Genomic DNA, 51,766 nt, shown 5'->3' on the forward strand with positions numbered 1-51,766 from the left:
GACGGGTCCTCGGGGCGGCCGGCGGCCCCCGTGGGGACGGGCGGCGCGGGGAGAGACCGGCCGAAAAGCACCGGGACGTCCATCAAGACCTCCGGAGTACGGCCCCCGTGTCCCCCGCGAAATCAGATTACTCGTCGGCCCCGGTCAGCGCCCCCGCGTGCGTACCGCCGTATCGCCGAGGGGACGAAGACCGCGAGCCGCCCGGATCGCCGACGCCCCGCGGGCGGCGTGGCCCATGGCTCATCCGTTCGCGGCCTCGGTGGGCTGGTCGCCGGCACTGCCGGTCCACCGAAGAGCCCGCGGCTGGCGGCGGCCGGCGTACGGACGCGGCGGCGGGGAGGAGGACCGGGGCCGGGACGCCTGACCGCGGCTGTGCCGGGGACCGGGTGCGGTGCGGCCGTTTCCCCGGCGGGCTCGGGCTACCCTGCTCGGAAGGCCCGAAAGAGGGGGTGCTGCCGGTGTCCGGGCGTCGACTGCGTGCCCTGCGCGCACTGAGGAACTCGGCGAAGGAGAAGGCCAGGACGGCGAGGTCGGCCCGTCCCGCCCAGGCCTCCGCACCGCCGGCCGGCGAGGGGGAGGGCCCCCTGGAGCCGCGGATCGCGGGCCCCGCGGCCGCCGCCGTGAGCAGCGTGATGGACGCGGCCCTGTACCGGGACGGCCGGCGCATCGCGACGCCCTCCTCCCTCGCCGAGGCGTACACACAGCTGCGCGCCGAGCCCGGCGCGATGGCCTGGATCGGGCTCTACCGGCCGAGCGAGGCCGAGCTGGTCTCGCTGGCGAAGGAGTTCGACCTGCACCCGCTGGCCCTGGAGGACGCCATCCAGGCCCACCAGCGCCCCAAGCTGGAGCGGTACGGGGAGACCCTCTTCGTCGTGCTCCGCGCCGCCCGCTACCTGGACGCCCCGGAGGAGGTCGACTTCGCCGAGCTGCACATCTTCGTCGGCCCCGGCTTCGTCCTGACCGTCCGCCACGGTGCGGCCCCCGACCTGTCCGCCGTGCGGCGCCGCATGGAGAGCAACCCCGAGCTGCTGACGCTCGGACCGGAGGCGGTGCTCTACGCGATACTCGACACGGTCGTCGACGGCTACGCACCGGTCGTCGCGGGGGTCGAGAAGGACATGGAGGAGAGCGAGATCCAGGTCTTCGGCGGCGACCCCCAGGTCTCCCGCCGGATCTATGAGCTCTCCCAGGAGGTGCTGGAGTTCCAGCGCGCCACCCGTCCGCTCATCCCCATGCTGGACGGGCTGCAGGCGGGCTTCGTGAAGTACGGGACGGACGAGGAGTTGCAGCGCTACCTGCGCGACGTCGCCGACCACGTCACGCACACCATCGAGCGCGTGGACGGCTTCCGGCAGGCGCTCGGCGACCTGCTCACCCTCAACGCGACCCTGGTCGCGCAGCAGCAGAACGCCGAGATGCGGGCGCTGGCGGAGGCCGGCTTCGAGCAGAACGAGGAGATCAAGAAGATCTCCGCCTGGGCCGCCATCCTCTTCGCGCCCACGCTCGTCGGAACCATCTACGGCATGAACTTCGACCACATGCCCGAGCTGCACTGGCTGCTCGGGTACCCCTTCGCGATCCTGCTCATGGGCGTGGTCTGCGTCAGCCTCTACCTGGTCTTCAAACGGCGCGGCTGGCTGTGAGGGCCCCGCGGGCTCAGATCCTGGGATGCGCGGGCACGTGCGTGACCTCCTCGATCTCGTGCGCGGCCTTGCCGAGGAGCTGACGCGCGAGGTCGTTGAGCGCCCTGGCCGCCGCGAGTTCCTCGCCGACCCGTTCCTGGTCCGGGTCGGAGGGGTGCCGGTTGGCGTGGCCGTGCGACCTGACCTCCGTGCCGTCCGGAAGGCGGAGCAGCGCGGCGGCCTTCGTCCTCGCGCCGTCCTCCCGGAAGTCCATCTCGATGTGCCATCCGACGAGGGTCTGCATGACGGAACACCTCCAGCGGTCCCGGTCCCGGTGTCTCCTTCCAGCGTGCTCCCTATCGCGGAACTACTCCACCAGGGTGACGATGGAGCAAAAGGAAATCGGTCCCTGCCACGAGGAGGCGCCGTCATGACCACCGCACTGGACATCATGCATCCCGGCGCCATGTGCGTCGGGGAGCGGGAGAGCCTCGCCGACGCGGCCCGGATCATGCGTGAGCAGGACATCGGCGCGCTGCCGATCTGCGGGGACGACGACGTGCTGGTCGGCATCGTCACCGACCGGGACATCGTGCTGAAGTGCGTCGCCGAGGGACGCGACCCGTCCGAGGTCTCCTGCGGCGAGCTGGCCATGGGCCGGCCGCAGATCATCGAGGGGGACGAGCAGATCGACCGGGTGCTGGAACTGATGGAGGAGTACCGGGTGCGCCGGCTGCCGGTGATCGACCATCCCGCGCACCGTCTCATCGGCATGATCAGCGAGGCCGACGTGGCCCGCCACCTGCCGCAGGAACGGGTCGCCGAGTTCGTCACGGCCGTCTGCTCGGACTGACCGGGGCCATGTGGACGGGGCGGTCACGTCCGCCCGATCCGGGCGAGCGCCTCGTCCACGCTCGGCACCGGGCGGAAGGCCCTCATCAGCCCGGTGGCGCGCAGGATCCTCAGGGTCGGGGGGCGGGCGCAGACGAACTGCACCTGCCCGCCGTGGCCGCGGACCCGGCTCCGCAGCCGGCACAGGACCGCGAGTCCGGAGCAGTCGATGAAGTCGACGGGGCCCAGGTCGACGACGAGACCGGGGCCAGGGGCGCGGGTCAGCGCGTCGAGCAGCGGAATGATCTCCATCGCCGCGACGATGTCGATCTCCCCGCTGAGTTCCACCACGACGCACCCGTCGATCGTGCGGGTACGCAGGTACGGGCTCACCGGAGCATAAGATCACCGGGCCGATGAGCCGACCAATGCGTCAAGGTCCACTTCACTCGATCGAGTGAGACCTGTGAAAAGCTGCAAAACCCCTGTTCACAGGGGAGGAGAGCGGTACCCGGCGTCGCCGCCGGGTGCGCTCAGACGGCGCGGAGGACGGCGTTCAGCCGGTCCCGGGTGGCGTCCGGCGAGAGGCTGTCGGCGCGCAGCTTCGCCATGACGACGCGGTACTGGTCGACCTCCTCGCGCTTGTCGATGTACATCGCCCCGGTGAGCTGCTCCACGTACACGACGTCCGGGACGTCGGACTCCGGGAAGGTCAGCTGGGTGAAGGTCCCGCTGGCGCCCGCGGAGTACCCCGTGAACTCCAGCGGCAGCAGCTGCACCGTCACGTTCGGCTGCTGCGAGGCCTCGATGAGGTGCACGAGCTGGGCCCGCATCACCTCCCGCCCGCCGAACCTGCGGAGCACCACGGACTCGTCCATCACGGCCACGATCTGCGGGGCGAGCTCCGAGGTCAGCAGCTTCTGCCGCTTGTGCCGCAGGTCCAGCCGGCGCTCCACCTCGTCGGCGGGGGCGTCCGGGTGGCCCAGTTCGATGACGGCGCGGCTGTAGTCGTCGGCCTGGAGCAGCCCGTGCACGAACTGCGTCTCGAAGGAGCGGATGACCGAGGCGGACTCCTCCAGACCCACGTACGTCTGGAACCACGCCGGCAGGACATCGCCGAAGCCGTGCCACCAGCCGGCGACGTTCGCCTCGCGCACCAGGCCGAGCAGGGCCGTGCGCTCGCCGTCGTCCGTGATGCCGTAGAGGGTGAGCAGGTCGGCCACGTCGCGCTCCTTGAAGCTCACGCGCCCGAGCTCCATGCGGCTGATCTTCGACTCGGACGCGCGGATCGAGTAGCCCGCGGCCTCACGGGTGATGCCCTGCGCTTCGCGCAGCCTGCGCAGCTGCGAGCCCAGGAGGATGCGGCGCACCATCGATCCGCTTCCTGACTGCACTGTGGTCATTTGCGCCTACCTTCTCCCCGTGGCATCCAGCAGTCTGCCACCTTCGCGCTGCGTTCAGTACTCGATCGGTCACTCTCGATCGTCACTCCCGGCCCATCTGCCTCGTGCCATGCAAATGCACGTGCATCCGCCCCTTGCATCGGCCGCAGGCCGTACGGGACGATTGCGTACGTGCCGATACCGGGTGGTGCGCATGTGGACTGAGAGCTCGGCCGGGGTGCAGCCTTTATGGGACGGGCTGGTTCCGGAGCGCCTTTCGTCGTCGAGTGCCACCTCCTGCCCACTGCCGCCGCGTTACGAGGCGGTCGGCGACGCACGAAGATTCGCGCGGACGACCCTGCACGCCTGGCACTTGGAAGAACTCCAGGACGGCATCGAACTGGTCGCCTCGGAACTGGTGACCAACGCCCTGCGCTACGCGGTCCCCGAGGACGCGGCCCACGGGTGCGTCCGGCTCAGCCTGGTCAGATGGTCAACGCGCGTAGTGTGCGCGGTGCGCGACCCCAGCAGCCACGGACCCGTCGCCAAGGCCCCGGACTTCGTCGCCGAGTCCGGGCGCGGGCTGCATCTGGTGGAGTCCTTCAGCGATACCTGGGGCTGGCACCCCCTCACCGGCATGGGGAAAGTCGTCTGGGCGCTCTTCCGTATGCCCGGACAGGACGACGGTCCGTCACATTGAGCCGTACCGGGGACGACCGCGGTCAGCTCGCCACGAAGTGATCGAACTCCCCGTTCTTCATCCCCACGATGAGGGATTCAATCTCTTCCTTCGTATATATCAGCGCCGGTCCGTCCGGAAAACGTGAATTGCGCACGGCCACGTCCCCGTCCGGAAGCGCGGCCAGCTCCACGCACTGACCGTTCGCATTGCTGTGCCGGCTCTTCTGCCACGCCAGTCCGTGGAGATCGGACGCTGCCATGCCGTTGTACGTGTGGCGCATGCTTCTCTCCAGGTAAGTGCCGTGCAGGACAGGGGAGATGATAGCCAGAGACGGTGTCACGTGCATCTGCACGTGCAGGTGCACGTGCAGTCACTCAGGGTGAATGCAGCGGCCAATGAAGGGCCAACGAACCGTCCGCCGGAATTGCTCCCACCGTATGCGACGGCCCCGCCCGGGAATCGGATTCCCGGGCGGGGCCGTTTAATGCCGGAGGCACCTGAGCCGCTGCCGTCACTCCTGACCGGCGGGAACGGTGCCGAGCTTGCCGGCCTTGAAGTCGTCGAAGGCCTGGGCGAGTTCGGCGTGGGTGTTCATCACGAACGGGCCGTACTGCATCATCGGCTCACGAATCGGCAGCCCGCCCAGAAGGACGACCTCGAAGTTGGGGCTGCGCGATTCCTGGGACTCGTCGGCGCGGATCGTGAGGGAATCGCCGCGCCCGAAGACCACCGCCTGCCCCATGCGGAAGGGCCGGTTCTCCGGGCCCGCGGTGCCGCGGCCGGCCAGGCCGTACGCCAGGGCGTTGAAGTCCGCGCGCCAGGGCAGCGTGAGCTGGGCGCCCGGGTTCACCGAGACGTGCAGCATGGTGATCGGGGTGTGCGTGGCGCCCGGGCCCTGGTGGCCGTCGATGTCGCCGGCGATGATCCGGATGAGCGCGCCGCCGTCCTCGGACGCCAGCAGCTTGACGTTGCCGCCGCGGATGTCCTGGTACTTCGGCGCGATCATCTTGTCCCGGGCGGGCAGGTTGACCCACAGCTGCAGGCCGTGGAACAGGCCGCCGGTCATGACCAGTTCCTCCGGCGGCGTCTCGATGTGGAGCAGGCCGCTGCCGGCCGTCATCCACTGCGTGTCACCGTCGGTGATGGTGCCGCCGCCACCGTGGGAGTCCTGGTGGATGAACGCGCCGTCCATGATGTAGGTGACGGTCTCGAAGCCGCGGTGCGGGTGCCAGGGCGTGCCCTTGGGCTCGCCGGGCGCGTACTCCACCTCACCCATCTGGTCCATCATGATGAACGGGTCGAGGTTCTTGTAGTCGATGCCCGCGAAGGCACGGCGGACGGGGAAGCCCTCCCCCTCGAAGCCGCTCGGGGCGGTGGTCACCTGCAGCGCACGCCGCTGCACCGCGTCGGCGGGGGCGTGGACGCGCGGCAGGGTCAACGGGTTCTCGACGGTCACTGCAGGCATGGCCAGGATCCTCCTCGGATTGTTCAACGTTCAACATAGTTGAACGCTGAACTTCCCGCAACCGTTCCCCGGCCTTTGTCCGGTTTACGTGGGGTGAGGGCCGGATCAGCCGTACATCCGCCGCATGGTGAACTCCACCATCTGCTCGACCGCCTTCGCGTCGAACACCATCCGGTGCTCGCCCTCCATGTCCAGCACGAAGCCGTAGCCGGTCGGCAGCAGGTCCAGCACCTCGGCACCCGTGATCACGAAGTACTTGGACTCCTTGCCGGCGTAGCGGCGCAGCTGCTTCAGCGAGGAGAACATGGGGATCACCGGCTGCTGCGTGTCGTGCAGCGCCAGGAAACCGGGGTTGTCGCCGCGCGGGCAGTAGACCTTGGACGTGGCGAAGACCGCCTGGAAGTCCTCCGCCGACATCGAGCCCGTCGTGAACGCGCGCACCGCGTCCGCCAGCGAGGGCGGTGACGGCTCGGGGTAGCCCGCGCCCATCGGCGCCCCGCCCATCGGCGGCGCCGCCCCTGCCATCCCGTTCTGGTCGTAGCCGTACACGGCACACAGCGTATCGGGCCGCTAGCCCGGCACGGGAGCCTCGTGGAGTTCGAACCAGATCGCCTTGCCGTCGCCGAGCGGATCCACGCCCCAGGCGTCCGCCATCTCCTGCAGGAGCAGCAGCCCGCGTCCGGAGGCGGCCATCTCGCCCGGGGTGCGGCGGTGCGGCATGTCGTCGCTGCGGTCGGTCACGTCGACCCGCAGCCGCCGGACACCCGGCACGCCGAGCAGCTGCGCGCCCAGCACCGCGTCGTCGTCCGTGTGCAGCAGCACATTGGTGACCAGCTCCGACACCAGCAGCACGGCCGCGTCGACCTGGTCCCCGCACGTCCAGTCGTGCAGCAGCGCGCGGACCTCCTCCCGGGCCGCCCGCAGCTGCCGGGGGTCGGTCTGGCCGACGGTGAGCACGCTGCGCCGCACCGGGACGTCACGGAGCGTCCCGGCGGGGTCGCGGCGCACCAGCAGCAGCGCGATGTCGTCCTCCCGGCGGTCGGCGAACGGGCCGGTCAGATGGTGCGAGGCCGGGCCGTGCACCGCTTCGACCAGGGTGTCGGCGAGCGCCTCCAGCCCGTCGTCGACCGCGTCCTCCAGCACCGAGCGCAGCCGCCGCCACCCCGTGCCCAGGTCGTGGCCGCCGGTCTCGACCAGCCCGTCCGTGCAGATGAGCATCGTCTCGCCCGGCTCCAGGGTGAGCCGCGTGGTCGGGTAGTCGGAGTCGGGGGCGATCCCCAGGGGGAGGCCGCCGGCCGTGCGCCGGATCATCGTCGTGCCGTCCGCGAGCCGGACGACCGGGTCCAGGTGCCCCGCCCGTACGACGTCCAGGGTGCCGCTGACCGGATCGACCTCCAGGTAGAGGCACGTGGCGAAGCGGCCGTCCTCCCCGTCGGCGGAACACTGGGTGAGGCCGGCCAGGAAGCGGGAGGTCCGGGACATCACCGCGTCCGGGCGGTGCCCCTCGGCGGCGTACGCGCGCAGCGCGATGCGCAGTTGCCCCATCACCCCCGCCGCGCGGACGTCGTGGCCCTGCACGTCGCCGACGACCAGGGCGGTGCGCCCCGACGGCAGGTCGATCACGTCGTACCAGTCGCCGCCCACCTGCAGCCCGCCGCCGGTCGGCACGTAGCGCGCGGTCAGCCTCATCCCCTCGACCTGCGGCCGCCGCCCCGGCAGCATCGCGCGCTGCAGCCCGTCGGAGAGCTCCCGCTCCGACTCGTGCAGATGCGCCCGGGACAGCGCCTGGGCGAGCATCCGGGCGACGGTGGTCAGCACCGACCGCTCGTCCGGGGTGAAGGCGACGCGTTCCCTGAAGGCGGCCATCCACGCGCCGATCGTGCGGCCCGCGGCGACCAGCGGCAGGTACGCCCAGGACGACCGCCCGAAGTCCCGCACCAGCGGCCACGTGGCCGGGAAGCGTTCCTCGTACGCCTGCGGGCTCGGCAGGTAGACCGCACGGCCGGTGCGCACCACGACCGCCGCCGGGTACTCCGTGCGGAGCGGCATGTCCAGGAAGGGCACCTCGTCGCCCGGCCGGTGCCCGTGGAACCCGATGGCGCGGAGCCGGTCGCCCTGGACCCCGAAGACGGCGAGGCGGTCGGGGGAGAACCCCGGCATGGACAGGTGGGCGGCCACGCGGAGCACCTCCTCGGTGCTGTCCGCCTCCGCCAGCGCCCGGCCCGCGTCCAGCAGGAAGGCCTCGCGGGACCGCCGCCAGTCCGCGGGGGCGGCGGGTGCCGCCGCGGTGGGGCGGGTGCCGGTGCCCGCGCCCGGGAGACCGTGCACCGCGGGGGCCTCCTGCAGCGTGCCGACGACCTCCTCCGGCCGGCCGCCCGCGGAGGGGAGCCCGAAGGTGCGCATCACCACCGTGCGGACGACCCGTCCGTCCTCCCGGACCACGCGCAGCAGCGACTCCGACGCGGTGCCCTCGGCTATCGCCAGGGCGACCGCCGCCGCCATGTCCACGTAGTCGGAGGCGTGGTAACGGGCCCGGGTCACCCCCGAATGGACCTTCTGTGGCTGGGGCGGAAGCCCTATCAGCCCGGCGCTCACGGCGTCGAGCTCCACCGTGTCGGTGGCGCTGTCCCAGCGCCAGACGCCCGTGCCCAGCGCGGCCAGCACGTCCTCGATGCGCATTCGCATAGTTTATGGTTTTCCGCGGCTTTCATACGAATGGGGTCGGGCGCGCGTACCCCCGTAGACTGGGGAGGCCTCATCCCCGAAATCAGACGACTTGGATGAACGATGCATCGGTACCGGTCCCACACCTGCGGTGAGCTGCGCGCCACCGACGTAGACGCGGAAGTGCGCCTGAGTGGTTGGCTGCACAATCGCCGGGATCTGGGCGGCATCCTGTTCGTCGATCTCCGGGACCACTACGGGGTGGTCCAGCTCGTCGCCCGTCCGGGCTCGCCCGCGTACGAGGCCCTGAGCCACCAGTCCAAGGAGTCGGTGCTCCGCGTCGACGGACGCGTCGTCGCCCGTTCGGGGGAGAACGTCAACCCCGACCTGCCCACCGGCGAGGTCGAGGTCGAGGTCACCGAGCTGGAGGTGCTCGGCGCCGCCGACCAGCTGCCCTTCCCGGTCTTCCCGGAGGACAACGCGAACGAGGAGATGCGGCTCACCAACCGCTTCCTCGACCTGCGCCGCGCCCGCATGCACCGCAACATCATGCTGCGCACCCAGGTGATCAGCTTCCTGCGCCGCGAGATGACGGCGCTGGGCTTCAACGAGCTGGCCACCCCCATCCTCTCCGCGACCTCGCCCGAGGGCGCCCGCGACTTCCTGGTGCCCTCCCGCGTGCACCCCGGCACGTTCTACGCGCTGCCGCAGGCCCCGCAGCAGTTCAAGCAGCTGCTGATGATCGCGGGCTTCGACCGCTACTTCCAGATCGCGCCCTGCTTCCGCGACGAGGACAGCCGTGCCGACCGCTCGCCCGGCGAGTTCTACCAGCTCGACGTCGAGATGAGCTTCGTCGAGCAGGAGGACGTCTTCGGGGTCATCGAGAAGGTCATGACCGACCTCTTCGAGGAGTTCGGCGGCGGCCGCCACGTGACCTCGCCGTTCCCGCGGATCCCGTTCCGCGAGTCGATGGTCAAGTACGGCAACGACAAGCCCGACCTGCGCGCCCGCCTGGAGCTGGTCGACGTCTCGTCGGTGTTCGCGGACTCCGGCTTCAAGGCCTTCGCCGGCAAGCACGTCCGCGCCCTGCCGGTGCCGGACACCGCCGAGCAGCCGCGCAAGTTCTTCGACAACCTCGGCGACTACGCCGTCGAGCAGGGCGCCAAGGGCCTGGCCTGGGTCCGGGTCGGCGACGACCTCACCCTCACCGGCCCGATCGCCAAGTTCCTCACCGAGGACGACGTCAAGGCGCTGCTCGCCGCCGTCGACGCCAAGCCCGGCCACGCGGTCTTCTTCGGCGCGGGCGAGTTCGACGAGGTCTCCAAGATCATGGGCGCCGTCCGGGTCGAGGCCGCGAAGCGGGCCGGCCAGTTCGAGGAGGACGTCTTCCGCTTCTGCTGGATCGTCGACTTCCCGATGTTCGAGAAGAACGAGGACACCGGGCAGATCGAGTTCTCCCACAACCCCTTCTCCATGCCGCAGGGCGGCCTGGAGGCGCTGGAGACCAAGGACCCGCTGGACATCCTCGCCTGGCAGTACGACATCGTCTGCAACGGTGTCGAGCTGTCCTCCGGCGCCATCCGGAACCACGAGCCCGCGATCATGTACAAGGCCTTCGAGATCGCCGGCTACGACCGCGACACCGTCGAGCACGAGTTCGGCGGCATGCTCCGCGCCTTCCACTTCGGCGCCCCGCCGCACGGCGGCATCGCCCCCGGTGTCGACCGCATGGTCATGCTGCTCGCGGACGAGCCCAACATCCGCGAGACCATCGCCTTCCCGCTCAACCAGAACGCCCAGGACCTCCTGATGGGCGCTCCGAGCACGGTCGACGAGGCGCGGCTGAAGGAGCTCCACCTCGCGCTGCGGCTGCCGCCGGAGAAGAAGGCCTGACGGCCCGCACCACGCCGCGTAGGCCGAAGGGCCCGGAACCGTACGGTTCCGGGCCCTTCGGCGTACGCGGTTCGGTACAGGCCCTTGAGCCTCCTGCCCGGTGGCGACGCCCGGCCGGACGCTCAGCCGTCCAGGGCGACGAGGGCGACCACCGGGTGGGCAGGGTCGCTGTCGTCGACGGCGACACCGCGGCTGTAGGCGCCGTGGTCCGCGCCGGCGGGCACGTGGTCGCCGGCGTAGCGGGCGTGCGTGAGGCCACCGGCGGCGCGGCGGCAGGGGTCGGCGGGGGGCTCGCCGACCCGCAGGGCCTGCACGTCTGGGCCGAGCGCGCCGAAGCCGGAGGCGGACAGGAACCGCTCCAGGCCTGCGGCGGTGGTGCGGAAGCTCAGTTCGAGGTCGTGCTCGCCGGACAGCCCGCCGCCCTGCGCGAGGTAGTGCACGTCCTGCGGGTCGTCGGGCAGTCGCAGGCCGAAGCGCCCGGCGGCCTCCGCCAGCGTGACGTTGCTGCCGCGGCACGCCCCGTCCCGGTCCGGGGCGGCACCGGAGCGGCGGTCGTCCGAGCCGGTCAGCGAGACCGCGAGGATCACCCCGGCCACCACCAGCACCAGGGTCAGGCCCACCGCCAGGATCAGCACCAGCGGGGACCTGTCCCTGACCGTGGTCGGCATCAGACCGCCTCCGGCTCCCCGCCGAAGCGCTCGCGGTAGGCGTCCAGGCCCTCCTCGGTGATCTTCGCGAAGAGCACCGGCGGGACGGTGAAGGGCGTCCCGGCCGGGACGGCGGCCAGCGCGCGGGCCTCCTCGGGGGTGACCCAGGCCGCGGTGTCGTCCGTCAGGGCGAAGGCCCCGCGCATGGCGGCGGCCGTGGCCGGGATGAAGGGCTCGGAGACGACCGCGTAGAGGTGGATCAGGTTCATGGCGGTGCGCAGGGTCAGGGCGGCGCCGTCGGCGTCCGTCTTGATCTCCAGCCAGGGGGCCTTCTCCTCCAGGTAGGAGTTTCCGGCGCTCCACAGGGCGCGCAGCGCCTGCGCGGCCTTGCGGAACTGCAGGTCCTCCATGTGCCGCTCGTACTCGGCGAGGAGCTCGGCGATCTGCGCGCCCAGGCGCTCCTCGGCCTCCCCGGCCTCCCTGCCCGCGGGCACCTCGTCGCCGAAGCGCTTGCGGGAGAAGGACAGCACGCGGTTGACGAAGTTGCCGAGGGTGTCGGCGAGGTCCTTGTTGACCGAGGCCGCGAAGTGCTCCCAGGTGAAGGAGGTGTCGTCGGACTCCGGCGCGTTCGCGATCAGGAAGTAGCGCCAGTAGTCGGCGGGCAGGATCTCCAGGGCGGCGTCGGTGAAGATGCCGCGCCGCTGCGAGGTGGAGAACTTGCCGCCGTAGTAGGTCAGCCAGTTGAAGGCCTTGACGTAGTCGACCTTCTTCCACTTGTCACGGGTGCCCAGCAGGGTCGCCGGGAACATCACCGTGTGGAAGGGGACGTTGTCCTTGGCCATGAACTCGGTGTAGCGCACGTCGGTGTCGACGTCGTACCACCAGGAGCGCCAGTCGCGGGTCTCGCCGTCGCCCGCGGCGTCCGACCACTCCTTGGTGGCGCCGATGTACTCGATCGGCGCGTCGAACCAGACGTAGAAGACCTTGCCCTCGGCCGCCAGGTCCGGCCAGGTGTCGGCCGGCACCGGCACGCCCCAGTCGAGGTCGCGGGTGATGGCGCGGTCCTGCAGGCCCTCGGTCAGCCACTTGCGGGCGATGGAGGAGGCGAGCGTCGGCCAGTCCTTGCCGTGCTCGTCGACCCAGGCCTCGACCTCGTGGGAGAGCTTGGACTGCAGCAGGAAGAGGTGCTTGGTCTCGCGGACCTCCAGCCGGCTGCTGCCGCTGATCGCGGAGCGCGGCTCGATCAGGTCGGTCGGGTCCAGCACACGGGTGCAGTTCTCGCACTGGTCGCCGCGCGCCTTGTCGTAGCCGCAGTGCGGGCAGGTGCCGACGATGTAGCGGTCGGGCAGGAAGCGCTCGTCGTCCAAGGAGTAGACCTGGCGGATGGCGCGCTCCTCGATGAAGCCGTTCTCCTTCAGCTCCCGCGCGATGGCCTGGGTGATCTCGCGGTTCTGCTGCGAGGAACTGCGGCCGAAGTAGTCGAAGGAGAGCGCGAAGCCGTCGTAGACCGCCTTCTGCGCGTCGTGCTGCTGCGCGCAGAACGCGTCGACCGGCAGGCCGGCCTCCTGCGCGGCGAGCTCGGCCGGAGTGCCGTGCTCGTCGGTGGCGCAGATGTACAGCACTTCGTGGCCGCGCTGGCGCAGGTACCGGGAGTAGACGTCGGCCGGGAGCATGGACCCCACCATGTTGCCCAGGTGCTTGATCCCGTTGATGTACGGAAGGGCGCTGGTGATGAGGTGTCGAGCCATTGCCGGCTGCTCCCAAGTCGCTACTGTGGGTGAGGATTTCCTCTACGGACCGTCAATATCGTATCCGACCGGGAAGGTCCACCCGTTCGCCCTTTCCGGCATGCGGACACGGCCGGGGCCGTGATCGGCTGGCCGGGTGGACGCGCCCCTTCTGCCGGCCTCCGCGCGACGGACGGCCGCGTGGTGCGGCGTCGTGCTGCTGGTGGCCGGTGTGGGCGCGCTCGTCGTCTGGCTGGTCGTCACCTTCGCGTCGGTCGTCACCCCCGTCCTGCTGGCCCTGCTGGGCAGCGCCCTGCTGGGCCCGCTGTACCGGCGGCTGCGGGCCGTCAAGGTGCAGCGGTCGGCGGCGGCGGCGCTGACCTGCGTGGCCCTGGTGGTCTTCGTCGCGGCCGCGGGGTTCGTGGTCGTCCACAGCCTGCTGGAGACCGGGGACGAGATCGTGGCCTCGCTCAAGGACGCGGCCCGGAAACTGCTGCCACGCCTGGGCGCGTCGGGGACCTCGCTGAACGACACCATCGACAGCCTCAAGTCCTTCGCCACCAAGTACGGCGCCCGCGCCGCCTCCGGGGTGGTGTCCGGCATCAGCATCGTGGGACAGCTCATCGCGACCGCCGTGCTGGCGCTGCTGCTGACCTTCTTCTTCCTGCGCGACGGCGCCCGGTTCCCCGCACTGCTGCGCGAGGCCGCCCCGCACGGCACCGGTCCCCTGCTGGAGCGGATCGCCCACCGCGCCTTCGCCGCGGTCCAGGGCTTCATGCGGGGCACGACGGTGATCGCGCTGATCGACGCCACGCTCATCGGCATCGGCCTGCTGATCCTGCGGGTGCCGGGGGCGCCGGGCCTGGCCGCGCTGGTCTTCATCGGCGCCTACATCCCGTACCTGGGGGCGTTCATCTCCGGCGCGGTGGCGGTGCTCGTCGCCCTCGCCGACCGCGGGTGGGTGATCGGCGTGTGGGCCCTGGGTGTGGTGCTGGCGGTGCAGGTGCTGGAGGGGCACGTACTGCAGCCGATGGTGCAGAGCCGTACGGTGCACATGCACCCCGCTCTGGTGCTGCTGGCAATCACCGCGGGGGCGAGCCTGGCGGGCATCCTCGGGATGCTGCTGGCGGTGCCGATCGCGGCCGCCGCCTTCGGGGCCCTGGACGAACTCCGGCGCCACGAGCCGGACGTTCCTCCAGAAGTCGAAGGCCCTCCGTCACATCCGGCCGGATAGGGGTTGTTTTTATTACCCGCGGGTAGCATCATTACCGCCTGGTAAGTGATAAAGCTGCGAGGACTGCGAACCCTTCCCGCCGTCCGACCGACCCCGACGGAGCCGTCGCCATGGGCCACTACAAGTCAAACCTTCGCGACATCGAGTTCAACCTCTTCGAGGTCCTCGGACGCGACAAGCTGTACGGGACCGGCCCGTTCGCCGAGATGGACGTCGAGACCGCCAAGGACATCCTGTCCGAGGTCGCACGCCTCGCGGAGAACGAGCTCGCCGACTCCTTCGCCGACGCCGACCGCCACCCGCCGGTCTTCGACCCGGAGACCAACACCGCCCCCGTGCCGGACTCCTTCAAGAAGAGCTACAAGACCTTCATGGACTCCGAGTACTGGCGCCTGGGCCTGCCGGAGGGCATCGGCGGCACCACCGCCCCGCCGTCCCTGATCTGGTCGTACGCGGAGCTGATCCTCGGCTCCAACCCGGCGATATGGATGTACTCCTCCGGCCCGGCCTTCGCCCGCATCCTCTTCGAGGAGGGCAACGAGGTCCAGAAGAAGATCGCCGGGATCGCGGTCGAGAAGACCTGGGGCTCCACGATGGTCCTCACCGAGCCGGACGCCGGCTCGGACGTGGGCGCCGGCCGCGCGAAGGCCGTCGAGCAGGAGGACGGCTCCTGGCACATCGAGGGCGTGAAGCGCTTCATCACCTCCGGCGAGCACGACATGGAGGAGAACATCCTCCACTACGTCCTCGCCCGCCCCGAGGGCGCCGGCCCCGGCACCAAGGGCCTGTCCCTCTTCCTCGTCCCGAAGTACCTCTTCGACTTCGAGACCGGCGAGCTGGGCGAGCGCAACGGCGTCTACGCCACGAACGTCGAGCACAAGATGGGCCTGAAGGCCTCCAACACCTGCGAGATGACCTTCGGCGACAAGCACCCCGCCAAGGGCTGGCTCATCGGTGACAAGCACGACGGCATCCGCCAGATGTTCCGCATCATCGAGTTCGCGCGCATGATGGTCGGCACGAAGGCGATCTCCACCCTCTCCACCGGCTACCTCAACGCGCTGGAGTACGCCAAGGAGCGCGTGCAGGGCCCGGACCTCGCACAGTTCATGGACAAGAGCGCACCCAAGGTCACCATCACCCACCACCCCGACGTGCGCCGCTCCCTGCTGACGCAGAAGGCCTACGCCGAGGGCATGCGCGCGCTGGTCCTCCACACCGCCTCCGTCCAGGACGCGATCGCCGTCGCCGAGGCGGCCGGCGAGGAGGCCAAGGCCCTCGAGGCGCTCAACGACCTGCTCCTGCCGATCGTCAAGGGCTACGGCTCCGAGAAGGGCTACGAGCAGCTCGCCCAGTCCCTGCAGATCTTCGGCGGCTCCGGCTTCCTGCAGGAGTACCCGATCGAGCAGTACATCCGCGACGCCAAGATCGACACCCTCTACGAGGGCACCACGGCGATCCAGGGCCAGGACTACTTCTTCCGGAAGATCGTCCGCAACCAGGGCGCCGCGCTGACCACCCTCTCCGAGGAGATCAAGAAGTTCCTCGCCGAGGCCACCGGTGGCGACGAGCTGGCCGCCGCCCGCGAGCAGCTCGCCAAGGCCGCCGTGGACCTGGAGGCCATCGTCGGCAAGATGCTCACCGACCTCGCCGCCACCGAGCAGGACGTGAAGTCCATCTACAAGGTGGGCCTGAACACCACCCGCCTGCTGCTCGCCTCCGGCGACGTCGTCGTCGGCTACCTGCTGCTCAAGGGCGCCGCCGTCGCCGCCGGGAAGCTGGCCGCCGGCGCCTCCGCCAAGGACACCGCCTTCTACACCGGCAAGATCGCCGCCGCGAAGCACTTCGCCGCCGAGGTCCTGCCGCAGGTCTCCGTCGCGCGGTCCGTCGCCGACGGCGTCACCCTCGACGTCATGGACCTGCCGGAAGAGGCGTTCTGACCCGGCCCTGACCGGTTCCGGCCGGGACCGATACGGCAACGACGGCCCGCTCCTCCCACGAGGAGCGGGCCGTCGCGCGTCCTTATGCTTGAAGCATGAACCCTCAGCCCCACTTCGGCCGCGGCCACACCGACGACCTCGCAGCCTTCCTCACCGCCAGCCCGTCTCAGTACCACGCGGTCGCGAGCGCCGCCGAGCGCCTGGAGAAGGCCGGATTCCAGCAGGTGGCCGAGACCGAGGCGTGGGGCGCCGGGGCGGGCGGCAAGTACGTGCTGCGGGGTGGCGCGATCATCGCCTGGTACGTGCCCGAGGGCGCCGGACCCGCCACCCCCTTCCGGGTGGTCGGCGCCCACACCGACTCCACCAACCTGCGCGTCAAGCCGCGTCCCGACTCGGGCTCCTTCGGGTGGCGCCAGATCGCCGTCGAGATCTACGGCGGCGCCCTCCTCAACACCTGGCTCGACCGCGACCTGGGCCTGTCCGGCCGGCTGGTGCTGCGCGACGGCACGACGACGCTGGTCCACGTCGACCGGCCGCTGCTGCGGGTGCCGCAGCTCGCCGTCCACCTCGACCGCGCCGTCAACACCGACGGCCTCAAGCTCGACAAGCAGCGCCACATGCAGCCCGTCTGGGGCCTCGGCGAGGTCGACGAGGGCGCCCTGATCGCGTTCCTCGCGGAGGAGAGCGGCGTGGCCGCCGCCGACGTCGTCGGCTGGGACCTGATGACCCACGACGTCCAGCCGCCCGCCTACCTCGGCCGCGACCGCGAGTTCCTGGCCGCGGGCCGGCTCGACAACCTGCTCTCCGTGCACGCCGGCACCGCCGCCCTGGCGGCCGTCGCCGGGGCCGACCTACCGTACGTCCCCGTACTGGCCGCCTTCGACCACGAGGAGACCGGCAGCGAGTCCGACACCGGCGCCGTCGGCCCGCTGCTCGGCAACGTCCTGGAGCGCTCCGTCTTCGCCCGCGGCGGCAGCTACGAGGACCGCGCCCGCGCCTTCGCCGGCACCGTATGCGCCTCCTCCGACACCGGCCACGCCGTCCACCCCAACTACGCGGAGAAGCACGACCCGACGCACCGCCCGATGCCCAACGGCGGCCCGATCCTCAAGGTCAACGTCAGCCAGCGCTACGCCACCGACGGCACCGGCCGCGGCATCTTCGCCGCCGCCTGCGAGCGGGCCGGCGTGCCCTGGCAGGCCTTCGTCTCCAACAACGCCATGCCCTGCGGCACCACCATCGGCCCCATCACCGCCGCCCGGCACGGCATCACGACCGTGGACGTCGGCGTGCCGATCCTCTCGATGCACTCCGCGCGCGAACTGTGCGGCGCCGACGACCCGTACCTGCTGGCCAGCGCCCTGAAGGCGTTCCTGGAGGGCTGATCCGCGGCCCCGCCGGTGAAGTCCGCCCGCCGGGAGCGGACTTCCCGGCGGGGACCGGTCATGAGATGCCCGCCCCGGGGTACACGGGTTCTACGAGTCCGTAGTGCCAACCCAGTTCGGAGGCGGACATCATGGGCATCGGCGGTTGCATCGGTCTGATCGCGGTGGGGGCCATCCTCACCTTCGCGACCGACTGGCACATGGCCGGGGTCAACCTTGACCTGGTCGGACTGATCATGATGGCGGTCGGCGTCATCGGTCTGGCCGCGTACGTCAGCATCTTCAAGAAGCGCCGGGTCGTGGAGCCGATGCCGGTGATGGACGAGCGCGCCCGCAACTACCCGCACGTGTGACGGACGTGCGGGGGCGTCAGGCGTCCATCCCCGCGAGCACCAGGGCGAGCCGGGTGTCCCCCTCGGCGGTCAGCCGGACGGGGACACCCCAGTCCTGCTGGTGCACATGGCAGGCCGGGAACTCGTTGTCGGGGTCGTCGTCGCACGACGCGGCCATCGCCGACACGTGCAGCACCCCCTCGCCGACGTCCCCGTTCAGGACGACGTCCCGGAAGAGGTCCGTGCCCTTGCCGGCCCCCTCCAGCAGCAGCTCCGGCGGTGTCGCGCTGACCAGCAGCCGCGTCGAGGGGCCGTAGCGCTCGTCGAGCTTCTGGCCGGCCGGGGCGGAGAACACCACGTCCAGCCGCAGCGGCCCCGGCGCCACGTCCGTCGCGGGCCGCTGCGTACGGTGCGCCGCACCCTCGACCCGCGCCGCCTCCTCCGGCAGGCGCAGCCGCGTCAGCCGGTGACGGGCGGACTCCACCACCACGATCTCCGCGCCGTCCACCACCGCGCCCGACGGCTCCCGCAGGTCCGTCGCGAGCGTGCCGACCTCACCGGTCGCCGGATCGAAGCGGCGCAGCGCGTGGTTGTACGTGTCGCTGACCGCGACCGACCCGTCCGGCAGCGCGGTCACCCCCAGCGGATGCTGCAGCAGCGCCTGCTCCGCGGCACCGTCACGGTGACCGAAGTCGAACAGCCCCGTGCCGACGGCGGTGCGCACCCCGTACCCCGCGCCGTCACCGGCCCGCTCCACCCAGCGCAGCGCGCTCGTCTCGGAGTCCGCGACCCACAGCCGCTCGCCGGCCGCCGCCAGTCCCGACGGCTGCGCGAACCACGCCTGCTCCGCCGGCCCGTCGACCAGCCCCTCGTTCGTCGTCCCGGCCGCCACGGCGACCGTCCCGTCCGCCGGGTCGTACGTCCACAGCTGGTGGACGCCCGCCATGGCGATCCACACCTTGCCGTCCCACCACGCCACGTCCCACGGCGAGGACAGGTCGGTCCCCAGCGCCGGGCCCGAGGTCGCCGACCCCTGCCACCACTGCCTTCCGGTGCCGGCCACCGTCTCCAGGGCCCCGCCCGCCGGGTCGAACGTCCGCAGCCGGTGGTTCACGGTGTCCGCGACGACCACGGTGCCGTCCGGCAGCAGCGCCAGCCCCTGCGGCTCGTTGAAGTCCCCCGGCCCGCCGATCCGCCGCACGACGGTCTCCCCGTCCGGCTCCATCTCCACCAGCTGGTGCCGGGTCGAGTCCGACACCAGCAGGTTCCCCGACGGCAGCCGCAGCGCCTTCCCCGGGAACCGCAGGTCCGTCGCCACCGGCTCCGGCGGCACGTACGGCCCGTCGCCGCGGCGCAGCGTCCCCTTCGCCGCGTGCTCCGCCTCCAGCTCGGTGACCAGCGCCTCCAGCGCGTGGGCGTGCCCCTCCCCGGAGTGCTGGGCCACGACGTAGCCCTCCGGGTCGATCACGGTCAGCGTCGGCCATGCCCGCACGGCGTACTGCTTCCAGGTGGCCAGCTCCGGATCGTCCAGCACCGGGTGGTGCACCCCGTAGCGCTCCACGGCGTCCACGACCGACCGGTGCTCCGCCTCGTGCACGAACTTCGGCGAGTGGACGCCGACGATCACCACGGTGTCGCGGTGCTTCTCCTCCAGCTCGCGCAGCTCGTCTAGGACGTGCAGGCAGTTGATGCAGCAGAAGGTCCAGAAATCGAGGATCACGATCGATCCCCGCAGGTCGGAAAGATCCAGCTGCTTGCCGCCGGTGTTGAGCCAGCCGCCCTTCCCGACCAGCTCGGGGGCACGGACACGGGCACGGCGGGGCTTGGGGGAGGAGGCGGAGGCGGAATCGTTCATGCTGCAAGGGTGCCACCCCGCGCGAGGGGCGATCGCAGCCGTGGGCCCGGTACAACCTTTGCCCGTCGTGGACCGTCTCTCCTGTACCGACCGTCCCTCGTGCCACGGCACGACCAGGGGCACCGCAGCGTTCCGCCGCGTCGTGCTCCCCCGTCCGGACGGGCGATCCAGACCGGCGCGGGCCGCCGAAAGGCCCCGCACGCAGCAGGAGCTCGCATGCCCACGCGCAAGAACCTCCGCCTGGTCGCCGCGACGGCCGCAGCCGTCGCACTGACCGGAGGGCTGCTCACCGTCTCGGCGGGGACCGCAGCCGCCGCACCCGCCAAGTACGCCGACGACTTCAACGGCGACGGCTACCGCGACTTCGCCACCGGCGGCAGCGGTTCGGTCACCGTCACGTACGGGACCGCGAACGGCCCAGGAACCAAGGTCAAGACCTTCACCCAGAGCAGCGCCGGCATCCCCGGCACCGCGGGCGACAGCGGAGGATACGCCGACATGTTCGGCGACGCCCTGGCGGCCGCCGACTTCAACCGCGACGGGTACGCCGACCTCGCGGTCGGCGACGGCTCCGAGAAGGTGGGCAGCCGCGCCGCCGCGGGCGCGGTCACCGTCGTCTGGGGCTCCAAGTCGGGGCTGTCGTCCACCGCCACCCGCATACCGCTCAAGTCCCCCCACGCCGGATACGAGTTCGGCTACGCACTCGCGACCGGCGACTTCAACGGCGACGGCAAGATCGATCTGGCCGTCACGGACGTCGAGTCCGTGTACATCTACCGGGGCGGCTTCGCCAAGTCCGGCACCACGGGCAAGGTCACCCGCCACACCCCGGCCCCGGGCGCGGACAACATGCTCGAACCTGCCGGGCTCGTCGCCGGGAAGGTCACCAAGGACGCCGCCACCGACCTGTACGTCCTCGGCCAGGGCTACCGCAATGACAAGGCCACCTCGGTCGCCTGGTTCCTGCGCGGCGGTTCCACCGTCAAGGCGGGCAAGTTCACCACGTACAACACCTCGTCCCCGAACTACGGCCCCTCGGGCGTGATCGCGGACTTCGACAAGAACGGCTACGGCGACCTCGCGGTCGGCGACCACCCGTACAACAAGGGCGCCGGGGCCGTCTTCGTGCTGCGCGGCGGCTCGGGCGGCCCCACGACCGGCTACCGCCTCACCCAGGCCACCGCCGGTGTCGCCACCGGCGCCACCGGCGGCGACGCGTTCGGCACCACGCTCTCCGCGGGTGACACGAACCGCGACGGCTACCCGGACCTCGCGGTCGGTGTGCCCGGGGAGAAGATCGGCACCGCCAAGCACGCGGGCGGCGTGCACGTCCTGCGCGGCGGCAAGAAGGGTCTGACCGGCACCGGCTCCCAGTGGTTCAGCCTGCAGACCGCGGGCGTCCCCGGCGATGCCACGGAGTACTCCGGGTTCGGCTGGTTCGTCCGTCTGCGCGACCTCGACCGGGACGGCGACGCCGACCTCCTGGCCTCCGGGGGCAGCTACGACCCGTCGGGCGTGCTGCTGCCCGGCGGCACCAAGGGCATCACCGCGGCCTCCGCCCGGGTGATCCCGCTGCTCGCCGCGTTCCCGCAGTAGCGGGGGCGGGGTTCGACGGCGGAAGGGCCGGGCAGCCGCTCGCCCGGGCCCTTCCCCGTGCCGCCCGCGCCGGACGGCGGAGTCCGCCGGGAGGTCCGGCGGTGCGGGGGGCTCAGGGCCGCAGGTCGTTCACGACGTCCGTGGTGGCGACGAGGCCGGAGTGGATGGTGGGGGCGAGGCTGGAGCCGGCGAGGCAGAAGCCGAGGAGGACGCAGAGGATCGCGTGGGAGACCTTCAGCGACTTCGCGCGCAGCAGGATGAGCGTGATCACGATCAGGAGCAGGACCACGGAGATGGATACCGCCATGGCCGTATGACGTCACAGATCGGCGCCCGGGTGGGGGCGACACGCGCGGGAAGGGCCCGGACGCACAAATGTCCGGGCCCTTCCCGTTGCCGTGCCAGGGGCCGATCAGGCCCAGGTGATCAGGCGCTTGGGGTACTCCAGGACCGCCGCGACGTCGGCGAGGACCTTGGAGCCGAGCTCGCCGTCGACCAGGCGGTGGTCGAAGGAGAGCGCGAGCGTGGTGACCTGGCGGGGCTTGACCTTGCCCTTGTGGACCCAGGGCAACTCCTTGACCGCGCCGAAGGCGAGGATCGCGGACTCCCCGGGGTTGAGGATGGGCGTGCCGGTGTCGATGCCGAAGACGCCGACGTTGGTGATGGTGACCGTGCCGCCCTGCATGTCGGCCGGCGAGGTCTTGCCCTCACGGGCCGTGGCGACCAGGTCACCGAGGGCGGACGCCAGTTCGGGCAGGGTCTTGCCCTGGGCGTCCTTGATGTTGGGGACGATCAGCCCGCGCGGGGTTGCGGCGGCGATGCCCAGGTTGACGTAGCCCTTGTGGACGATCTCCTGGTTGGCCTCGTCCCAGGCGGCGTTGACCTCCGGGTTGCGGCGGATCGCGACCAGCAGGGCCTTGGCGACCAGCAGGAGCGGGCTGACCTTGAGCCCGGCGAAGGCCGGGTCGGTCTTGAGCTCCTGCACGAGCCGCATGGTCCGGGTGATGTCGAAGGTGACGAACTCGGTCACGTGCGGCGCGGTGAAGGCACTGGCGACCATGGCCGCGGCCGTCGCCTTCCGGACGCCCTTGATCGGGACGCGGGTCTCCAGCGCGCCCGCGGCGGGTGCCAGGGCGGCGGGAGCCGGTACCGCCACCGGGGCGGCGGTGACCTGCGCGGGGGCGACCGGCGCGGCGGTGGGGGCCGCCGCCTTCTGGACGTCCTCGCGGGTGATCGTGCCCTGCGGCCCGGTCGGGGTGACCGCGGCCAGGTCCACGCCCAGGTCCTTGGCGAGCTTGCGCACCGGCGGCTTGGCCAGCGGGCGGACCTCGGCGGGGGCGAACCCGGCGTGGGCCGCCGGGGCCGGGGCTGCGGCGGCCGGCGCCGGGGCGTGGCCGTTGAGCTCGCCCTGGACGGCCTGCTGCGCCTCGGTCTGCGCCGGCACGGCGGGCTGCTTGCGCGCCCGGCGCTTGGTCGACGAGGCGGCGACGCCGTAGCCGACCAGCACGGGCTGGCGCTTCTGCGCCGGCTCCGCGGCGGGGGCCGGCGCGGCGGCCGGCTCCGGTGCGGTCCCGGCGGCCGGTTCGCCGCCCTCGCCCTCACCGGTGTCGACGGCGATGATCACGGTGCCGACGTCGACGGTCTCCCCCTCGGGGAAGCGCAGCTCGTGCACCACCCCGTCGAACGGGATCGGAAGCTCGACCGCGGCCTTGGCGGTCTCCACCTCGCAGACCACCTGGCCGTCGGTGACGGTGTCGCCGGGCTTGACGTACCACTTGAGGATCTCGGCCTCGGTGAGTCCCTCGCCGACGTCCGGCATCTTGAACTCACGGAAGCGCTGCGGTGCTGCCACTGTCGTCACAACCCTCTCCTCAGAACGCCAGCGATCGGTCGACGGCGTCCAGCACCCGGTCCAGTCCGGGCAGGTACTCCTCCTCCACCCGGGCCGGCGGGTACGGGGCGTGGAAGCCGCCGACCCTTAGCACCGGGGCCTCCAGGTGGTAGAAGCACCGCTCGGTGATGCGGGCCGCGATCTCCGCGCCCATGCCGAGCTGCACCGGCGCCTCGTGCACGACGACCAGGCGGCGGGTCTTCTCCACCGACGCCTGGACGGCGTCGAAGTCGAGCGGGGACAGCGACCGCAGGTCCACGACCTCCAGGCTACGGCCCTCCTCGGCGGCCGCGGCGGCCGCCTCCAGGCAGACCTTCACCATGGGGCCGTACGCGGCCAGGGTGAGGTCGGTGCCCTCCCGGGCGGTACGGGCCCTGTGGAGCGGCGCGGGGATGCCGTCGGTGTCGACCTCGCCCTTGTCCCAGTAGCGGCGCTTGGGCTCGAGGAAGATCACCGGGTCGTCGGAGTCGATCGCCTGCTGCAGCATCCAGTAGGCGTCCTGCGGGGTCGACGGGGAGACGACCTTGAGCCCGGCGGTGTGCGCGAAGTACGCCTCGGGCGACTCGCTGTGGTGCTCGACGGCGCCGATGCCGCCGCCGTAGGGGATGCGGATGACGACCGGGAGCTTGATCTTGCCCAGGGCGCGCGCGTGCATCTTGGCGAGCTGGGTGACGATCTGGTCGTACGCAGGGAAGACGAAGCCGTCGAACTGGATCTCCACGACGGGGCGGTAGCCGCGCAGGGCCAGGCCGATCGCGGTGCCGACGATGCCGGACTCCGCGAGCGGGGTGTCGATCACCCGCTGCTCGCCGAAGTCCTTGTGCAGGCCGTCGGTGATCCGGAAGACACCGCCGAGCTTGCCGATGTCCTCACCCATGAGGACGACCTTGGGGTCGGTCTCCAGGGACTTGCGCAGTGCCTCGTTGAGGGCCTTGGCGATGGTCATCGTTGCCATGGTCAGTGACCCTCCGTGCTGTCGGCGAAGGACGCCTGGTACTCCGCGAACTGGGCGCGCTCCTCGTCGACGAGGGCGTGGCCGTCGGCGTAGATGTTCTCGAAGATCGACATGGGGTCGGGGTCGGGCATGGCGCGCACGGCCTCGCGGACCCGCTTGCCGAGCGCCTCGCTCTCCTCCTCGACACCGGCGAAGAAGGCCTCGTCGGCGATGCCGTCCTTCTCCAGGTAGCTGCGCAGCCGCAGGATCGGGTCCTTGTGCTCCCACTGCTCGCGCTCCTCGTCGAGGCGGTAGCGGGTGGGGTCGTCGGACGTGGTGTGGGCGCCCATGCGGTAGGTGAAGGCCTCGACGAGCATCGGGCCCTGGCCGGAACGGGCGTGCTCCAGGGCGGCACGGGTGACCGCGAGGACCGCGAGGACGTCGTTGCCGTCGACCCGCACGCCGGGGAAGCCGAAGCCGGCGGCGCGCTGGTAGATCGGGACGCGGCTCTGCTTCTCGGTGGGCTCGGAGATCGCCCACTGGTTGTTCTGGCAGAAGAAGACCACGGGGGCGTTGTAGACGGCGGCGAAGGTGAAGGCCTCCGCGACGTCGCCCTGGCTGGAGGCACCGTCGCCGAAGTAGGCGATGACGGCGGAGTCCGCGCCGTCCTTGCTGATGCCCATCGCGTAGCCGGTCGCGTGCAGCGTCTGGGAGCCGATCACGATCGTGTACAGGTGGAAGTTGTTCTCGTTCGGGTCCCAGCCGCCGTGGTTCACCCCGCGGAACATGCCGAGCAGGTTGACCGGGTCCACCCCGCGGCACCAGGCGACGCCGTGCTCGCGGTAGGTGGGAAAGACGTAGTCGTCCGGCCTGGTGGCCCGCCCGGAGCCGATCTGTGCGGCCTCCTGGCCCAGCAGCGACGCCCACAGACCCAGTTCGCCCTGGCGCTGCAGGGAGGTGGCCTCCGCGTCGAACCGGCGGGTCAGGACCATGTCCCGGTACAGACCGCGCAGCTCTTCGGGGCTCAGGTCGATGGAGTACTCACTGTGCTGGACGCGCTCGCCCTCGGGGGTCAGGAGCTGCACCAGCTCCGGCTCGCCCTCACGGCGCTTCGCTCCACCGCGCGTGCCCGTACGGGGCGTACGGGGCTTCGCGGCAGTGCTTTTCACGCTCACGCTTGCTCCTCCGTCTGTCCGGCCCCCGGGATCCGCCGGCGGCCAGTGCGGCTCCTGCCCGACTCGTCGCGGCGCACGGGGTGTGTGCGGCACGGCCGAGCCGGGAGTGTTGGTCGACCCGGCAGGCAGCCCTGCGAAGTGAACGTTACCCACACCTCCCGCTTTCGCGCGAAGGGTGTTCTACCTGCGGTTTTGTTTGGATTTCCTAGTAAATGGGCGTTCTCGCAGGCCACCGGGACAACGGCACGGTATCCCGAGGATCGATTCTTCGTAAGAGGTCGGCGCGGGTCGCGTGTGCAACGCTGAAGTTGTGACCGAAAAGTCGGTAATCACGGTGTTCCTACTGGACGACCACGAAGTCGTCCGGCGGGGGGTGCACGAGCTCCTCGCCGCCGAGGACGGGATCGAGGTCGTCGGCGAGGCCGGCACGGCCGCCGAGGCGCTGGCCCGGATACCGGCCGTGCGGCCCGACGTGGCGGTGCTGGACGTCCGGCTGCCGGACGGCAGCGGCGTCGAGGTGTGCCGGGAGATCCGCTCCTCGCAGCCCGGCGTCGCGTGCCTGATGCTCACCTCCTACGCGGACGACGAGGCGCTCTTCGACGCGATCATGGCGGGCGCGTCGGGCTACGTGCTGAAGGACATCCGCGCCACCGACCTGGTCGGCGCCGTGCGGGACGTCGCCGCCGGCCGGTCACTGCTGGACCCGGTCGCCACCGCCCGTGTCCTGGAGCGCCTGCGCGGCGGCGGGGAACGCCAGGAGGGCCGCCTCGCCGACCTGACCGACCAGGAGAAGCGGATCCTCGACCTCATCGGCGAGGGCCTCACCAACCGGCAGATCGGCGACCGGCTGCACCTGGCGGAGAAGACGGTCAAGAACTACGTCTCCTCCCTGCTCGCCAAGCTCGGGATGCAGCGGCGCACCCAGGCCGCCGCCTACGTCGCCCGGCTGCGCAGCGGCGGCTCGTCGGGCCCGGACACGGGAGCGGGGACGGGCCCGGGTCCGTCCAGATCCTGACGGTCCGGATCCCGGCACCGGCGACCCACGTACCAGTCCGTATGCCGGACGTGGGCTGCTGGCGCATACGTCTTGTATCTATGATGTGCGCATCATGACCCGGAGCCCCGTCGCGACCGCCGGCACCACCGCCGAGCCGGCCGCCAAGCAGCCGCCCGCCGCCGAGCGGGTCTACACGCACGTCAAACAGGCGGTCCTCGACCGCCGCTACGAGGGCGGCACCCTCCTGAGCGAGGGCGAGCTGGCCGAGGCCGTGGGCGTCTCGCGCACCCCGGTCCGCGAGGCGCTGCTGCGCCTGGAGGCCGAGGGTCTGCTGAAGCTCTACCCGAAGAAGGGCGCCCTGGTGCTGCCGGTCTCCGCGCAGGAGATCGCGGACGTGGTGGAGACCCGGCTGCTCGTGGAGCGCCACGCGGTGATGAAGGTGGTGCCCGCCCCGGAGCGGCTGCTGACCCGCCTGGAGGAGCTGCTGGACGAGCAGCGCGGGCACGCCGCGACGGGCGACCTGGCCGCCTTCGCGGCGGCCGACCGCTGCTTCCACGCCGAGATCGTGCGCGCCGCGGGCAACCGCATCCTGGCGCACCTGTACGACCAGTTGAGGGACCGTCAGCTGCGCATGGGGGTGGCGACGATGCACGCGGAGCCGGGCCGGATCGCCAAGAACGTCGCCGAACACACCGAGATCCTCCACGCGTTGCGCGCGGGGGACGCCGCCCTGGCGGCCACGCTGGTCGAACGGCACGTCAGCTGGGTGAACCACCTGGCCAGGGGGGAGTGATGGCAGCGAGCGCCACCCCGGCCGGCGAACCGCCCGGCGGCACCAGGGCGGTCGCGGTCTGGAGCATCGGCACCCTCGTCTACACCGTCGCGGTCGTGCACCGCACCAGCCTCGGCGTCGCCGGGATCGACGCCGCGGAGCGCTTCCACATCGGCGCCTCGGCGCTGTCCACCTTCTCCATCCTGCAGGTGCTGGTCTACGCGGGCATGCAGATACCCGTGGGCCTGATGGTCGACCGCCTCGGCACCAAGAGGGTGCTGAGCATCGGCATCGTCCTGTTCACCTTGGGCCAGCTCGGCTTCGCCCTCTCCCACGCCTACGGCACGGCCCTGGCCGCCCGCGCGGTGCTGGGCTGCGGCGACGCCATGACCTTCGTGAGCGTGCTACGGCTGGGCTCGCGCTGGTTCCCGGCCCGCCGCGGGCCGATGATCGCGCAGGGTGCCGCGCTGTTCGGCGTGGCGGGCAACCTGCTGAGCACCGTGCTGCTCGCGCGGCTGCTGCACTCCGCGGGCTGGACCCCCACCTTCGTCGGCACGGCGCTGGGCGGTGCGCTCGTCCTCGTCCTGGTGCTGGCCTTCATGAAGGACCACCCCGAGGGCTTCGAGCCCGCGCCCGCGGAGCACCCCGGACGCGGCTACGTGAAGCGGCAGATCGCCGCCGCCTGGCGGGAGCCCGGCACCCGGCTGGGGATGTGGACGCACTTCACCACCCAGTTCTCCGGGATGGTCTTCCTGCTGCTGTGGGGCCTGCCGTACCTCGTCGAGGCCCAGGGGCTGTCCCGCGAGACGGCCGGCACCCTGCTGACGGTCGTCGTGATCGCCAACATGGTCTTCGGGATGCTCTTCGGGCAGATCATCGGCCGCCACCACGGTGCCCGGATGCCGCTCACCCTGGGCGTCGTCGGGGCGACCGCGGTGATGTGGGCGGTGGTCCTGGTCTGGCCCGCGGACCACGCCCCGCTGTGGCTGCTCGTGCTGCTCTGCGTCGTGCTGGGCACCTGCGGCCCGGCGTCGATGATCGGCTTCGACTTCGCGCGCCCGGCGAACCCGCCCGAGCGCTTCGGCACGGCCTCCGGCATCGTCAACATCGGCGGCTTCACCGCCTCGATGGCCGCGCTGCTGGCCATCGGCGTCCTTCTGGACGCCAGCGGCGACGACTACCGGGTGGCGTGGAGCAGCGTGTTCGTCCTGCAAGCGCTCGGCCTGGTCCAGATCCTGCGGCTGCGCGGCCGGGCGGCGCGGCTGGAGCGGCAGCGCATCGCGGTCAGCCGCGTCGAGAGCGTCCACGTCCCCGCGGGGACATGAACGCTCCCCCCGGCGTCACTGTGTGACGGCGATGTTCGCCAGGATCGCGTCGGCCAGCGCCTGGTCGCCCTCGGTCTTCAGCCGGCCCTCCACCGCGTGCGCGCGCGTGCGCCCGCAGCTCAGCCGGACGAAGGTCTCCCAGTCCAGGGTCAGCGTGACCGCGGGGCCGAGCGAGACGCTGCCGTCGATCGTGCCCTGGCCGTCGGTGTCGACCCGGACCGTCCGCATGAACTCCAGCTCGCCGTGGACGTCGAACACCACGGCGGAACCCGCCGGGGCGCCCGCGCGCCCGGCGACCACCTTGGGCAGTTCGGAGAGGATGTGGTCCCGGGCGACGACCGCGCCCGGGGAGTCGAGGTTGCCGGGCTCGCCCAGCGCCCGGCGCAGGTCCTGCTCGTGCACCCACACGTCGAAGACCCGCCACTTCAGCAGCTCCTCGAGGGTCATCTCCTTGCCCATGGGGCCGCGGACGGTGTCCTGCGCGCCACGGGTCTCGTTCCGCAGCTGCCGGGACCGGCGGATGATCGTGTAGTCGAGCTCGCCGACGACCTCGGGCGCGGTGTGGTGCCGCCGCTTGTCGACCGGCACCTCCACGTAACGGGCGTGCTCCGTGGTCATGTGCCGCAGGTCGCTGGGGAGCGTGTGGATCGGCCGGGGATCGCCGAGCAGCTCGCACTCGAACCCGATCACGTGCGACACGATGTCGCGCACGGACCAGTACGGGCACTCGGTCGGCCGGTTCCAGGCGCCCGCCGGAACGGGGCGGACCAACTCGGCTATGGATTCTATGGAGTGGGTCCAGGCGTCGATGTACGGCTGGATCTGGCTGTGGACGGTGCCGGTCACGGGACCCCTCGACGGTCGGGCGCGGTCGTGGTGTGCGCCTTAAATTACGCTGCGCAGTGACACCACGGGAGTGCTTTCGTGTGACGATCGTAGGCCCGCAAGAACATGCCGAACTCATGGGCGGTGGTACTGTGCGCGTTTCCCTGCTCCAGATCGACGTCGACCCCGGCGAAGCGGTGGACGCCCGGCGTGAACGGGTCGCGTCGCTCGTCCGCGGACAGTCCGGGTCGGACCTGGTCGTCCTGCCCGAACTGTGGCCGGTCGGCGCCTTCGCCGCCGATCTTTTCCAGCCAGAGGCCGAGCCGCTCCAGGGCCCCACCGCGCAGGTGATGAGCGCCGCCGCGCTCGACGCGGGCGTGTGGCTGCACGCGGGCTCGATCGTCGAGCGCGCCCCCGACGGCGCTCTGTACAACACCTCGCTGCTCTTCTCCCCCGACGGCGAACTGCGCGAGACCTACCGCAAGATCCACCGCTTCGGCTTCGACCAGGGCGAGGCCGTGCTCATGCACGGCGGCGACCGCGTCGTCACCACCGACGTCCAGGGCGTCCCCGTGGGCCTGGCAACCTGCTACGACCTGCGCTTCCCCGAGCAGTTCCGGCTGCTCGTCGACGCGGGCGCCACCGTCGTCCTCCTCCCGGCCGGCTGGCCCGCGCGGCGCCGCGAGCACTGGACCCTGCTGGCCCGGGCCCGCGCGATCGAGTCGCAGGCCTACGTGGTGGCCTGCGGCACCGCGGGCACCCACGCCGGGGTGGAGCTGGCCGGGCACAGCCTCGTCGTCGACCCCTGGGGCGCCGTCCTCGCCGAGGCCGGACCGGGCGAGGAGGTCATCACCGCCGACCTCGATCCCGGCCTGGTGGCCAAGACCCGGGCGGACTTCCCGGTGCTGCGCGACCGCGTGCTGGGCCTGCCGGTGCCGGATTCGGCCGGTTGAGGCGGTATGGCCCCATCAGGGACCATCGGCCCCGGAGGTGGGGGCGGAGTGCTCTGCGCCTCCGGGGGGCCGGCCCGGCAAGGTGGTTCCCATGGAACTCGAGGGGCGCGCTGCGCTGGCGCTGCTGGGAAAGGTCCGGTACGGGCGGCTGGCGCTGACGCGGGGGGCCCTGCCGTACATCGCCGTGGCCCGGCACGTCGTCGCCGACGGCTCCGTGCTGATCCGCACCGACCGCTCATGGGGCGTGGACGGCACGGTCGTGGCCTACCAGGCGGACGACGTCGAAGCGGGCTGGGCGGTGCAGTTCCTCGGGACGGCACGCGCCTTCCATCCCTCGACGGCACAGCGGGCGCTCTTCGGCACAGATCGTCAAAACGATACAAGCCGGGAGCCGGGCCATGTGTACGTACGTCTCGACCCGCGAGTCCACCACCGGAATGATCTAGCATCTGCCTGGTGATCGGGAGTTCGGCGACGGCGCCGCCCTCCGCCGGGACACTGGACACCCTGCTGCGCCGATACACGGACGCCGGCGCCCCGCTGTCCTGCGAACCCGTTGCCCAGGGCTTACTGAACCGGGGATTCCGGCTGGCCACCACCAGCGGCCGCTACTTCCTCAAGCTGTACGTCGACGGTGCCACCGCCGACTCCGCCGTCATCGCCCGCCAGCACCGGGCGACCCAGCGGCTGGACGAGGTGGGCCTGCCCGTCGCCTCCCCGGTGCCCGACGCCGACGGCCGCACCGTCGCCGTGGTCGGCGGCCGCTGCTTCGCGCTCTACCCGTGGGTGGAGGGACGGCACCGCGAGGGCGGCGAACTCACCACCGGCGACTCCCGCCGCCTGGGCGCCCTGCTCGGTCTCGTCCACACCACCCTGGCCCAGGTGCAGCCCGCCCCCGAGCCGGGCCGGCACGCCAGCGCCGACCCCGAACTGACCTACGCGCTGATCACCGCGCTGCTGCGGCGGGTGCGCGCCAGCGCCCCGCGCGAGACCTTCGACGAACTGGCCGAGCACCGGCTGCTGGAGCGCCGCGCCCTGCTGGAACGTCACGCCCACCGCCGCCCGCCCGACGCGGCCGGCCCGGTCTCCGGCTGGGTGCACGGCGACTTCCACCCGCTCAACCTGCTCTACCGCGAGGACGAACCCGTCGCCATCGTCGACTGGGACCGGCTCGGCGTGCAGCCGCGCGCCGAGGAGGCGGTACGGGCCGCCGTGATCTTCTTCGTGCAGCCCGGCGGCGCCCTGGACCTCGACAAGATCCGCGCGTACGCCCGGGCCTACCGCGCCGCCGCGGGCGTGCCCGGGGACGAACTGGCCGCGGCCGTGCACCGGGTGTGGTGGGAACGGCTCAACGACTTCTGGATGCTGCGCTGGCGCTACGTCCTCGACGACCGCAGGACCGACCCCCTCTTCCCGGCCTCGTCCGCCCTGGTCGTCTGGTGGACCGCGGCGTACGAGGCCGTGCTGGAGGCCTTCACGGGCTGACCCGGCGGCCGGCGGCCGGTCAGCCGCCCGTGACGCCGCCGTCCGCGGCGCCCTCGGTGCCGGCCGTGCCGCCGGACACGTCCCCCGAGGTCCCCTCGGTGCCGCCGGTCTCGGACGCGGTCGGCGTCGGCGTGGGCGGCGCGGAGGTGGCCGGGGTGCTCGGCTTCTGCGTCGGCGGCGGGGAGGTCGCGGGGGCCTGCGAGGTCGGCCGCGTGTAGGAGGGGCTCGGGGTGTACGAGGGCTGCTCCGAGACGCTGCCGCTGCTGTCCTGCGTACCGCCCGTCGAGTCGTCCTGGGTCGGCTGCGACGTCGGCTTCTCCGGCTGCGACCGAGTGGGCGTCACCTTCTCCGCCGGGGGCGTCTTGTCGCCGGTCTTGGAGACCGCGAAGTAGATGCCGAGCGCGACCGCGAGCACCGCGGCGATCACGAACAGCACGGGCTTCACCCACCGCCCGCCGCCGTGCGGGGGCCGTCCGTCGTCGTAGCCGTGGCCGTGGCCGCCGCCGTCACCACCGGGCGGGCCGAGCAGCAGGGGCGGCTGCAACTCCGCGGTGGTGTGCGGGTGCTGCTGCCCGTACTGCGGGGGGACGCCCATCGGCGCGGTCGGGGCGGCGTTCGCCACGGGCACGTAACCGGTGTTCCAGGTACCGGTGTGACCGCCGCGCTCGCTCAGCATGGCCAGCGCGTACTGGACGACGCCGCGCATCTCCTCGGCGGTCTGGAAGCGGTCGTCCGGTTGCTTGGCCAGCGCGTGCAGCACCAGCCCGTCCAGCTCCGGCGGCACCCGGTCGCTGAGCTCGGAGGGCGGGCGCGGCTCGTCCTGGACGTGCTGGTAGACCACCGACAGCGGGGTCTCACCGGTGAACGGCGGCCTCAGCGCGAGGAGTTCGTAGAGCAGGCAGCCCGTCGCGTACAGGTCGGAGCGGGTGTCGACCGTCTTGCCGAGGGCCTGTTCCGGCGACAGGTACTGCGGGGTGCCCATGACCATGCCGGTCTGCGTCATCGTGGTCGAGGCGCCGTGCAGCGCCCGCGCGATGCCGAAGTCCATCACCTTCACCGCGCCGGTGTTGGTGATGATCACGTTCGCCGGCTTGATGTCCCGGTGGACGATGCCGTGCGCGTGGCTGTAGGCCAGCGCCTCCAGCACGCCCGAGACGATGATGAGCGCCTGGTCGACCGGCGGCGGCTCGTCGGACCCCACCAGCAGGTCACGGATCGTGCGGCCCTCCACGAGTTCCATCACGATGTAGGGCACGGTGCCGCCCGGCGTGACGTCCTCGCCCGAGTCGTACACCGCCACCACCGCATGGTGGTTGAGCCCGGCGACCGACTGCGCCTCGCGCGTGAAGCGGGCCTTGGACACCGGGTCCTCGGCGAGGTCGGAGCGGAGCAGCTTCACGGCCACCGTCCGCCCCAGGCGCACGTCCTCCGCCGCGAAGACCTCGGCCATGCCGCCGCGTCCGAGGCGCCGGGTCAGCCGGTAGCGGCCGTCGCCCACCAGGCCTGCGGCGCCCCACAGCTCGGGCGAGTCGGGCACTCCCCGGCCGTCGGCAGAGGGCTCGTCAGGGCCCCCGGCGGCTGTCGTCTGTGCCATCAGTCCTCGCCGTCGATCGTCGCCGTACAGGGTCCTCCAGCGCACCACGCTACCGCGTTCCAGGACGGACGCGCTCCCGTGGCACCCGTGCCCCCGATGAAGGGATTCATACGCATCCGGTGACGAACAGGTCAACGAACTTGACCTGTCCAGGCCGTCCGGCAGACTGGGCGGTCAGGATCGGGGCAACTGTCTTGTGCGTACACGCGGTGCGCCCAGGGGGATCGTCAAGGGGACGGGTACGGATGAGCGGGGACGGCACGCGGGGCACTCATTCGGGGCGTTCGGTCGGTAACGGTCGCTACGTCCTCCGCGACCTGCTGGGGCAGGGCGGCATGGCGGCCGTGCACCTGGCGCACGACACGGTGCTGGACCGGCCGGTGGCCGTCAAGACGCTCCACACCGACCTCGGCAGGGAACAGTCGTTCCGCGAGCGGTTCCGGCGCGAGGCGCAGGCCGTCGCCAAGCTCAACCACACCAACATCGTCTCGGTCTTCGACTCCGGCGAGGACACCGTCGACGGCGCGCTCGTGCCGTACATCGTCATGGAGTACGTCGAGGGCAAGCCGCTGCGCGACGTGCTCGACGAGGACATCGCGCAGTTCGGGGCCATGCCCACCGAGAAGGCCCTGAAGATCACCGCCGACGTGCTCGCGGCGCTCTCCGAGAGCCACAGCATGGGCCTGGTCCACCGCGACATCAAGCCGGGCAACGTGATGCTCACCAAGCGCGGCGTGGTGAAGGTGATGGACTTCGGCATCGCCCGCGCGATGCAGTCCGGCGTCTCGTCGATGACGCAGACCGGCATGGTGGTCGGCACCCCGCAGTACCTGTCGCCGGAACAGGCACTGGGACGCGGCGTGGACGAGCGCTCCGACCTGTACTCGGTGGGCTGTCTGCTCTTCGAGTTGCTCACCGGACGGCTGCCCTTCGACGGCGACTCCCCGCTGTCCATCGCCTACCAGCACGTCCAGGAGCTCCCGCCGGCCCCGTCGGCGCTCAACCGGGCGGTGCAGCCGGGCGTCGACGCGCTCGTCGCGCGGGCCCTGAAGAAGAACCCCGCCGAGCGCTTCCCCACCGCCGACACCATGCGCGACGAGGCGGAGCGGGTCGCCGCACCGGCGCGCGGCGCCGGCACCACACCGCTGATCATCGGCGGCGGACCGCGCCCGCGCGGCCGCGGCGAGGAGGTCTCCTCCGCGGTCTTCCCGCCGGTGCAGGGAGACCTGCGCACCCCGCCGCCGAACGTGCAGACCCCGTACCAGGCCCCGGCCCCGGCTCCTTATCCGCGGCCCCAGCCCCAGCCTCAGCCGCAGCCTCAGCAGCGGTGGGGCACCGCAGGTCAGGGCGGTCCCGCGCACACCCCGCCCTACACGATGCGCCCGGGCACCCCGGCGGGCGGCGGCCGCAGGGGCGGCGGCGCCTCGACGGCGGTCGTCGCCATCGGCGCCACGGTCGCCGTGATCGCGGTGGTCGTGGTCGTCATCATCGCGATGTCGATGGGCGGCAAGGACGACACCGGGGACACCGGCGGCACCCCCACCTACGACTCCCGGGGCAGCGCCTCCGCCACCGCCCGCGAGGAGACCCCCTCGCAGCCGGCGGGTGACGAACCCGCGCCGGGCGTCAGCCAGGCCGACCAGACCCGCACCATCGACGCCTCGCGCTGCACCGAGGCCACCAAGAGCTACCTGGGCGACGACCCGGACGCCGTGGTGATGCCGGACTTCTTCACCAAGTACGTCGACTCCGTCAAGTCCTGCATGGACGCGGCCGGTTGGAAGTATGAGGTCAAGTACCGCAACGAGCAGATCTACGGGAAGGGCGCGGTCGTCGACCAGAAGCCCAAGACCTACACGGCGTTCAAGCCGGAGAAGGACAAGATCACCCTGTGGGTCTCCACCGGCCAGGGCGGCTGACCCGCCCCGGGCGTGCCCTTGCGGCGACGACGGACGGAACGAGGGACGGCGGGTGACCCCACGGGTCCCCGCCGTCTGTACCTACGCGTACGTACCGTCCATGCCGACCGCTCACAGATAGGGGCCGGTGCGCGCCCCGCCCGGGGCGTGCCCCTCCTCGTCGCCCTCGTGGCCCACACCGGGCGGCAGCGCGCGGCGCATCTGCTCCAGCTGGGCGCGTGCGGCCATCTGCTGGGCGAACAGGGCGGTCTGGATGCCGTGGAAGAGGCCCTCCAGCCATCCCACCAGCTGCGCCTGGGCGATCCGCAGCTCGGCGTCGCTCGGCACGCCGTCCTCGGCGAAGGGCAGCGAGAGCCGCTCCAGCTCCTCGACGAGCTCGGGGGCGAGCCCCGCCTCCAGCTCCTTCACGGAGCTGTGGTGGATCTCCTTCAGGCGCGCCCGGCTCGCCTCGTCCAGCGGCGCCGCCTTGACCTCTTCCAGGAGCTGCTTGATCATGCTGCCGATCCGCATGACCTTCGCGGGCTGTTCGACCATCTCCGTCACGGGCACCTCGCGCTGCTCGTCGCCTTCTCCGGCGCGGTTGGCGTGTCCGCCGCCGCCGAGGGCCATCCCGTCCGGGCCGACGACCAGGACCTGCGGGCTCTCCTGCGACCGTTCGTTCATCGGCATCTCCATGCCGCCATTGTCGCGCACCGTCGCCCCTCCGGGATTTGTGCCCCCCGACGCCCCGCGCTACCCCTCCCGCGCGGCACTCGTCCGCCTCGGCCAGGCCGGCCCGGTGTGCGACCCGGACGCGGTGCGCGGCGGGTGGACGTGCCGGGGACCCGTGTACGGGGGCGGGGCGTCCGAGGTCAGCGGCCACGGCGCAGCCGCAGGCCGAGGAAGCCCAGACCCAGCCCGATCAGCACCAGCCCCGCGCCGAGCGGCAGCACCTCCAGCACCCGTCCCATGGGCGCCTGGACGGCGGCCGGGCCCTGGTCCTGCGGTTCCTCGACGTGGACGGGGAGCGGCGCGGAGGGCCGGCCGCCACCGTCGCCCGGGGTCGCGGGCGGCTCCACCCGACCCGGGTGCCTGCGCCCCTCGCCGGCCTCGCTGCCGGCCGGCCCGGAGGACGCCGCCGGATGGGGCGGGGGCGGCGCCGCCGCGCCGGTGACCAGGAGGGCGACCCCGGTCACCGTCGCCGCCACGACCACCTTCCGCAACTCCATGCTTTCAGCGTCACACGGAGCGTCATGGGCGGCCAGTCGTGCCCACCGGGCCCGTACCGGCCGTCCGGCGGCGGCTCAGACCGTGAGCAGCACCTTGCCGACGTGGGTGCTGGCCTCGACCAGCCGGTGCGCCTGTGCCGCCTCGCTCATCGGCAGGGCGCAGTCCACCACCGGGCGCACCACGCCGGACTCCAGCAGCGGCCAGACGTGCTCCCGCACCGCCGCCACGATGGCCGCCTTCTCCTCCAGCGGCCGTCCGCGCAGCGACGTCGCGGTGATCGCGGCCCGCTTGGCCAGCATCTTGCCGAGGTCGAGCTCTCCCTTGACGCCACCCTGGAGCCCGATGATTGCCAGCCTGCCGTTGACCGCGAGGGCGTCGACGTTCCGGCCCAGGTACTTCGCGCCCATGATGTCGAGGATGACGTCGGCGCCGCCGAACGCCTCCCGCACCTCGGCCGTGAAGTCCTGCTCGCGGTAGTTGATCCCGAGGTCCGCGCCCAGCTCGCGGCACTTCGCGAGCTTGTCCTCGCTGCCCGCGGTGACCGCGACCTTGGCGCCGACCGCCTTGGCCAGCTGGATCGCCATCGTGCCGATGCCGCTGGAACCGCCGTGGACCAGCAGCGTCTCGCCGGGGCGCAGGTGGGCGACCATGAAGACGTTGGACCAGACGGTGCAGACGACCTCGGGCAGGGCCGCGGCCTCCACGAGCCCCACGCCCTTGGGCACCGGCAGCAGCTGCCCGGCGGGGACCGCGACCTTCCCGGCGTACCCGCCGCCCGCGAGCAGCGCGCACACCTCCTCGCCCACGCTCCAGCCGCTCACCCCCGGGCCGAGGGCGGCGACGCGGCCCGAGCACTCCAGGCCCGGGTAGGGGGACGCGCCGGGTGGCGGGTCGTAGAAGCCCTGCCGCTGCAGCAGGTCGGCACGGTTGACGGCGGTCGCGGCGACCTCGACCAGCACCTCGCCCTCGGCGGGTACGGGATCGGGGACCTCGGCCCAGACGAGCGCGTCCGGGCCGCCGGGTTCGGGGATGGTGATCGCATGCATGGGGCCGACGCTACCCCTGCGGGACGTGCGACGGGTCGTCCTGACTCGTCCTGTGGATGACGATGAGCCGATCGGTCAACTGCAAGGGGCTCGCCTCTGGGTTGTCGTGGTCGAGCATCCGGTGGCCGCGCTTGACGACCACCACCAGGTCGGCGACCTCCCGCGGATCGAGCCCGGCCTCGGCCTTGGTGACGGGACGCTCGATCAGGTCCAGCCCGCTGCCGTAGGTGATCAGCTCCTCCATCACCTCGCCGGCGCTCGGGCTGAGCATCGACATCCCGAGCAGCCGGCCCGCCGCGCCCGAGCTGGTGACGACGGCGTTGGCGCCGGACTGGCGGAGCAGCGGGGCGTTCTCCTCCTCACGCACGGACGCGACGATGTTGATCCGCTTGCTCAACTGGCGGGCCGTGAGCGCCACCAGGACGGCGGTGTCGTCCCGTTGCGCGGCGATGATCAGCTCCTTGGCCCGCTGGATCTCCGCGCGCAGCAGGACGGCGTTGCGGGTCGCGTCCCCGGTGACGCCCGCGAACCCGGCGGCGACCGCGGACTCCACCGCCTTGGGATCGGGGTCGACCACCACGATCTGCTGGGCGGGCACACCGTGCCCGGTCAGCGTCCTGGCCGCGGAACGGCCCTTGGTGCCGTATCCGACGATGACGGTGTGGTCGCGCACGGTGGACCTCCAGCGCTGCTGCCGGTACTGCTCGCGGGTGCGCTCGGTGAGCACCTCCAGAGTGGTGCCGACGAGGATGATCAGGAAGAGCACGCGAAGCGGCGTCACCAGGAGCACATTGGTCAGCCGGGCGCTCGGGCTGTACGGGACGACGTCGCCGTAGCCGGTGGTGGAGAGGGTGACGGTGGCGTAGTAGACGCAGTCCAGCAGCGACATCGAACCGCCGGCGTTGTCGTGGTAGCCGCCCCGGTCCAGGTACACGATCAGCACGGTGAGCACCAGGACGAACAGCGCCATCAGCAACCGCCGGACGACCTGGTGCAGCGGGCCGAGGGGGCTCTTGCGGGGCAGGTGGACGACGTCGCCGTCCGCCCCCGAGGTGGCGCGTCCGCGGCCCGCCTCCCTCACAGCCGTCCCCAGCCCGTCTCCAGGACGGCCGTGCGGTCGCCCTTGACGGCTCCGCCGGGCGGGATGACGGCCATGCCGTCGGCCGTCGCGATGCCGCGGAGCATGGCAGGACCGCTGAAGTGCAGCGGGGCCGCCTGCGACTCCTCGTCGAGCACCACCGGCACCAGGCGGGTGTCGGTGGGGTGACCGTGCACGTCGCCGCCGAGCCGCGCCTCGTACGCCACCGGGGCCGGGCGGCCCGCGAGCGTGCGCAGCAGGGGGACGGCCAGGGTCAGCACCCCGGAGACCGCCGCGAGCGGGTTGCCCGGCAGGCCCACCAGGCGGCCGCCACCGGGCAGTTCGGCCAGCAGCATGGGGTGGCCGGGGCGGACCGCGACGCCGTCGACGAGCAACCGCGCGCCGATGCGCTCCAGCACGGGGTGGACGAAGTCCACCGGGCCGCCCGCCGTGCCACCGGTGGTGACGACGAGATCGGCGGTGGACGCGGTGACGGCGTCCTGCAGCAGGCCGGCGTCGTCCTTCAACCGCCGCGCACGGACCGTGCCGGCCCCGAGCGCGGTGAGCCATGCGGGCAGCAGCGGTCCGAGCGCGTCCCGCACCCGGCCGCCGCCGGGGGCTCCGGCGTCCAGCAACTCGTCGCCCAGGACGAGGACCTCCACCGAGGGCCGCGCGGTGACGGTCAGTTCGTCGTAGCCCGCCGCCGCGGCCAGGCCGAGCACGGCGGGCGTGACCAGCACGCCGGCCGTCAGCAACTCGTCGCCGCCACGGCACTCCTGGCCGCGGGGCCGCACGTCCTGCCCGGGCCCGGGGCCGCCCCGCGTGGCGTGCAGGTGCCCGTCGGCGGTGACGCGTCCGTGTTCCCGGCGCAGCACCGCCGTCGTGCCGGGGGGCAGTGCGGCCCCGGTGGCGATGACGGTCGCGTGGCCGTCGAGCAGCGGGGCCGCGGAACGCTGCCCGGCCAGGACGCTGCCTGCCGTGCGCCACGGGCCGGGGCCCGCGACGGCCCAGCCGTCCATCGCGGAGGTGTCGAAGGCGGGCAGGTCCGTGAGCGCGGTCAACGGCTCGGCCAGCGCGTGCCCCAGCGCGGCGCCGAGCGGCACGGACAGCCGTCCCAGCGGTCCCGCGGCGGAGCCTGCGATGTGCCGCGCCCGCGGCCACGCCAGGTCGTGGTGCCCGCCGTGGGCGCCGGCCCGGGTCCCGCCGTGGGTCCCGCCATGGGTCCCGTGGGGACGGGGGAGGGACGACCGGGAGCCGTCGGCGCCGGTGCCGCCGGAGGGTGGCTGCACGGGGTCGTGCCGGCCGGTGGCCCGCCCGTTGGCCAGGGCGAGCGCCGCGGCCAACTCGTCGTCGGCGGCGTCCCCGGCACCGGTGTCGCGGGCACCGCCCGCCGCACCCGGCAGGTTCATGCGCCCGGGTCCCCGCTCTCCGCTTCCTTCGCCCACCGCTCGGCCAGTGCGGCGGCGCGCCTGACGGCCTCCGCGACGGCCTGTTCGCCGCCGCCCGCCGTGGCTGCCGCGTAGCCCACCAGGAAGGTGGTCAGCGGCGCGGCAGGGCGGTCGACGCCGTGCGCGGCGTCCCGGGCGAGATCGAGGAGCATACGGATGTCGACGTCGAGGTCGATGCCGAGTTCGGCCTTGGCTGCGGTGATCCATTCATCCAACACGCCCCCATGCTCCCTGATGCGGGCCCGGGCTGTGGAGAGGTCGTCCCAGGTGTCGCAGTCGAAGGAGGCCTGCCCGGTGGGGTCGGGCAGCCTCCGCAGGGCCAGTTCACCGGTGAGCAGCCGCAACGGCAGCCCGGCGAGGGTCCCGTGCTCGGCGGCGATCAGCGCCAGGTGCTGGCGCAACGCCTCCGTGCGGTAGGCGGCCGCCAGCGTCTGGTCACGCCCGTCGGGGTCGGTGAGCACGACCCCGTCCTCGCCCTGCCCGCCGCGCAGCGAGGCGAGCAGCGCGCCCACCGTCGTGCGGGAGAGGAACGGCAGGTCGGCGGCGAGCACCAGCACGACGTCCGCGGTGACCTCGCGCAGCCCGGCGGAGAGCGCGGGCAGCGGGCCCCCGCCCGGTGGTTCCTCGCGGGCCCAGGCCACCGGGCGGACGGTGGGGCGGCGCGGGCCGACGACCACCGTGGTGGCCGCGCCCGCGCACGCGTCCAGGACACGGTCGATCAGCGCGCGTCCGGCGACCGGCAGTCCCGGCTTGTCGGCCCCGCCGAGGCGCCTGGCGGCGCCGCCGGCGAGGACGACCGCGTCGTAGGGCTGCTCGTGCGGCGAACGCGGCGAGGAGTGGTCACGCGGCTCACCTGGCTCCGGAGTCATGCCCGGAGTATCGCCCACCGTGACGCGTTCACACCGCCCGGAGCAGCACCGCCGGTTGTTCCACGCAGTCCGCGACGAAGCGGAGGAAGCCGCCCGCCGTGCCGCCGTCGCACACCCGGTGGTCGAAGGTGAACGACAGCTGGACCACCTGACGCACCGCCAGCTCGCCCTGGTGCACCCACGGCTTGGGGGTGATCCGGCCGACGCCGAGCATCGCGGCCTCGGGGTGGTTGATGATCGGCGTGGATCCGTCGACACCGAACACGCCGTAGTTGTTGAGCGTGAAGGTGCCACCGGTCAGCTGGGCCGGGGTCAGGCCGCCGGAGCGGGCCGCCTCGGTGAGCCGGCCGATCTCCGCCGACAGCTCCTCGGTGCTGCGCCGGTGGGAGTCCCGGACGACCGGCACGACCAGACCGCGATCGGTCTGCGCCGCGAAGCCGATGTGCACCTCCGGCAGCACGACGATCTCGCCGCGCTCGGTGTCCACCGTGGAGTTGAGCTCCGGGTAGCGGGCCAGGGCCGCCGCGCAGATCCGCGCGAACAGCGCGAGCACCGAGACCTTGGGACCTCCGGCGGCGTTCATCGCCGCCCGTGCCGCGAGCAGCTCCGTCGCGTCGGCGTCCACCCAGCAGGTGGCGTCGGGGATCTCCCGCCTGCTGCGGCCGAGCTTCTCGGCCACGGCGCCGCGGATGCCGCGCAGCGGGATGCGGGTGCCCTCGGCGGCGGGGGCCGCGGGCGCCGCGGGGGCGGCCACGGTGACCGGCGCCGCGGACCCGGTCGTGATGGCCCGTTCCACGTCCGAGCGCAGGATGAGCCCGTCGGGACCGGAGCCCGTCAGCGCGCGCAGATCGAGGCCGTGCTCACGGGCCCTGCGCCGCACCAGGGGGGAGATGACGGCGACGGGACCCTCGTGCCGGACCGGCGCGGCGACCGCGGCCACCGGGACCGGGACGGGCACCGGGACCGGGGCGGCGGCCGGCGCGGGGCGCACCCGGCGGCGCCGGGCCGCGGGGCCGCTGGTGCCGTAGCCGACCAGCACGTTGCCGGATCCGGAGTCGCCGTCGGCCGAGGCGGCCGGGGCGGCGGGTGCGGGCGCGGGTGCGCCGGCGGCGTGCCGGTCGGGGGAGCCGACCGCGACCGTCAGCAGCGGCCGTCCGACGTCGAGGGTCTGGCCCTCCTCGCCGAAGCGCGCGGTGACCACGCCGCCGTAGGGGCAGGGCACCTCGACCACGGCCTTGGCCGTCTCGACCTCGACGACCGGCTGGTCGATGGCGACGACGTCGCCGACCTGCACCAGCCAGCGCACGATCTCGGCCTCGGTCAGCCCCTCACCCAGGTCGGGGAGGGCGAACTCGCGGACGACGGCCATCACACCTCCTCCCACTGCAGGCGCCCCACCGCGTCGAGGACGCGGTCGACGCCGGGCAGGTGGTGCCGCTCCAGCATCGGCGGCGGGTAGGGGATGTCGAAGCCGGCGACCCGCAGGACCGGGGCCTCCAGGTGGTGGAAGCAGCGCTCGCTCACCCGGGCCGCGATCTCGGCGCCCACACCGCCGAAGCCCGAGGACTCGTGGACGACGACCGCGCGGCCGGTACGGCGCACCGACGCGGTGACCGTCTCGTCGTCGAAGGGCACCAGGCTGCGCAGGTCGACGACCTCCAGGTCCCAGCCTTCCTGCACCGCGGCCTCGGCCGCCTCCAGGCAGACCGTGAGCGACGGGCCGTAGGTGATGAGCGTCGCGGAGCGGCCGCTGCGCCGGACGACGGCCCGTCCGATGGGGGCCACCTCCTCCGGCGCGTCCGCCGACCAGTCGGCCTTGGACCAGTACAGCCGCTTCGGCTCGAGGAAGATCACCGGGTCGTCGGAGGCGATCGAGGCCCTCAGCAGCCCGTAGGCGTCCGCCACCGTGGCGGGGGTGACGACGTGCAGACCGGGGGTGTGCGCGTAGTACGCCTCGGAGGCGTCGCTGTGGTGCTCCACGCCGCCGATGCCGCCGCCGTACGGCACCCGGATGGTCAGGGGCAGCGGCATGGTGCCGCGCGTACGGTTGCGCATCTTGGCGACGTGGCTGACGAGCTGCTCGAACGCCGGGTACGCGAAGGCGTCGAACTGCATCTCGACCACGGGGCGCATGCCGTACATCGCCATGCCCACGGCCGTACCGAGGATGCCGGCCTCGGCGAGCGGGGTGTCGGTGCAGCGGCTGTCGCCGAACTCCTTGGCGAGGCCGTCGGTGATCCGGAAGACGCCGCCGAGGGTGCCGATGTCCTCGCCGAAGAGGTGGACCGACGGGTCCTCGGCGAGGGAGTCGCGCAGCGCGCGGTTGAGCGCCTGGGCCATGGTGGCCGGCTTGCGCCCGGTGGCCACGGGGGTCGCGGTGGTGGCGGTGCTCATGACTGTGCCTCGGCCTCCAGCTCGGCCCTCAGCATCGCGGCCTGCTCGCGCAGCTGCGGGGTGGGCTCGGCGTAGACGTGTGCGAACAGGTCCATCGGGTCGAGGACCGGGTCCTCGTTCATCCGTTCGCGCAGCGCGGCGGCCATCCGCTCCGCGTCCTCCTCGGCGGCGCGGACCATCGCCTCGTCGAGCAGGTCGCGCTCGCGCAGGGCGCGCTCGAGCACGGCGATCGGGTCGTGCTCGCGCCAGGCCTCGACCTCGGCGTCCTCCCGGTAGCGGGTGGCGTCGTCGGCGTTGGTGTGGGCGTCCATGCGGTAGGTGATCGCCTCCACCAGGGTCGGGCCGCCGCCCTCGCGGGCGCGGGCCACGGCCTCGGTGAGCACGGCGTGGACGGCCGCGACGTCGTTGCCGTCGACGAGCCGCCCGGGCATCCCGTAGCCGACGGCCTTGTGGGCCAGCGACGGGGCGGCGGTCTGCTTGGCGAGCGGCACCGAGATGGCGAAGCCGTTGTTCTGCACGAGGAAGACGACGGGGGAGTGCCACACGGCGGCGAAGTTCAGCGCCTCGTGGAAGTCGCCCTCGCTGGTGCCTCCGTCGCCGACCATGGCAAGGGCGACGACGTCGTCGCCCTTGAGCCGGGCCGCGTGCGCGAGGCCCACGGCGTGCGGCAGCTGGGTGGCCAGCGGCGTGCTGAGCGGGGCGACCCGGTGCTCGCGCGGGTCGTAGCCGGTGTGCCAGTCACCGCGCAGCAGCGTCAGCGCCTCGACGGGGTCGACGCCGCGGGCGACGGCGGCCAGGGTGTCGCGATAGCTCGGGAACAGCCAGTCCTGGGGCTCCAGGGCGAGTGCCGCGGCGACCTCGCACGCCTCCTGACCGGTGCTGGAGGGGTAGACGGCCAGCCTGCCCTGCTTGGTGAGCGCGGTGGCCTGCCGGTTGTAACGGCGGCCCCGCACCAGCTGTCCGTACATCGTGGTCAGCACTCCGGCGTCGAGCGCGCCTGCCTCGGGGGTGCCGAGCAGTCGGTACGGCTCAGGGTCGGGCAGCAGCGGCGCCGGGTCGGTGCGGGGTTGCCAGACGTGCTGGTCCAGGACGGTCATCGCGAGCACCTCCTCGTGGGCGTGTTCGGTGGGGGGAGCGGGTATCGCTCCCCTACCGATTGTTCGGTCGCCGGAGGCATTTTGGCTACAGGTGTGTCCCGCCTGTGGACAAACGGTTCTCCACACCCTGAGATGGAGCCAGTACGTCCATGCTAGGGAGGCTCGGGGGCGTGACGGATTCCCAAATTTCTCGGGGCGGCGCCCCGGGACCGCAGGCAGCGGCGCCGGACACCGGTCCGGCGGCGGTGCGTCCGCTGGACGCGATCGACCGCGCGATCCTGCGCTACCTGCAGGAGGACGGGCGGGCGTCCATACGATCGGTGGCCGAGCACGTCCACGTGTCCCGCGCCAACGCCTACGCCCGGATCAACCGCCTCATCGAGGACGGGGTCATCCGCGGCTTCACGGCCCGGGTCGACCACGAACGCGCAGGTCACGGCGCGTCCGCCTACATCACCTTGAAGATCGTGCAGAACTCCTGGCGCACCGTGCGGGAGAAGCTGCTGGAACTGCCGGGGGTGGCCCACATCGCCCTGGTGAGCGGGGACTTCGACGTGCTGCTGCTCGTCCACACCCCCGACAACCGCAGCCTGCGCGAACTGGTGCTCACCCGCATCCAGGCGGTGCCCGAGGTGCTCAGCAGCCGCACGCTGCTGGTCTTCGAGGAGACCGACCGGGTGCTGACCGACTGACCCCACCGGCACCGCCCGCGGGCTCCCCGGCGCGGCTATCCGGCGTACTTCTGCAGGAAGGCCGTCACGGTGGCCCAGTTGAGGTCGTAGGTGAGCATGCCCACGCCGTGCTGGGGTCCGCTGACGATGTCGAGCCGGTTCTCGGCCGCCTTCTTCGTGGCCTTGCTCAGCGCCTCGGTCGACTCCGCGAACGCGGTGTCGCCCGCCGCCGCCATGTAGAGCACGGGCGCGGTCAGCCGCGGCACCGCGGAGCTCGCGTCCATGGTCCCGTAGGTCTCGGGCGCGGAGAGCGAGACCACGGCGTCGACCGGCGGATCCACCGACGCGGCGCCCTCCAGGACCGCCGTGCCGCCCTTGGACGCGCCCATGAGCAGGACGTGCCGCGCGCCCTTGGCGCGCAGGAACGCCACCCCGCCCACGACCTCGGGCACCTCGCTGCCGTTGGAGTCGACGACCAGGACGCGGTAGCCGTCCTTCAGCAGGAGGTCGGCCTGCGGCATCCACTGGCACATGTCGCCGTCCGCCTGGTGCATCAGCAGAACCGAGGTGTCGCCCTTGCCGGCGAGCCAGGCGTCCACGGGGTTGTCGTCGGTGTCGTCGTAACTGACGGACCCGGACTTCGCCTGCGCGGCCGTCAGGCAGCCGAAGTCCTCCGACGGTGTGGCGTCGGCGGCCTGACCGCCGTCGTCACCCCCTCCGCACCCGGCGAGCAGCAGGACGGCGGCTGAGGCGGCGCACAGGCGGGCACGGAGGGTGAAGGACATGGCCCCGATCGTGAGGGTTGGTCTGGACCAGCGTCAAGAGACGCGCAAGCCGTCGAAGGCCAGCCGCACGACGGCGTCCACGACCGCGGCGTCGTCGTGCTCCCGGGTACCGGCCGTGTGCGGCTGGTACCACTCGACTATGGAGTTGATCATTCCGAAGAGCAGCCTGGTCGCGAGCCTGGGCTCCACGTCACCGCGCAGGTCCCCCTCCGCGACGGCCGACTTCAGCAGGTCGGCGACCCGGTGGTCGAACTCCCTGCGGCGCTCCAGGGCGGCGCGCTCGGTCCTGGTGTTCCCGCGCACCCGCAGCAGCAGCGTGACGTAGGGAAGCTCCGCCATCAGCACCTCGGTGGTGCGGCGCGTGACGTACTCCAGCCGCTCCACGGCGCGCCCGCCGCGCGCTCCGGGCTCCTCCAGGATGCCGAAGAGACCGTCCAGGGCACGGCCGACGGCGCGCTCCAGGAGCTCCTCCTTGCCCCGCACATGGTGGTAGATCGAGGACTTGGAGATGCCGGCGGCCCGCGACAGGTGCTCCATGGACGTACCGTCGTAACCGCGCTCGATGAAGACCGTCACGGCCACGGCCAGCAGCGAGTCAGGCGTGTAGGTGTCCCTCTTGGGGGCGGGGTTGTCGCGCTGTGCCATGGTCATGATGAGAGTAGTCTCCCCTCGGCCGCCGCGCGGCGGTTCAGCGGACGGGACGGCGCGTAGCGCCCGCCGGGGTACGCCTGGTGCAGGTTGCGCAGCACCCCGCGGACCCACTCCAGGCCGAGTTCGGCACCCCAGGCGAGCGGACCGCGCGGGTAATTCACGCCGAGCCGCATCGCGGCGTCGACGTCCTCCGGTGAGGCCACCCCCCGGGCGACGGCGTCGGTGGCGAAGTCCACCAGCATCGCCACGGTACGGGCGACGATCATGCCCGGTACGTCCTCGATGACGCTGACCTTCTTGCCCAGCGCCTGGAACAGCCCGATCGCCGCCTGCACGGTCTCCGGGCGTGCCGAGTCGGACGGCGCGATCGCGACCCGGGTGGCCACCCGGTAGTCCAGCGCGAGGTCGAACTGCACGTAGTCGACGGCCGGGCCCGTGGTGGCCGGGCCCCCGTCCGCCAGGTAGAGCCGGCCGCCGCCGGGCAGCTCGAGGTACCCGTCGTCCGGGTCGGCGACCTCGCCGTCCAGCACCTCTATGCCCGCCTCGGCGATCAGCCGGGGCAGCACCGCGGCCGGGCCGCGGCCGCCCATGCACACGGTGACCTCGGCGGGCGGCTTCTCCGGCCCCGCGGTGTGGGGGGCCGGGGCGGCGGCGCCCTCGGCGTGGTCGTACCAGCCGTGCCCGCTCTTGCGGCCGAGCCGCCCGGACTCCACCAGCCGCCGCTGGGCGAGGGAGGGGGTGAACTTGGGGTCCTGGAAGAACGAGTCCCACACCGAGCGCGTGACGGCCTCGTTGACGTCCTGGCCGATCAGGTCGGTGAGCTCGAACGGGCCCATCCGGAAGCCGCCGCTCTCCCGCAGCACCGCGTCGATGGTGGCGGGGTCGGCCACGCGCTCCTCGTGGAGCCGGAAGGCCTCGGCGTAGAAGGGGCGCGCGACCCGGTTGACGATGAAGCCGGGGGTGTCGGTGCAGCGCACCGGTGTCTTTCCCCAGGCGGCGGCGGTGTCGTACACGGCCTGGGCGGCGGCCTCGTCGGTGGCGGCGCCGGAGACCACCTCGACCAGCGGCAGCAGCGGCGCGGGGTTGAAGAAGTGGAGGCCGACGAAGCGGCCCGGGCGCCGCAGCGCGCCGCCCACGGCGGTGACCGACAGGGAGGAGGTGTTGGTGGCCAGCAGGCAGTCCTCGGCGACCACCGACTCCAGGGCCGTGAAGAGCTGCTGCTTGGCGCCCAGGTCCTCCAGGATCGCCTCGACGACGAGCGACACGCCCGCCAGTTCCTCGATCTCCCGGACGGCCGAGAGCCGGCCGCGGGCCGCGTCACGCTCGGCGGCGGGCAGCCGGCCCTTCTCCACCAGGCGGTCCAGCCGTTCCGCCAGGGCCCGCTCGGCCTGCTCGGCCCGGCCGGGGCCCGCGTCGTAGAGCCGTACGGAATGGCCCGCCACCAGCGCGACCTGGGCGATCCCCTGGCCCATCGTCCCCGTGCCCACCACCGCGACCGTGCTGGATCGGTCAAGAGCGCTCATCGCCGCCACTGCTCCTCGCCAGTTGTCCACAGCTTCGGTCGGCCCCCTTGTCCCGACCGAACATTCGGTTAATCTAGCGGGGAAGCCAGCACCCTGCCCACCCCAATCCAGCTCGACGAGGAGTTGGCCCCATGGCTGCCGATCTCACCGCTGTCCCGTCGGTCGCACGGCACCGCGAGACGCTCGACAAGGCGCTCGAGGCGATCCGTACCCGCGAGTACTGGTCTCCGTACCCCGAGCACCCGAAGGCATACGCGGACGGCGAGACCGCCCAGGCCGCGTTCGACGCCCTGCGCGGCACCCGCTTCGACCTGGACCAGCCCGGCACCGACGGCTGGACCGGCGGCGAGGTGTCCCCGTACGGCATCGAGCTGGGTGTGGAGTACCCGCACCCGGACGTCGACGTGCTCCTCCCCGCGATGAAGGCCGCGATGCCCGCCTGGCGCGAGGCCGGCCCGGAGAACCGGGCCCTGGTCTGCCTGGAGATCCTGGCCCGGATCAACGCGCGCACCACGGAGATGGCCCACACGGTCATGCACACCTCCGGTCAGGCCTTCATGATGGCCTTCCAGGCCGGCGGCCCGCACGCGCAGGACCGCGGCCTCGAAGCGGTCGCGTACGCCTACGTGGAGCAGGTGCGCACCCCCGGCACGGCCGAGTGGGTCAAGCCGCAGGGCAAGCGCGACCCGCTGACCCTGCGCAAGGACTTCACGACGGTGCCGCGCGGCATCGCGCTCGTGATCGGCTGCAACACCTTCCCCACCTGGAACGGGTACCCGGGCCTCTTCGCCTCCCTGGCCACCGGCAACGCGGTCGTGGTCAAGCCGCACCCGCGCGCCGTGCTCCCGCTGGCGCTGACGGTCGGGATCGCCCGCGAGGTGCTCGCCGAGAACGGCTTCGACCCGAACCTGGTCTGCCTGGCCGCCGAGCGCCCCGGCGAGGGCCTGGCCAAGACGCTGGCGCTGCGCCCCGAGGTCCGCGTCATCGACTACACGGGCTCCACCGCCTTCGGCGACTGGCTGGAGGAGAACGCCCGCCAGGCCCAGGTCTTCACCGAGAAGGCCGGCGTCAACACCGTCGTCGTCGACTCCACGGACGACTACAAGGGCATGCTGTCCAACCTGGCCTTCTCCCTGTCCCTGTACAGCGGACAGATGTGCACCACCCCGCAGAACCTGCTGATCCCGCGTGACGGCATCGCCACCGACGACGGCCACAAGGGCTTCGACGAGGTGGTGGGCGATCTGTCGGCCGCCGTGGGCGGGCTGCTCGGCGACGACGCCCGGGCCAACGCCCTGCTGGGCGCCCTGGTCAATCCCGATGTGAAGGCACGCCTGGAGGCCGCCGCCTCCCTCGGCGAGGTCGCGCTCGCCTCCCGCGAGGTCGCGCACCCCGACTTCCCGGACGCCGTGGTCCGCACCCCGGTGATCGTGAAGCTGGACGGCGCGAAGCCGGACGACGAGGCCGCCTACATGTCGGAGTGCTTCGGCCCGGTCGCCTTCGCGGTCGCCATGGACTCCACCAAGGACTCGGTCGACCTGCTGCGCCGCACCGTGCGGGAGAAGGGCGCCATGACGGTCGGCGCCTACACCACCTCCGGCGAGGTGGAGCGGCAGATCGAGGAGGTCTGCCTGGAGGAGGCCGCCCAGCTCTCCCTCAACCTGACCGGCGGGGTGTACGTCAACCAGACGGCCGCCTTCTCCGACTTCCACGGCTCCGGCGGCAACCCGGCCGCCAACGCGGCCCTGTGCGACGGCGCCTTCGTCGCGAGCCGCTTCCGGGTCATCGAGGTCCGCCGCCAGGCCTGATCCGGCCCGCCCGCACACCGACAGCCCCGTCCGGAGCAGCCCTGTCACTCCGGACGGGGCTGCTCCGTACCCACCCGCGCGTAGCGCTGGATCCAGGCGTGCATGGCGATGGCCGCCGCGGCCCCCGCGTTGATCGAGCGCGTGGAGCCGAACTGGGCGATCGAGCAGACCGCCGCCGCGTGCTTCCACGCCTCGTCGGTCAGCCCGGGCCCCTCCTGCCCGAAGAGCAGCACGCAGCGCCGTGGCAGTTCGGTGGTCTCCAGCGGCACGGCACCGGGGAGGTTGTCGATCCCGATGATCGGCAGGTCCTCCGCAGCCGCCCACGCGGCCAGCGCCGCGACGTCCAAGTGGTGGCGCACGTGCTGGTAGCGGTCGGTCACCATGGCGCCGCGCCGGTTCCAGCGGCGCCGCCCCACGATGTGCACCTCCTTCGCCAGGAAGGCGTTGGCGGTGCGCACCACGGACCCGATGTTGAAGTCGTGCTGCCAGTTCTCGACGGCGACGTGGAAGTCGTGGCGCCGGGTGTCGAGGTCAGCGACGATCGCCTCCCGCGTCCAGTAGCGGTACTCGTCCACCACGTTGCGGCGGTCGCCCTGCGCGAGCAGCTCGGCGTCGTAGCGCGGGTCCTCGGGCCAGGGCCGCGGGTGCGGCCCGACCCCGACCTCGGGGCCGAAGCCGTCGTCGTACTGCAGCGGCTCGGCCGCGTCGTCCTGGCTGGTGCTCACACCACGAGATTAGAGGGGGCGGGCTCGCCGGCCGGTCCCGGCCCTCGCTGCCCCGCGACCGCCCGCGCCTGCGCGTCCTCCGCGCCTTCCCCGCCTTCACCGCCTTCACCGCCTTCACCGCCTTCACCGTCTTCACCGCCTCCCGCGCCCTGCGGCCGGCCGTCCTCGGACTCCCCGGCCGCGCCGCGCCGCAACGGACGCACCACCCGGTCGCCCGCCCAGCGCAGGAAGCCGGTGGGCAGGAAGACCGCGTCGGCGGCGATCATCGCCAGCGAGAAGAACGGCAGTCCGAGGACGATCGCGATCGAGGCGTGCTCCAGCATCATCAACGCGAGGAGCACGTTCTTCACCCGGCGGTTGAAGAGGGTGAAGGGGAAGGCGACCTGGACGATCACCGTGCCGTAGGTGATCACCATGACCATCAGTCCGCTGGCGGCCATCGCATGGGACAGCCCCGGCCAGGGGCTGAAGTCGTCCAGGTGCAGCGGGTAGTACACCGCGGTGCCGTCCTGCCAGCGCGAGCCCTGGACCTTGTACCAACCCGCCGTGGCGTAGATCAGGCACACCTCGACGACGATCACCAGCAGACCGGCGGCGTGCAGGATGTTCGCGAGGATCCGAAGGACCGTGCGCGGCTCGCCCGGCGCGTACCGCCGCACCGCCCACCACACGGCCTGCAGCAGCAGGAAGCCCCACAGGAACGGCGTCCAGCCGAGCCAGGGCAGCAGGCCGTCGGTCCAGTTCAGGCCGGTACGGCCGAGCAGCTGCGCCACGGTGAGCACGAGTCCGAGGACGATCCACAGCGCGATCCCCGCGCCGTCGCCGTCCCGCCCCTTGGCGCGGCGGCGGGCGTCGAGCGACCAGACCCGCCCGCACCGGGTGAAGACGAGGTAGATCGCCATCAGGTGGATCACGTTGTCACCGCCGTCGCCGACGAACACGCTCCGGTTCTGCAGGGAGAGCACGCCGATCATGAACAGCAGCGAGGCCGTGCGGGTCCGCCAGCCGAGCAGCAGCATCGCGCTCGCCACGATCGCACCCGCGTACACGACCTCGAACCACGCGTCGGCCCTGCCCCACAGCAGCAGGGTGAAGGCGTGGTTGTCGGCGACGAGCCGGTTCGCCAGGTCCCAGCTCCACGCCCCGTCCGGCCCGTAGAGCTCGTGGCGGTGCGGCCACTCGCGCAGCAGGAACAGCAGCCAGGCCAGTGAGATGCCGATCCGCACCACGGCGGTCTGGTACGGGCCGACGGTGGTGCCGGTGATCCGGGCCAGGCCACGCGACAGCCCGCCCGCGGCGGAGTCGAGCAGTCCGGCGAAGGGGGACGGGACGGGGGC

General features: G+C 72.3%; 48 protein-coding genes. 18 read left to right on the plus strand and 30 right to left on the minus strand.

Features of this window, described 5'->3' with window-relative positions:
• The first annotated feature begins 458 nt into the window (after positions 1 to 458).
• On the plus strand, positions 459 to 1,643 hold the full coding sequence (locus tag PV341_RS09730; protein WP_500331444.1) for a magnesium and cobalt transport protein CorA: 1,185 nt from the start codon (positions 459 to 461) through the stop codon (positions 1,641 to 1,643).
• A gap of 13 nt (positions 1,644 to 1,656) precedes the next feature.
• Here PV341_RS09730 and PV341_RS09735 read toward each other — a convergent pair whose 3' ends face one another.
• On the minus strand, positions 1,657 to 1,926 hold the full coding sequence (locus tag PV341_RS09735) for a DUF1876 domain-containing protein (protein ID WP_499512810.1): 270 nt from the start codon (positions 1,924 to 1,926) through the stop codon (positions 1,657 to 1,659).
• A 126-nt stretch (positions 1,927 to 2,052) separates the two neighbouring features.
• Here PV341_RS09735 and PV341_RS09740 point away from each other — a divergent pair, with 126 nt between their 5' ends.
• On the plus strand, positions 2,053 to 2,475 hold the full coding sequence (locus tag PV341_RS09740) for a CBS domain-containing protein (protein ID WP_499512811.1): 423 nt from the start codon (positions 2,053 to 2,055) through the stop codon (positions 2,473 to 2,475).
• A gap of 23 nt (positions 2,476 to 2,498) precedes the next feature.
• Here PV341_RS09740 and PV341_RS09745 read toward each other — a convergent pair whose 3' ends face one another.
• Positions 2,499 to 2,846 carry an anti-sigma factor antagonist gene (locus PV341_RS09745; protein WP_500331447.1) on the minus strand — a complete coding sequence of 116 codons (348 nt, stop codon included), beginning with the start codon at positions 2,844 to 2,846 and terminating at the stop codon, positions 2,499 to 2,501.
• 140 nt (positions 2,847 to 2,986) lie between these two features.
• Entirely contained in the window at positions 2,987 to 3,856 is an 870-nt protein-coding gene (locus PV341_RS09750; protein WP_500331449.1) for a Sco1979 family transcriptional regulator, read from the minus strand.
• 193 nt (positions 3,857 to 4,049) lie between these two features.
• Between PV341_RS09750 and PV341_RS09755 the strand changes: the two genes are divergently transcribed.
• Positions 4,050 to 4,535, plus strand: a complete 486-nt coding sequence (locus PV341_RS09755) for an ATP-binding protein (protein ID WP_500331451.1) — start codon at positions 4,050 to 4,052, stop codon at positions 4,533 to 4,535.
• Between the two features lie 22 nt (positions 4,536 to 4,557).
• Here the strand turns inward: PV341_RS09755 and PV341_RS09760 are convergent, their stop codons facing one another.
• From PV341_RS09760 to PV341_RS09775, 4 genes are all read right to left on the minus strand, one after another.
• Entirely contained in the window at positions 4,558 to 4,797 is a 240-nt protein-coding gene (locus PV341_RS09760; RefSeq protein WP_500357379.1) for a DUF397 domain-containing protein, read from the minus strand.
• A 231-nt stretch (positions 4,798 to 5,028) separates the two neighbouring features.
• Entirely contained in the window at positions 5,029 to 5,982 is a 954-nt protein-coding gene (locus tag PV341_RS09765) for a pirin family protein (protein WP_500331454.1), read from the minus strand.
• 105 nt (positions 5,983 to 6,087) lie between these two features.
• Positions 6,088 to 6,531, minus strand: coding sequence for an SseB family protein (locus PV341_RS09770; RefSeq protein ID WP_499512817.1), 444 nt, complete (start codon positions 6,529 to 6,531; stop codon positions 6,088 to 6,090).
• 21 nt (positions 6,532 to 6,552) lie between these two features.
• The gene (locus PV341_RS09775; protein ID WP_500357381.1) at positions 6,553 to 8,661 is read right to left on the minus strand and encodes an ATP-binding SpoIIE family protein phosphatase; all 2,109 of its coding nucleotides are present in this window, start codon (positions 8,659 to 8,661) and stop codon (positions 6,553 to 6,555) included.
• Positions 8,662 to 8,769: 108 nt separating this feature from the next.
• Between PV341_RS09775 and aspS the strand changes: the two genes are divergently transcribed.
• The gene (aspS, locus tag PV341_RS09780; RefSeq protein ID WP_500331458.1) at positions 8,770 to 10,539 is read left to right on the plus strand and encodes an aspartate--tRNA ligase; all 1,770 of its coding nucleotides are present in this window, start codon (positions 8,770 to 8,772) and stop codon (positions 10,537 to 10,539) included.
• Between the two features lie 122 nt (positions 10,540 to 10,661).
• Here aspS and PV341_RS09785 read toward each other — a convergent pair whose 3' ends face one another.
• Both PV341_RS09785 and metG read right to left on the minus strand, forming a co-directional pair.
• Positions 10,662 to 11,207: a hypothetical protein gene (locus tag PV341_RS09785; protein ID WP_500331459.1), complete on the minus strand. Its 546-nt coding sequence runs from the start codon at positions 11,205 to 11,207 to the stop codon at positions 10,662 to 10,664.
• Positions 11,207 to 12,934: a methionine--tRNA ligase gene (gene metG / locus PV341_RS09790; RefSeq protein WP_500331461.1), complete on the minus strand. Its 1,728-nt coding sequence runs from the start codon at positions 12,932 to 12,934 to the stop codon at positions 11,207 to 11,209. The genes PV341_RS09785 and metG overlap by 1 nt, the downstream gene beginning before the upstream one ends.
• Positions 12,935 to 13,070: 136 nt before the next feature.
• Here metG and PV341_RS09795 point away from each other — a divergent pair, with 136 nt between their 5' ends.
• The 4 genes from PV341_RS09795 (at position 13,071) to PV341_RS09810 (ending at position 17,825) form a co-directional block, all read left to right on the plus strand.
• Positions 13,071 to 14,147, plus strand: coding sequence for an AI-2E family transporter (locus PV341_RS09795; protein WP_500331462.1), 1,077 nt, complete (start codon positions 13,071 to 13,073; stop codon positions 14,145 to 14,147).
• Between the two features lie 110 nt (positions 14,148 to 14,257).
• Positions 14,258 to 16,087, plus strand: a complete 1,830-nt coding sequence (locus tag PV341_RS09800; protein WP_500331464.1) for an acyl-CoA dehydrogenase — start codon at positions 14,258 to 14,260, stop codon at positions 16,085 to 16,087.
• A 95-nt stretch (positions 16,088 to 16,182) separates the two neighbouring features.
• Positions 16,183 to 17,472 carry a M18 family aminopeptidase gene (locus PV341_RS09805; protein WP_500331466.1) on the plus strand — a complete coding sequence of 430 codons (1,290 nt, stop codon included), beginning with the start codon at positions 16,183 to 16,185 and terminating at the stop codon, positions 17,470 to 17,472.
• Between the two features lie 131 nt (positions 17,473 to 17,603).
• Positions 17,604 to 17,825 carry a hypothetical protein gene (locus tag PV341_RS09810; protein WP_499512825.1) on the plus strand — a complete coding sequence of 74 codons (222 nt, stop codon included), beginning with the start codon at positions 17,604 to 17,606 and terminating at the stop codon, positions 17,823 to 17,825.
• 16 nt (positions 17,826 to 17,841) lie between these two features.
• On the opposite strand, the gene PV341_RS09815 is transcribed toward PV341_RS09810, so the two are convergent.
• On the minus strand, positions 17,842 to 19,659 hold the full coding sequence (locus PV341_RS09815) for an NHL domain-containing thioredoxin family protein (RefSeq protein WP_500331468.1): 1,818 nt from the start codon (positions 19,657 to 19,659) through the stop codon (positions 17,842 to 17,844).
• 216 nt (positions 19,660 to 19,875) lie between these two features.
• Between PV341_RS09815 and PV341_RS09820 the strand changes: the two genes are divergently transcribed.
• A complete protein-coding gene (locus PV341_RS09820) occupies positions 19,876 to 21,255 on the plus strand; it encodes an FG-GAP and VCBS repeat-containing protein (protein ID WP_500331470.1) in 1,380 nt (459 codons plus the stop codon).
• A gap of 112 nt (positions 21,256 to 21,367) precedes the next feature.
• Here PV341_RS09820 and PV341_RS09825 read toward each other — a convergent pair whose 3' ends face one another.
• The 4 genes from PV341_RS09825 to pdhA (PV341_RS09840) all read right to left on the minus strand — a co-directional run bounded on the left by PV341_RS09825 (position 21,368) and on the right by pdhA (PV341_RS09840) (position 25,255).
• Positions 21,368 to 21,562: a hypothetical protein gene (locus tag PV341_RS09825; RefSeq protein ID WP_500331472.1), complete on the minus strand. Its 195-nt coding sequence runs from the start codon at positions 21,560 to 21,562 to the stop codon at positions 21,368 to 21,370.
• 105 nt (positions 21,563 to 21,667) lie between these two features.
• Entirely contained in the window at positions 21,668 to 23,074 is a 1,407-nt protein-coding gene (locus tag PV341_RS09830) for a dihydrolipoamide acetyltransferase family protein (protein ID WP_500357398.1), read from the minus strand.
• A 52-nt stretch (positions 23,075 to 23,126) separates the two neighbouring features.
• Positions 23,127 to 24,092, minus strand: coding sequence for an alpha-ketoacid dehydrogenase subunit beta (locus tag PV341_RS09835; protein ID WP_500331500.1), 966 nt, complete (start codon positions 24,090 to 24,092; stop codon positions 23,127 to 23,129).
• Positions 24,093 to 24,103: 11 nt separating this feature from the next.
• Entirely contained in the window at positions 24,104 to 25,255 is a 1,152-nt protein-coding gene (gene pdhA, locus PV341_RS09840) for a pyruvate dehydrogenase (acetyl-transferring) E1 component subunit alpha (RefSeq protein WP_499512830.1), read from the minus strand.
• A gap of 310 nt (positions 25,256 to 25,565) precedes the next feature.
• On the opposite strand from pdhA (PV341_RS09840), the gene PV341_RS09845 reads away from it, so the two are divergent.
• The 3 genes from PV341_RS09845 to PV341_RS09855 all read left to right on the plus strand — a co-directional run bounded on the left by PV341_RS09845 (position 25,566) and on the right by PV341_RS09855 (position 28,349).
• The gene (locus PV341_RS09845; RefSeq protein WP_500357383.1) at positions 25,566 to 26,270 is read left to right on the plus strand and encodes a response regulator; all 705 of its coding nucleotides are present in this window, start codon (positions 25,566 to 25,568) and stop codon (positions 26,268 to 26,270) included.
• Between the two features lie 94 nt (positions 26,271 to 26,364).
• Complete coding sequence (locus PV341_RS09850) at positions 26,365 to 27,045, plus strand: GntR family transcriptional regulator (RefSeq protein WP_500331476.1); 681 nt, start codon at positions 26,365 to 26,367, stop codon at positions 27,043 to 27,045.
• Positions 27,045 to 28,349: an MFS transporter gene (locus tag PV341_RS09855; RefSeq protein ID WP_500357385.1), complete on the plus strand. Its 1,305-nt coding sequence runs from the start codon at positions 27,045 to 27,047 to the stop codon at positions 28,347 to 28,349. Before PV341_RS09850 ends, PV341_RS09855 begins: the two co-directional genes overlap by 1 nt.
• Before the next feature lie 15 nt (positions 28,350 to 28,364).
• Here the strand turns inward: PV341_RS09855 and PV341_RS09860 are convergent, their stop codons facing one another.
• A complete protein-coding gene (locus PV341_RS09860; protein ID WP_500331478.1) occupies positions 28,365 to 29,195 on the minus strand; it encodes a maleylpyruvate isomerase family mycothiol-dependent enzyme in 831 nt (276 codons plus the stop codon).
• Positions 29,196 to 29,326: 131 nt separating this feature from the next.
• On the opposite strand from PV341_RS09860, the gene PV341_RS09865 reads away from it, so the two are divergent.
• From PV341_RS09865 to PV341_RS09875, 3 genes are all read left to right on the plus strand, one after another.
• On the plus strand, positions 29,327 to 30,127 hold the full coding sequence (locus PV341_RS09865; RefSeq protein WP_500331502.1) for a carbon-nitrogen family hydrolase: 801 nt from the start codon (positions 29,327 to 29,329) through the stop codon (positions 30,125 to 30,127).
• A gap of 91 nt (positions 30,128 to 30,218) precedes the next feature.
• Positions 30,219 to 30,587 (plus strand): PNPOx family protein, encoded by a 369-nt coding sequence (locus tag PV341_RS09870; RefSeq protein WP_499512835.1) that lies wholly within the window; start codon positions 30,219 to 30,221, stop codon positions 30,585 to 30,587.
• Positions 30,584 to 31,612 (plus strand): phosphotransferase, encoded by a 1,029-nt coding sequence (locus PV341_RS09875; protein ID WP_500331480.1) that lies wholly within the window; start codon positions 30,584 to 30,586, stop codon positions 31,610 to 31,612. Before PV341_RS09870 ends, PV341_RS09875 begins: the two co-directional genes overlap by 4 nt.
• A 19-nt stretch (positions 31,613 to 31,631) precedes the next feature.
• Here PV341_RS09875 and PV341_RS09880 read toward each other — a convergent pair whose 3' ends face one another.
• Positions 31,632 to 33,206 carry a protein kinase domain-containing protein gene (locus PV341_RS09880; protein ID WP_500331482.1) on the minus strand — a complete coding sequence of 525 codons (1,575 nt, stop codon included), beginning with the start codon at positions 33,204 to 33,206 and terminating at the stop codon, positions 31,632 to 31,634.
• A gap of 245 nt (positions 33,207 to 33,451) precedes the next feature.
• Between PV341_RS09880 and PV341_RS09885 the strand changes: the two genes are divergently transcribed.
• Entirely contained in the window at positions 33,452 to 35,125 is a 1,674-nt protein-coding gene (locus PV341_RS09885; protein ID WP_500357387.1) for a protein kinase domain-containing protein, read from the plus strand.
• Between the two features lie 111 nt (positions 35,126 to 35,236).
• On the opposite strand, the gene PV341_RS09890 is transcribed toward PV341_RS09885, so the two are convergent.
• The 9 genes from PV341_RS09890 to pdhA (PV341_RS09930) form a co-directional block, all read right to left on the minus strand.
• Complete coding sequence (locus PV341_RS09890) at positions 35,237 to 35,800, minus strand: bacterial proteasome activator family protein (protein WP_500331486.1); 564 nt, start codon at positions 35,798 to 35,800, stop codon at positions 35,237 to 35,239.
• Between the two features lie 176 nt (positions 35,801 to 35,976).
• Positions 35,977 to 36,333, minus strand: a complete 357-nt coding sequence (locus tag PV341_RS09895; RefSeq protein WP_500331488.1) for a hypothetical protein — start codon at positions 36,331 to 36,333, stop codon at positions 35,977 to 35,979.
• A 75-nt stretch (positions 36,334 to 36,408) separates the two neighbouring features.
• Positions 36,409 to 37,380: an NAD(P)H-quinone oxidoreductase gene (locus PV341_RS09900; protein WP_500331490.1), complete on the minus strand. Its 972-nt coding sequence runs from the start codon at positions 37,378 to 37,380 to the stop codon at positions 36,409 to 36,411.
• Positions 37,381 to 37,390: 10 nt separating this feature from the next.
• Positions 37,391 to 38,461, minus strand: coding sequence for a potassium channel family protein (locus PV341_RS09905; protein WP_500331491.1), 1,071 nt, complete (start codon positions 38,459 to 38,461; stop codon positions 37,391 to 37,393).
• Positions 38,458 to 39,867, minus strand: a complete 1,410-nt coding sequence (locus PV341_RS09910; protein ID WP_500331493.1) for a molybdopterin molybdotransferase MoeA — start codon at positions 39,865 to 39,867, stop codon at positions 38,458 to 38,460. The genes PV341_RS09905 and PV341_RS09910 overlap by 4 nt, the downstream gene beginning before the upstream one ends.
• A complete protein-coding gene (locus PV341_RS09915) occupies positions 39,864 to 40,775 on the minus strand; it encodes an NTP transferase domain-containing protein (protein ID WP_500331495.1) in 912 nt (303 codons plus the stop codon). The genes PV341_RS09910 and PV341_RS09915 overlap by 4 nt, the downstream gene beginning before the upstream one ends.
• A gap of 28 nt (positions 40,776 to 40,803) precedes the next feature.
• Positions 40,804 to 42,144, minus strand: coding sequence for a dihydrolipoamide acetyltransferase family protein (locus PV341_RS09920; protein WP_500357389.1), 1,341 nt, complete (start codon positions 42,142 to 42,144; stop codon positions 40,804 to 40,806).
• Positions 42,144 to 43,169, minus strand: a complete 1,026-nt coding sequence (locus tag PV341_RS09925; protein ID WP_500331581.1) for an alpha-ketoacid dehydrogenase subunit beta — start codon at positions 43,167 to 43,169, stop codon at positions 42,144 to 42,146. The genes PV341_RS09920 and PV341_RS09925 overlap by 1 nt, the downstream gene beginning before the upstream one ends.
• Entirely contained in the window at positions 43,166 to 44,266 is a 1,101-nt protein-coding gene (gene pdhA / locus PV341_RS09930; RefSeq protein ID WP_500331583.1) for a pyruvate dehydrogenase (acetyl-transferring) E1 component subunit alpha, read from the minus strand. Before pdhA (PV341_RS09930) ends, PV341_RS09925 begins: the two co-directional genes overlap by 4 nt.
• Before the next feature lie 149 nt (positions 44,267 to 44,415).
• Between pdhA (PV341_RS09930) and PV341_RS09935 the strand changes: the two genes are divergently transcribed.
• Entirely contained in the window at positions 44,416 to 44,958 is a 543-nt protein-coding gene (locus PV341_RS09935; RefSeq protein WP_078619887.1) for an Lrp/AsnC family transcriptional regulator, read from the plus strand.
• Positions 44,959 to 44,993: 35 nt separating this feature from the next.
• Here PV341_RS09935 and PV341_RS09940 read toward each other — a convergent pair whose 3' ends face one another.
• The 3 genes from PV341_RS09940 to PV341_RS09950 are packed head-to-tail and all read right to left on the minus strand — an operon-like array spanning position 44,994 to position 47,896.
• Complete coding sequence (locus PV341_RS09940; protein WP_500357390.1) at positions 44,994 to 45,722, minus strand: alpha/beta hydrolase family protein; 729 nt, start codon at positions 45,720 to 45,722, stop codon at positions 44,994 to 44,996.
• Between the two features lie 33 nt (positions 45,723 to 45,755).
• Entirely contained in the window at positions 45,756 to 46,373 is a 618-nt protein-coding gene (locus PV341_RS09945) for a TetR/AcrR family transcriptional regulator (RefSeq protein WP_500331587.1), read from the minus strand.
• Positions 46,370 to 47,896: a 3-hydroxyacyl-CoA dehydrogenase gene (locus PV341_RS09950; protein WP_500357392.1), complete on the minus strand. Its 1,527-nt coding sequence runs from the start codon at positions 47,894 to 47,896 to the stop codon at positions 46,370 to 46,372. The genes PV341_RS09945 and PV341_RS09950 overlap by 4 nt, the downstream gene beginning before the upstream one ends.
• Positions 47,897 to 48,027: 131 nt before the next feature.
• Here PV341_RS09950 and paaN point away from each other — a divergent pair, with 131 nt between their 5' ends.
• The gene (paaN, locus tag PV341_RS09955) at positions 48,028 to 49,704 is read left to right on the plus strand and encodes a phenylacetic acid degradation protein PaaN (protein ID WP_500357394.1); all 1,677 of its coding nucleotides are present in this window, start codon (positions 48,028 to 48,030) and stop codon (positions 49,702 to 49,704) included.
• 44 nt (positions 49,705 to 49,748) lie between these two features.
• Here paaN and PV341_RS09960 read toward each other — a convergent pair whose 3' ends face one another.
• Together PV341_RS09960 and PV341_RS09965 are read right to left on the minus strand one after the other, a co-directional pair.
• Complete coding sequence (locus PV341_RS09960) at positions 49,749 to 50,429, minus strand: TrmH family RNA methyltransferase (RefSeq protein WP_500331592.1); 681 nt, start codon at positions 50,427 to 50,429, stop codon at positions 49,749 to 49,751.
• Positions 50,426 to 51,766, minus strand: a 1,341-nt coding sequence (locus PV341_RS09965) for an HTTM domain-containing protein (protein ID WP_500357396.1), incomplete at its 5' end; no start/stop codon positions are given. The genes PV341_RS09960 and PV341_RS09965, both read right to left, overlap by 4 nt.

Origin of the sequence: Streptomyces sp. PA03-1a (assembly GCF_033792805.1) — a bacterium.
Lineage (GTDB): Bacteria > Actinomycetota > Actinomycetes > Streptomycetales > Streptomycetaceae > Actinacidiphila.

Excerpts from the sequence above, each read along its gene's own strand:
- PV341_RS09755 (WP_500331451.1), top strand. The coding sequence starts at position 4,050 with ATGTGGACTGAGAGCTCGGCCGGGGTGCAGCCTTTATGGGACGGGCTG.
- PV341_RS09895 (WP_500331488.1), bottom strand. The coding sequence starts at position 36,333 with ATGGAGTTGCGGAAGGTGGTCGTGGCGGCGACGGTGACCGGGGTCGCC.
- PV341_RS09815 (WP_500331468.1), bottom strand. The coding sequence starts at position 19,659 with ATGAACGATTCCGCCTCCGCCTCCTCCCCCAAGCCCCGCCGTGCCCGT.
- PV341_RS09885 (WP_500357387.1), top strand. The coding sequence starts at position 33,452 with ATGAGCGGGGACGGCACGCGGGGCACTCATTCGGGGCGTTCGGTCGGT.
- PV341_RS09820 (WP_500331470.1), top strand. The coding sequence starts at position 19,876 with ATGCCCACGCGCAAGAACCTCCGCCTGGTCGCCGCGACGGCCGCAGCC.
- PV341_RS09735 (WP_499512810.1), bottom strand. The coding sequence starts at position 1,926 with ATGCAGACCCTCGTCGGATGGCACATCGAGATGGACTTCCGGGAGGAC.
- metG (WP_500331461.1), bottom strand. The coding sequence starts at position 12,934 with ATGGCTCGACACCTCATCACCAGCGCCCTTCCGTACATCAACGGGATC.
- PV341_RS09935 (WP_078619887.1), top strand. The coding sequence starts at position 44,416 with ATGCTAGGGAGGCTCGGGGGCGTGACGGATTCCCAAATTTCTCGGGGC.
- PV341_RS09805 (WP_500331466.1), top strand. The coding sequence starts at position 16,183 with ATGAACCCTCAGCCCCACTTCGGCCGCGGCCACACCGACGACCTCGCA.
- PV341_RS09765 (WP_500331454.1), bottom strand. The coding sequence starts at position 5,982 with ATGCCTGCAGTGACCGTCGAGAACCCGTTGACCCTGCCGCGCGTCCAC.
- PV341_RS09775 (WP_500357381.1), bottom strand. The coding sequence starts at position 8,661 with ATGCGCATCGAGGACGTGCTGGCCGCGCTGGGCACGGGCGTCTGGCGC.
- PV341_RS09835 (WP_500331500.1), bottom strand. The coding sequence starts at position 24,092 with ATGACCATCGCCAAGGCCCTCAACGAGGCACTGCGCAAGTCCCTGGAG.
- PV341_RS09870 (WP_499512835.1), top strand. The coding sequence starts at position 30,219 with ATGGAACTCGAGGGGCGCGCTGCGCTGGCGCTGCTGGGAAAGGTCCGG.
- PV341_RS09910 (WP_500331493.1), bottom strand. The coding sequence starts at position 39,867 with ATGAACCTGCCGGGTGCGGCGGGCGGTGCCCGCGACACCGGTGCCGGG.
- PV341_RS09890 (WP_500331486.1), bottom strand. The coding sequence starts at position 35,800 with ATGGAGATGCCGATGAACGAACGGTCGCAGGAGAGCCCGCAGGTCCTG.
- PV341_RS09940 (WP_500357390.1), bottom strand. The coding sequence starts at position 45,722 with ATGTCCTTCACCCTCCGTGCCCGCCTGTGCGCCGCCTCAGCCGCCGTC.
- PV341_RS09880 (WP_500331482.1), bottom strand. The coding sequence starts at position 33,206 with ATGGCACAGACGACAGCCGCCGGGGGCCCTGACGAGCCCTCTGCCGAC.
- PV341_RS09950 (WP_500357392.1), bottom strand. The coding sequence starts at position 47,896 with ATGAGCGCTCTTGACCGATCCAGCACGGTCGCGGTGGTGGGCACGGGG.
- PV341_RS09920 (WP_500357389.1), bottom strand. The coding sequence starts at position 42,144 with ATGGCCGTCGTCCGCGAGTTCGCCCTCCCCGACCTGGGTGAGGGGCTG.
- PV341_RS09740 (WP_499512811.1), top strand. The coding sequence starts at position 2,053 with ATGACCACCGCACTGGACATCATGCATCCCGGCGCCATGTGCGTCGGG.
- PV341_RS09825 (WP_500331472.1), bottom strand. The coding sequence starts at position 21,562 with ATGGCGGTATCCATCTCCGTGGTCCTGCTCCTGATCGTGATCACGCTC.
- PV341_RS09785 (WP_500331459.1), bottom strand. The coding sequence starts at position 11,207 with ATGCCGACCACGGTCAGGGACAGGTCCCCGCTGGTGCTGATCCTGGCG.
- PV341_RS09830 (WP_500357398.1), bottom strand. The coding sequence starts at position 23,074 with ATGCCGGACGTCGGCGAGGGACTCACCGAGGCCGAGATCCTCAAGTGG.
- PV341_RS09760 (WP_500357379.1), bottom strand. The coding sequence starts at position 4,797 with ATGCGCCACACGTACAACGGCATGGCAGCGTCCGATCTCCACGGACTG.
- pdhA (WP_500331583.1), bottom strand. The coding sequence starts at position 44,266 with ATGACCGTCCTGGACCAGCACGTCTGGCAACCCCGCACCGACCCGGCG.
- PV341_RS09800 (WP_500331464.1), top strand. The coding sequence starts at position 14,258 with ATGGGCCACTACAAGTCAAACCTTCGCGACATCGAGTTCAACCTCTTC.
- PV341_RS09915 (WP_500331495.1), bottom strand. The coding sequence starts at position 40,775 with ATGACTCCGGAGCCAGGTGAGCCGCGTGACCACTCCTCGCCGCGTTCG.
- aspS (WP_500331458.1), top strand. The coding sequence starts at position 8,770 with ATGCATCGGTACCGGTCCCACACCTGCGGTGAGCTGCGCGCCACCGAC.
- PV341_RS09850 (WP_500331476.1), top strand. The coding sequence starts at position 26,365 with ATGACCCGGAGCCCCGTCGCGACCGCCGGCACCACCGCCGAGCCGGCC.
- PV341_RS09945 (WP_500331587.1), bottom strand. The coding sequence starts at position 46,373 with ATGACCATGGCACAGCGCGACAACCCCGCCCCCAAGAGGGACACCTAC.
- PV341_RS09925 (WP_500331581.1), bottom strand. The coding sequence starts at position 43,169 with ATGAGCACCGCCACCACCGCGACCCCCGTGGCCACCGGGCGCAAGCCG.
- PV341_RS09900 (WP_500331490.1), bottom strand. The coding sequence starts at position 37,380 with ATGCATGCGATCACCATCCCCGAACCCGGCGGCCCGGACGCGCTCGTC.
- PV341_RS09810 (WP_499512825.1), top strand. The coding sequence starts at position 17,604 with ATGGGCATCGGCGGTTGCATCGGTCTGATCGCGGTGGGGGCCATCCTC.
- paaN (WP_500357394.1), top strand. The coding sequence starts at position 48,028 with ATGGCTGCCGATCTCACCGCTGTCCCGTCGGTCGCACGGCACCGCGAG.
- PV341_RS09855 (WP_500357385.1), top strand. The coding sequence starts at position 27,045 with ATGGCAGCGAGCGCCACCCCGGCCGGCGAACCGCCCGGCGGCACCAGG.
- PV341_RS09750 (WP_500331449.1), bottom strand. The coding sequence starts at position 3,856 with ATGACCACAGTGCAGTCAGGAAGCGGATCGATGGTGCGCCGCATCCTC.